The sequence below is a fragment of the Fodinicola feengrottensis genome (genome assembly GCF_010993775.1).
In the GTDB taxonomy this organism is placed as follows: Bacteria; Actinomycetota; Actinomycetes; order Mycobacteriales; family HKI-0501; genus Fodinicola; species Fodinicola feengrottensis.
Genome location: NZ_WOTO01000007.1, coordinates 1 through 55413, shown reverse-complemented (window position 1 = coordinate 55413; position 55413 = coordinate 1). Strand labels below are relative to the sequence as shown.

Genomic DNA, 55413 nt, shown 5'->3' with positions numbered 1-55413 from the left:
ATCCTTCGCTGCCATAGACTTTCACAGTGTGCTCAGCGGCCAGCCGTACGCCGGTGGCCACCTGCGCCATTAGCCCGTGGGCGAACCGCAAAGTGGCGATCGCCCACTCGTCCACCCCAGTCGTACCAACATGAGCCGCGCCGGTCACTTCCACCGGATTCGCGAACGGCGTTCCAACGGTCGCGCCAGCCAACAATCTGGCCATTGAGACCGGATATCCACCAACGTCCAAAATGCCACCGCCACCCAGTGCGGGGTCAAACAGCCGGCCACTCGTGCCAGCCGACGAGAACGCGAACGACGCTTGGATCTGGCTTACGACACCAATCGCGCCTTCGGCGACCAACTCGGCCAGCCGCCGAGTCCGCGGATGGAAGCGATACATATACGCCTCCATGAGGAAAACATCGTGGCGTCGGGCTGCTTCCACAGCAGCCATCGCATAGGCCGCATTGATCGCCAGCGGTTTCTCGCACAACACGTGTTTGCCCGCTTCGGCCGCCCGCACCGTCCACATAGGGTGCAGGGAGTGTGGAGTTGCGATGTAGACAGCGTCGACTTGATCGTCGTCCCAACAAGGCCCCGTAGTCACCGTACGTACGACTTGCTCCGAATTCCCGGCCGAACGCGGCGGCCCGATCCGCGTCCCGGCTCGCCACCGCGACGAGCCGCCCGGTGCGCGAAAGTGGCAGCTGACCGGCAAAACTGCCGGCGATGTTGCCCGGCCCCACGATTCCCCAGCCCAGCATGTTTCTCCCCAATGGCGGGCCCGATCCCACCACCACCCTGCCACCACCCGCCCACGAAGGGTCCCCGCTGTCCGCAAGCGGCCCCTTTTCGCTTTTATGTGACAGAAAGCCGTTTCACGGCCGCGGGAACCCAGCGCGGAATTTCGGACAGTTCTCGAACTCGTTCTCATGCCGGCAGGTCAACAAGTGATTCAAATACGTTCGCGCGCTGTCCAACTTCGCGATCTGGTCCTCGATAGTGCGCACTCGGCCGACCACGGTGTCCCGCCAGTCGTGAGTCTGCGTACGCCCAGCCAGCACGGTCGCGATGTCGTCAATGCTCATCAATGCCGGTCGTGCGCCACAAAACAACCAGAGCAGTCCGATAGAACTGCTCGCTGTCGAAGAAACGCCGGCCGGCCCGACGAAGGGGCTGGATCAGGCCGCGCCGCTCCCAGTAGTGCAGGGTCGACAGCGGCAGGCCGAAATGGTCGGCGAGGTCGCGGATCGGGATCAGGGCGTCCATCACACTATTTGAACTCAACCCAGGTTGAACAGGCAAGGTTGACTTTGCCCGAGAAACCTGGAGAGGACGCCGATGCGACCACGGTTGGTGCTGGCGCTGGCGTGCGCCGGCTCGTTCATGGTCATCCTGGACGCGACGATTGTTTCGGTCGCGCTGCCACAAATCCGGGCCACGCTGGGATTTTCGGCGATCTCACTGCCGTGGGTGGTGAACGCGTACACGCTGGTCTTCGCCGGATTCCTGCTGCTCGGCGGCCGGTGTGCGGACGTTTTCGGGCCGCGTCGATTGATGGTGGTCGGGACCGGACTGTTCACCGTGGCCAGGGTCGCCGCCGGGCTGGCGACCGCTCCCGGGGCGTTGCTGGCCGCGCGCGCGCGGTGCAGGGGCTCGGTGGCGCGCTGCTCATCCCGGTCACGCTTTCGCTGCTCACCACGACCTTCACCGACCGGTCGGCGCGGACCAGGGCGTTGGGCACCTGGAGCGCGGTCGGGGCGGTCGCCGCCGCGGCCGGACCGGTGATCGGCGGAGTGCTCACCCAGTGGTTCGGTTGGCGCTGGGTTTTCCTGATCAGCCTCCCGTTGGGTGCGCTCGTTCTCGCCGTCTCGTACGTCAAGTTGCCGCGCCTGGACCCAGGCGTGCCGCGTACCAGGCTGGACGTTTGGGGAGCCACCCTGGCCACTGGCGGTTTGGTCGCGACTGTCTACGCGGTGATGAGTTTTGGCTCCAGTGCCTGGATCGGCGGCGCCCTGCTGGTGACTGGCGTCGCGCTGCTCGGGCTTTTCACCGCGCACCAAGCCCGCTGGTCAACGAATCCGCTGCTGCCGCTGTCGGTCTTCCGGGTGCGTACGGTCAGCGGCGGCAACGTGGTGATGTTCCTGCTGGGACTGGGATTCTTCGCCTCCCCGATCCTGATTTCGTTGTATCTCCAGGATGTGTACGGCTTCTCACCCCTGCGGGCCGGTCTCGGGTTCCTGCCGGTCGGTGCCGCCATGTTCGCCGGCGCTCAGTCCGCCGGCCGGCTGACCTTGTTTTTCGGTGCCCGCCGGGCCGCGGTCATTTTCTGCGTGATCGGCACGGTAGGCCTTGCGGCCATGGCCGTCCTGCTCGGGGCGGGTGGTTCGTACGTCGTCGCCGTCGCGATTCCCGGAGTGGTGCTGGGATTCGGCACCGCGGCGGCGTTCACCCCGATCACAGTGATCGCGACCAGCGGTGTGCTGCCGTCGCAGAACGGCCTCGCGGCCGGCCTGCTGAACACGGTCCGGCAGGCCAGCGGAGCCGTCGGGCTCGCGGCGCTGTCGACCGTGGTCACCGTCCTGCGACCGGCCGGGCTCACGTACGGCTATTCGGTCGCGTTCGTCAGCTCGGCCGGCTGCGTCGCGGTCGCCGGTCTCGTCGCCGCGGTTGTTCTGCCCCAGACGAGCTATCCGACAAAAGCCCTGCCAATTGACGAATCCCCTGAAAAAGTCCGATAACTACACCCCTGCGCGACCGAAAGTGGCCACCGGGGCCTGCTAATTCCCGCTGTTCCACAAACCGCTCTTGACACCTGTTCAAGCCGGCGATACTTCGGTGCTGCACACCATTTCCAACGTTGTATCACCGCGTTTTCCAGGCCTGAGCACCCGGGCGTACCAGCTGCACCGCGGAGGGATCCCTCGTGACGATTCTCAACCGGTCCGCGCTTCGAACGGCAGGCTGGGTCGCGGCCGCTGCCGTCGTCGCCGCCGTCGGACTGCAGGCGCCGGCCACTGCGGCGACCGGAAAAGTCGTGACATACCACGGATATCAGGTCGCCATCCCGGACACCTGGTCGGTGGTGGACCTGGAAAAGGCGCCGACGACGTGCGTACGCCTCGACCGCCACGTGCTGTATCTGGGCCATCCGGGCGCCAACCAGTCCTGCCCGGTTGGCCTGGTCGGCGCGACCGAGGCGGTCATCGTCGAGCCATTGGCCGGCGCGAACGTACCAGTGAGGGCGCAAAAACTAGCAGCCAACACCGCCGCGCCGCAGCGCGTACCAACCACCACTGACCGGCGGATAGATCTCGTCATTCCGTCAGCGGGCCTGCTGGTCAGCGGCTCGTACGGGACGCAGCAGCCGGTTTTGGCGGCCGTCCTGCAATCGGCTCAGCTGACCGCGGACGCCCATGCCGCTCCGGCCGCCCCAGCAGTGACACCCAAGGCGGTCACGCCGGACGTGTCCGCGCCAGGAACCTTCCAGGGCACCGGGTTCGACGCCTGCGCGGCACCGTCGTCGGGCGCGATGCAGGCGTGGGGCGCGTCGCCCTACCGCGCGGTTGGCGTCTATATATCGGTGGGACAAACCGCGGTTGCGCGCAGGCCAACCTGACTTCCTCCTGGGTTTCCCAGCAAGATGCCGCCGGCTGGCATCTTTTCCCGATCTACGTGGGATTGCAAGCACCTTGCGCACCGGCCAGTGGGCTCGAAAATTGACCCGGGCAGCGCGCTGTCACAGGGCCAGTCCGCCGCCCAGGACGCCGTCGCGCAGGCCCAGTCGCTCGGTCTAAGCGCGGGCAGCGTGATTTACGATGACATGGAAGCCTACGGCCGGGGCGGCTCATGCACCCAGGCCGTACTCGACTTCATGAACGGCTACACCACCCAAATCCACACCCTCGGCTACGGCTCCGGACTTTATTCCAGCTCTGCCTCGGGAATCGCCGACATGGTCAGCGTCTACGGTGGCTCGTACCCGACACCGGACCACATCTACTTCGCGCACTGGGGCACCGCGGCGAACACCGACGACTCGTTCATCCCAGCTGGTGACTGGGCCAACCACCAGCGCATCCACCAGTATCAGGGCGGCCACAACGAAAGTTATGGCGGCGTGACGATCAACATCGACAGCGACGTGCTCGATGTGGCCGACGCCACGAACAACAGCACGTCCAGCACGGCGTCCCAGTTCTACGTGAACGGCGGCGAACAGCACTACATGGGTCGCGGCACGAACGGCTCATTGTCGCATTTATGGTGGACGCCAAACACCGGCGGCACCGGCCTGAGCGCGGACTCCTGGGCACCGGCCAACACGGTCGCCGGGCAGCCGGTGACGTACGTGACCGGCAGTGCCGGCGCCCAGCAGCACGCCTTCACTATTGACAGCAAAGGAAACCTGCAGCACTACTGGTGGAGCGTCGGCGACGCCCCACATACGCCGGAGCACGACACGTGGAACACCGCGGCCACCACCGGCATCACTCTGGTCGGCACCCCGACAGGTTTCGTCAACGGCGATGAGCAGCACGTCTTTGCCAGGGACACCAACGGAAACCTGCAGCACTGGTATTGGTATCCGGACGGCTCTTCGGCCGGCTCGATGAACCACGACACCTGGGACAGCTCCGGTGACGCTGCGAGTGACCCGGTGGCAGTGGTGATGGGTGGCGCGCAACATGTCTTCTTCACCACCAGCGGCGGCGATCTGCGGCACTGGTCCTGGAGCCCGTCCGCCGGTCTCACGCAGGAAAGCTGGGCGACCGGAGTGACCGGAAAGCCAGCCGTCTACAGCGTCGGCGACCAGCAGCATGTGTTTATCACCGACAGCGCTGGAAACCTGCAGCACTACTGGTGGAGTCCGGGTGACACGACCAAAGAACACGACACCTGGAACGACGCGGCCAGCACTGGCATCACCTTGACCGGCACCCTCACCGGTTTCCTCTACGGCACCGAGCAGGACGTGTTCGGTCGGGACACCCAGGGCCGACTACAACACTGGTCCTGGAGCCCGAGCGACACGCCACATTCGCCGAGCCAGAACACGTGGGACAGCACCGGAATCCTCGCCGGCAGCCCCACTTCCGCGATCGTGGGCAACCAGCAACACATCTTCGCCGCCGATGCGCAGGGCCACTTGCAGCACTGGTTCTGGTTCCCTGGCAACACCGCCCCCAACGGCGTTTCCCACGACACCTGGCCAACGGCGACCACCCTGTCCACGCCGTAGTTTTCCGGGCGGGGGTGATGTTCCAGCCAGTCACCCCCGCCTCCGGAACGGTCGACCCGTACGATCACCGGACGATTCGGCCGCTCGCGACGAGGGCGTTGACGGCTTCTTCGAGAGTCTCCAAAACGCTGAAACGCGGCCGGAAGCCGAGCAAGCGATCTGCTTTTTCCATCGAACAATGGGGACTGTGCGCGAGGTGGTCATGGGTCAACTTGGCCGCATCAGCGGAGGCGGTCCGCGTCCATTGTTCCCACGGCAGGAAAGTCAGGTCCGCTTCGCGGCCGAACCACCCAGCCACCGCCTCCGCATAACCGCGCAAGGTCAGCGCGCCGGACGCGACCGAGTGAAAACTCTCGCCGATCGAGACTGAGCGATTGGCCATCGCGGCGAGGAAAGTGTCCGCGACATCGCTCGCGTGAACATGCTGCAACGTCTCCATACCGAGGTTGGGCAACGCGAGCTGCTTCCCGTCCGCCAATGCCTGGAAAACGCCAAGATCGAGATGGCCGGCCGGATTGATAGGCACCCAGCCGGGCCCGCTGATGTGGCCGGGATGCACCAAGGTGGCCGGAAAATCGTACCGCCGGGCCTGGTCCAGCAGATATCGCTCGACCGCGGCCTTGCCGATCCCGTAGTCGCCGAAAGGCCGCCGCGGCGCGTCCTCGGTCGTCGGCACCGCCGCGCTGTGGCCATGCACCCAGATCGTGCCGCAGTGCAGGAAATGCTGCACGCGCCCACGCAGCGCCTCCACCAGCTGCCCAGCGCTGTCCTGGGTGTACGAGATCAGGTCGATCACCACGTCCGGCTCCAACTCGGCCACCAGCGGCCCGAACTCGCCGGCCGCGTCGCTCTCGACCCGGTCGACCGTGACCGTACGCACGCGATCCCAGGCCCCATGCGGTTGGTACGGGTCGCGCTCCGACCTGCTGAGCACAGTCACGTCGTGACCACCGGCGACCAGCCGAGGAACGAGATACGTACCGATATGACCAGTGCCTCCAACAACAACAACCCTCATATCCAAGACCTTATCCCTGGCCATTGCCGTTAGGTCTTCACATATGTACGCTCTGTTCAGCCAGTCACCACATGTTCATGTACATGAAAGGAGCGGGCATGATATTCCGGCCTGTCGTCGCGTTAGCCGTGGCGATCACTCTCGCACTCACGCCCGCGACCGCGTCCGCCAGCAGCGCCAGATCTTGCACACTTCCGGTGATCGGGGCAGTGTGCGCGCCAGCGACCGTGGTGCTCGATGGCAAGCTGCTGCAACAAAACAAGATCGGCCTGGGGCTTGGCGATCCGACGCTACGCAAGGCGCTGAGCGCACTTTTGGCGCAGGCGGACAAAGCGGTGACCGCCGGGCCTTGGTCGGTAACGGACAAGAATCGGACGCCGCCGAGTGGCGATAAGCATGACTACCTAAGCCTCGCACCCTATTGGTGGCCAACCACAGCTCCGACCGACAACAACCCATGGGGTTGTCCGTACGTCCAAAAAGACGGCGTGCGCAACCCAATCGTCGACTCGATCTCCGATCACGCCGAGCGCGGGACGGCTTTTTTTTTTTCGCTATCTACCAGCTTTCACTGGCCTGGTATTATACCGGCAAGGCGTCGTACGCGCGAAAGGCCGCCCAGGACCTGCGCACCTGGTTTGTCGACCCGACCACCCGAATGAACCCGAACATGAACTTCGCGCAGGGAATTCCCTGCAAGGTGGACGGGCGCGGCATCGGCATCATCGAGTTTTCGTACGCTTTCACACAGGTGCTGGACGCGACGGCGATCCTGGACGTCGGCGCGCCGGGCTGGACCGCCGGGGGACCACAGCTCAATGCACACAGCTGGTCGACTGATTTCCTGAACTGGCTGCTGACGAACAAAAACGGCACCGACGAGGCCGCCGCGGCGAACAACCACGGCAGCTTCTACGACATGCTGATCGCCGCGCTGGCGCTCTCCACAGGACAGACAACGCTCGCCGCCCAGGTCGTCCAGGCGGCCAAAACCAAACGGATCGACGTACAGATCCAGGCCAATGGCTATCAACCACTGGAAAGTACGCGCACCCGCAGCTGGCACTATTTCTGCTTCAACCTGGTCGCGCTGACCCGGCTCGCACAGATAGGCCAGCACGTCGGAATAGACCTCTGGCATTACACATCTCCAAGCGGCGGCAGCATTTTCGGTGCGGTCGACTACCTCATCCCGGCCGCCACCCAGGGCCAAAGCGTCTGGCCCTACCCGGAAATGGACTTCCGTCAGTACGCAGCCGTCGATGTGCTACATGCCGCCGCGCAACAGGGCGACAAGGCCGCCAAAGCCGCCCTTTCCCGGGTACCCGCCGAACCTGGCGGCGACCTCTTCCCGGCCCGTCCAGCCGCCGAACAACTCGACGACATCTCCACAAGTGTTAACGCATCTGGTAGCGGATCGGCAGGTGCTTGAGACCACCGACGAAAGTCGTGGCGACCGACTCGGGTTTGCCGGCGAGATCGAGCGCGTCGAGTCGCGGAATCAGAGTGGAGAAGAAGGCCTTCGTCTCCATTCGGGCGAGCGCCGCCCCGAGGCAGTAGTGGGCTCCGAAGCCGAAAGCGAGATGCTTGTTCGGCGTACGACCTACATCGAAACGGAAGGGGTCCTCGAAGACGTCCTCGTCTCGGTTGGCCGACGGGTACGACAACAACAACGAGTCGCCCTCTTTGATGCTGACGCCTCGCAGTTCGTAGTCGCGAGTGGCCGTACGCATGAATTCCTTGACCGGCGTGACCCAGCGGATCATCTCGTCCGCAGCCGGGCCAGCCAGGCTCGGATCGTCGCGCAGGCGCTGGAGCTGGTCCGGATTTTCGATCAGTGCATGGAGGCCGCCAGCGATGGTCGAGCTGGTGGTGTCGTGCCCCGCGGTCGCGACGATGACGTAGTAGGAAATCGTGTCCATGTCATTGAGCAACTCGCCGTCGACCATGCCGTTGGCGATCGTGGACGCGAGGTCGTTGGTCGGATTGGCCCTGCGGTCAGTGGTGATCCCTTGGAAGTAAGCGAAAAAGTCCGTCACCACCGCGATCATCTCTTCCTGGGTCTGACCGCGTCGCTGTTCGGTGTCCTGGCCACCGAAAATCTCCTGCGTCAGCTTCAGAATGCGCGGGAAATCCGACTCGGGCAGGCCGAGCAAGGAAAGGATGACGTACAGCGGGTAATGCACCGCCACATCCCGTACGAAGTCGCATTCGCCGCCCAGCTCGACCATGCGGTCGACATAGCGCACAGCCAGCTCGTCCACCCGCAGTTGCAGGTCGCGCATCGCGCGGGGCTTGAACCAGTCGGCCGCGATGGCCCGCAACACCTTGTGTTTCGGGTCGTCCAGGTGAACGAGGGTGGTAAGCAGTTGGCCGTTCTCGGCAGCGTGCGCATCCGCCTCCGCGGTGGCCAGCAAGGGCCGCGGACCGTTCAGGAAGATGTCCTGCTGGCGCTCGATTTCCAGCACGTCGGCGTGTTTGGTGACCGCCCAGAACGGGTTGAACTCCGGCGACGGGTCGACCCAGTGCACCGGGTCTTCCTTACGCAACAACGTCAGAGCCGTGTGCAAGCGGTCCTCTTCGGCGTACGCGCTGGGATCCGCCAGCGCGAGGCCGGCCTCGTCGGGGGTCACTTGGCGACTCCTGTCGCGTACTCGTCCCGCAGAAGTCTCTTCTGCAGTTTGCCGGTCGGCAGTCTGGGCAGGTCCGGCCGGAAGTCCACCGACCGTGGGCACTTGTAGTGAGCCAGCCGATCCCGGCAATATGCGATCAGCTCTTCGGCCAGTTCCGGGCCAGCATCGACCATCGACGCCGGTTGTACGACCGCCTTCACTACCTCGCCCATTTCCTCGTCCGGCACGCCGATAATCGCCACGTCCGCGACTTTCGGGTGGAGGGCGAGAATGTTCTCGGCCTCCTGTGGGTAGATGTTGACCCCGCCGCTGATGATCATGTGAGCGAGCCGGTCGGTCAGATAGAGGAACCCGTCGTCGTCGAGATAGCCGATGTCGCCGAGCGTCGACCAGCCGCGTCCCCGTGGATCACGTGAGGCCGCGGTTTTCTCCGGATCGCCGTGATATTCGAATTCCGCGCCACCGCCGAAGTAAACAGTCCCGGGCCGCCCCGGTGGCAGTTCCTCGCCGTTGTCGTCCAGGATGTGCGGCTCGCCGACCTTCGCGCTGCCGACGGTGCCCGGGTGCGCCAACCATTCCGCCGAATCACAGGCGACCATGCCGTTGTTTTCGGTGCCGGCATAGTATTCCCAGAGGATCGGACCCCACCAGTCGATGATCGCCCGCTTGACGTCGATCGGGCAGGCGCCGCCGCGTGGATCACTCCGCGTAGGCTGGACAAGTCATATTTATCCCGTACGGACTGGGAAAGTTTCAGCATTCGGATGAACATCGTCGGCACCACCTGGCCATTGGTGATGCGGTAGTGCTCGACCACGGCCAGAAATGCCTCCGGGTCAAACCGATCCATGACGACCAGTGTCGAGCCCAGCCGGAGCATTGCCATACAGAATCCGAGTGGTGCCGCGTGATAAAGAGGTGCCGGCGACAGGTAGGTGGTGGTGTTGTCGAGACCGAAGAACATCGCCAATGCGACGAAACGCGGGTCGCCGCCCATCTCCAGGCCGGTGATCGGCCGCTTGATGCCTTTCGGCCGGCCAGTGGTGCCGGACGAGTAGAGCATCGGCATGCCCTCGATCTCGTCCGGCAGCGAGGTTTCCGGGTGTCCGCTCACAACTTCCTGGTACGGCGTAAATCCCTCGATACTGGCGTCCAGATCGACCGTGAGGACAAGGCCGGGACAACGGTCCGCGGCCGCCACCGCGACCTGTGCATGCGGCGCCGAAGAAACGAAGACCTTCGCCTCGCAGTTGTCGATAATGTACGCGACTTCGTCGACCTGCAGCCGGGTGCTGATCGCGGTGTAGTAAAGCCCGGACCGCTGCGCTGCCCAGGCCAGCGTGAAAAACTCTCCAGTCTGTTCTCCACCATCAGCGCGATGTGGTCGCCTTGGCGCAGCCCCGCCTCGCGAAGAGCGTGCGCGAGTTTGTTCGAGGCCGCGTTCAGCTCGCCGTACGTGACGGTTTGTCCAGTGCCGGCCATGATGACCGCCGCCTTGTCCGGGGTAGCCGCGGCCATCGCTCCCAGATGCATTCGCCGACCTCCAGATTTCGCTTACTTGGCGCGGTAGATGACCTGGATCTCGGTGAAGCCGTAATAGCCCCAAGGACCGTTCTCGACGCCGATGCCGCTCCACTTGGTTCCGGCGAAAGGCTGGCTGGGCGAGAGCACCAGGTGGGTGTTCACACCAGGCCGTCCCGCATTCCAGTTCCAGGCCGTCCCGCATTCCAGTTCGGCCGCGACCGCCGCGGCGCGGTCGGTGTCGGCCGACCAGACCGAGCCGGAAAGGCCGAAGTTGGTGGCATTCGCCCGGCGCAGAGCGTCGTCGACATCACGGTAGACGATGACCGGCAGAGCGGGACCGAACTGTTCCTCGTCCACGATCCGGGCGCCGTCGTCGATGTTGTCCAGAATGGTTGGCTCGAAGAAATATCCCGGCCCGTCGACCGATTTTCCACCCGCCGCGGCCCGTGCGCCACCGGCCACCGCGTCCGCCACCAACTCCGAAACCCGCTCGTACTGCGGTCGGTTGTTGATCGGCCCGAGTTCGGTACCTTCCGCGGTGCCGTCACCGACCTTGGCCGCCTTGGCCTTCGCGGCCAGCGCTTCGACCAGCTCGTCGTGCAGATTTTCCGGCACGTACAAGCGTTTGATCGCCGAACAGACCTGACCGTTGTTGGCGAAGGCGCCGTCGAAGATCTTGCCGGCGACCTCAGCTGGGTCGGCATCGTCGAGCACGATTGCCGCGTCGTTTCCGCCCAGCTCCAGGGTGACCCGCTTCAAGTCCGGAGCTGCCGACGCGGCCACCTTCTTGCCGGTAGCGCGATCGAGCCGGTGAAGGAAACCTTGCGGGGCACCGGATGTGCGGTCATCAGACCGCCGAGTTCGTTGCCACCGCTGACGACGTTGAGGACGCCCGGAGGCAGCACGTCCCGCAGCACCTCACCGATCTTCAACGACACCAGTGGAGTGAACGGCGACGGCTTCAGTACGAGCGTGTTGCCGGCCCGCAATGCCGGCGCGATCTTCCAGAAAGCCAGCAACAGCGGGAAATTCCACGGCGTGATGGCGGCGACCGGACCAATCGGGCGGCGGACCACCTCGGCGAGCCCACGCTTGTCGTCCTGGATGATCTCCCGAGGGAGCTCCAGCCCGGCGAAGTATTTCAGCCAGGCTGCCGATCCGTAGACCTCGGTGGCCGCTTGAGAGAGCGGTTTGCCCTGCTCTGCAGTCAGAAGTGGGGTCAGCTCACTGGCCGCGGCGACGATCGCCTCAGCCGCCGCCAGCATCGCCTTGCGGCGGGTGTCCTCGTCTTTTTTTCCACGTGACATAGGCGTCCGCGGCGGCACTCATCGCGCTGTCGAGCTGGTCGGCCGTACACTCCGGAGCCTGCGCGAAAACCTCGCCAGTGGCCGGATTGACGACGCCGAAGGTGGCTGCGCCCGCCGCCGCCTTGCCGCCGATGGTCATCGTGAAGTCGGTCATCGAAGCCCCTTCTGTTTCTTCTCTGGAAGACGATCATGCCTCGGGTTTGGCTCCTGGCCAAGGCGGCAGGTCTGTCAGATAGTCCTCGCTGACCCGCAGCGGGAACTTGGCCGGCCGTTTCTCCAGGAAAGCCTTGACGCCCTCGGCGACATCGCCGGACTGGCCGAGCTGGAAGATCGCCTTGGAGTCCAGCCGGTGCGCCTCCCACGGGTTGGCCGCACCGAGCATCGACCACATCAGCTGTCGGGCCGCGGCCACCGCGACCGCGGACGTGTTCTGCGCGATCTCCGCGGCCAGCGCGTACGCCGCGTCCAGCAGTTTGTCCGCGGGATGCACGTACGACACGAGTCGGCCAGATTTCGCTTCCTCGGCATCGAAAATTCTGCCAGTAGACACCCACTCCATCGCCTGCGAGATGCCGACGATACGAGGCAGGAACCAGCTGGACGCGGCCTCCGGAGTCAGTCCACGGCGCGCGAAGACGAAGCCCATTCGGGCGGAGTCCGCGGCGAGCCGGATGTCCATCGGCAGCGTCATGGTGAGCCCGACACCGACGGCGGGGCCGTTTATCGCGGCGATCACTGGCTTTCGCATCGCCGCGATCCGCAGGGAGAGGACGCCACCACCGTCTCGCGGCACACCGTCGACCATTTCCCTGACATCGCCTCGCACTTGACGAGCATCGGCGTCGAAGCTGCTGGCGCCGCTGGAAAGATCCGCGCCAGCGCAGAACGCCCGGCCTCGGCCGGTAACGACGACAGCACGCACATCGTCGTCGCCATCGGCCTGGTTCAGGGCATCGACGAGTTCGCCGAGCATCACGTGGGTGAAGGCGTTGAGCTTTTCTGGCCGGTCGAGGGTGATGGTGGCCACCCGGTTTTCGGCCTGATAGGAGATTTGCTCGTACGACATCAAATGCCGAGTCGTTCGGCCAGCTGCTCGGCGGGATCCCCGAACAACAGCTCCGACGACTTCGCGCGCTTGTAATAGAAGTGCGCATCGTGTTCCCAGGTGTAGCCGATCCCGCCGTGCAGCTGAATTGTCCGTGCGGCGACCCGGAAATACGCCGGCGAAACACTGGATCGTACGAGTGCGGCCGCTGTTCGCAGCTCGTCGAGATTGTTGTCAGCGACCCAGGTCGCATACCGCAGGACCGACGACGTCAGTTCCCAGTCCACGTACGAATCGACGCAGCCATGTTTGACCGCCTGGTACGACCCGATCAGCCGGCCGAACTGGACCCGGACTTTCGCGTAGTCCACCGACATTTCCATCGATCGAGCGAGTCCACCGACCTGCTCCGCGGCCAGCGCGACCGCAGCCAGGTCGGCCATCGCGCGCAGCGCCGCCGCCGCCGTCCGCACATTCCAGTTTCCGGGCCGATACCTGGGAAAACTCGAGCCTGGCCAGCCGCCGGGTGGGGTCCAGCACGGCCAGTGGCGTACGCGTCAGGCCAGCTGCCTGCCCGTCGACCAAAAAGAAACCTTCGTCGGCATAGACGATGATCACGCCGGCGGTGGCGCCATCGACGACGAGGTTCTTCTGTCCATTGAGGACCCAGCCGGTGTCGGTAGAGGCCGCCTCGGTGTTGGTTGTGCCCGGATGCCAGTACACGCTGTCCTCAGCGACCGCGACAGTGCCGGTGATCTCACCGGACGCGAGTCTTGGCAACAGGTCCGCACGCGCCTGCTCGTCATCCAGCGTCAGCAGCGCGTCAACCGCCAACACAGCGGACGAGAAGAAGGCCGACGGCACCAGAAAGCGGCCCATTTCCTCCAGCACCACAGATCTTTCGACGTGCCCCGCGCCAGCACCGCCGTACGACTCCGGCACCACCAGCCCGGTCAGGCCCAGTTCGCTGGACATTCGCTTCCACAGCCCAGCGTCATAGTCGGCGCCATCCACCACCGCCCGCACGGCGGACATCGGGACTTGGTCCTGGAAGAACTTACGAACCGTCGCGCGCAGGTCTTCCTGTTCCTGGGTGAGTACGAGTTCCATGTCGGCTCCGATGTCAGTTCGTCCGCTGGGTGCCGACCTTCAGGTCCCGGAACGGCACGTCCCGGTCGACCTGAGGCTCCTTGGGTAGGCCCAATACCCGCTCGCCAATGATGTTGCGCTGAATTTCGTTGGTGCCACCGGCGATCCCGATGCCAGGCGCGCCGACGATCCCGGTCGTGAGCTCGGCCGCGGCCTGGTCGTCCGGCAGCCATCCGACGGCGTCCGGGCCGGCCACCGAACCGGCGACATCGGCGCTGTGGTTGGCAACCACCGCGCCGACCAGCTTCGCGACCGAGCCGCGAGCGCCGATCGGCTTGCCAGCAAAGGCTTCCTGGCGCATCCGTACGGTCAGCAGCCGTAACTCCTGCTGCCGCACGTAAAGCTCGGTCAGCTTGGCTCGTACGGCCGGATCGGTCGAATTCCCGGCCCGTCGCGCGCTTTCCAGCAGTGACCCAAAAGCCAGCGGATCCGATCGCGGCGCCATCGACGTACCAATGGAAACCCGCTCATGCCCGAGCATGGTGACCGCGGCCCGCCAGCCGTCGTTCACGGTGCCGATCACCGCATCACCGGGAATGTGTACGTCCGTGAAGAAAACCTCGTTGAACGGCGCGTTCCCGTCATCATCACCCGCAACGGCCGGACGTTCACGCCGGGCGCGTGCATGTCGACGACAAACATGGTGAGCCCGCTGTGTTTGGGGGCTTGTCTACATCCGTACGCGCCAGCACCGCACCGAAATCGGCGAAACTGCGCGTTCGTCGTCCACACTTTCTGGCCGTTCAGCACCCAGTCGTCGCCGTCACGGACCGCCCGCGCCTGCAGGCTGGCCACGTCGGATCCCGCACCAGGCTCGGAAAACAGCTGACACCAGATCTCCTCACCGCGCAGCAGCGGCTTGATATATCGGGTTTTCTGCTCGTCCGTACCAAGATCCAGCAGGGTCGGGCCGCACATGCCCATGCCGATGATGAACGGATAGGTCGGCAGGTCGTACTTCTGCGCGATGCCGCTGAAAGTCAACTGCTCGGTCATACTCAGTCCCTGACCACCGTACTGGGTCGGCCAGGTGATGCCGGCGAACCCGGCGTCATATAACTCGGCCTGGAAACGCTTCGCGTCGGCCAGCTCCGCTGAGCCGTCGGTCGGTGCGTGCGCGGAGAGCCAACCGGCCGCGCGAGCCGCGAAATCGCTCATCGGACGAGCTCCAGGATGGTACCGTTCGCCATGCCGCCGCCTTCACACATTGTCTGCAGGCCGTACTGAATCCCGTTGTCGACCATGTGGTGCACGAGCGTGGTCATCAGCCGGGCACCGGAACCGCCGAGCGGATGTCCGAGCGCGATCGCGCCACCGTTCGGATTGACTTTCTCCCACGGTGCTCCGATTTCGGTCAACCAGGCGTCAATGATGGGCGCGAACGCCTCATTCACCTCAAAAGCGCCAATGTCATCTACCTTGAGCCCGGCCTTTTCCAGCACCTTCCGGGTAGCTGGGATCGGGCCGGTGAGCATGCTGACCGGATCCACGCCAGCCAGCGAAAAAGAATGGAACCGGGCCAGCGGAGTGAGGCCGAGTTGCTCGGCGATCTCGCTGGTGGTGATGAGCATCGCGGCGGCGCCGTCGGAAATCTGCGAGGAATTGCCGGCGGTCACGACGCCGTCGTCCTGAAAGGCCGGTTTCAACCCGGCCATTTTCTCCATCGACGTTTCCCGCCGAATTCCTTCATCGACCTCAAAAACTGTCAGGTTTCCTTCGTTGTCCAGCGCTTGTACGGGCGCGATCTGCTTCTTGAACCGGCCGGCGTCGGTCGCCTCGGCGGCCCGGCGATGCGAGTCCAGGCTGATCTGATCGACCTGCTCGCGGCTGATATTCCAGCGTTTGGCCACCATTTCGGCGCCGATGCCCTGGTTGAAGCCGTCGACGCCGTATCGCTCGCGGACCCACTCGCCCCACGGGCTGCCGCCGGTGCCGCGCGCGGATCCCATCGGCACTCGGGTCATCGACTCGACACCACCGGCGATCACCAGGTCATATTGCCCGGCCATCACACCGGCGGCGGCGAAATGCGCCGACTGCTGGGAAGATCCGCACTGCCGGTCGACCGTGGTGGCCGGCACCGACTCCGGCCAGCCGGCCGCAAGCACAGCGTTGCGGCCGATGTTGCCGGCCTGCTCGCTGACCTGCATGACACAGCCCCAGATCACTCGTCGATCCGCGCCGGCTGCACCCCGGCCCGGGCGACCAGGGCCTTGAGCACCTGCGCGGACAGGTCCACCGGATGGACGTTGCGCAAGGCTCCTCGACGCTTGCCCAGCGGCGTACGGACGGCTTCGACGATGACGGCATCGCGCATGTTGGCTCACCTCTTCGTACGAGAGTTACCCCCGTCACAGAACTTACTGAGCGATCGCTAACTTGACAACAGGTCGACCGAGTCAAGGCAGTGAACAATGCCTCAGGACTTCTTACGCGCGCGAGAGCGTGGCCGATATCCGACAGCTCCGAGTGCGATGGAGACATATCGCCGCGCCATCTCCTCAGGCGACACCGGCCCGTCCAGGTGATACCAGCGGGCGACCGCGTTGCACGCGGTCAGCACCATCCGGCGGGACTCCTCGGCGAACTCGGTGGTGAAGTCGCCGGCCGCCACGCCCCGCTCGATGATTTCGCCCAGCGTCGTCTCCAGGCGATCCCGCAGAGCGATATAGCGAACTCGATTTTCCGGCTCCAGGCTGCGAATCTCGCTGTCCAGCAAGCCCTGCGAGCCGCGCGAGGCCATGTAGAGCACGATGCACTCGACAATCGCCGAGAACTGGTCGACCGGCTCGCCGCCGGCCTCGGCCACCGCGGCCTCGCAGCGCTCCAGCAAGCCCCCCATCGAGCCCATCAGCAGCTCGACGAGCAGCGCCTGTTTGTTCTCGTAGTGGTAGTAAAGTGCCGGCACGGTGACGCCGACCCGGCGCGCGATGTCCCGGACCGTGGTGGCGTGATAGCCCTGCTCCTCGAAGGCTTCCAGCGCACAGGCCAAAATCGGCGGCAGCACGTTGGCGCCGAAGATCCGCCAACGTCCCCCTTCGACCTGCTCCATATCCAGCTCAACCTCGGCTTTGGCCGGCACTGCGCCTCCCTTCCCAACGGAACGAACGAATCTACTCGCCTTTCCACACCGGCTTGCGTTTTTCGGCAAAGGCGACGGCACCTTCGCGGGCGTCCGCGGAACCAAAAACCGGCCCAACGATTTTGCCCTGCTCAGCGAAGGCCTCCTGGTCGGTCCACTTGACCACTCCGGCGACGATCTGCTTTGTCGCTCGTACGGCCAAAGGCCCGTTCTGCCCGATGCGCGCGGCCAGTTTCTTCGCCTCCGCCAATGCCTGTCCCGGTTCGACCAGGCGGTTGACCAGGCCGTACCGATGCGCGGTCTCGGCAGTGAACGGATCGCCGGTCAGCGCATACTCCATCGCCAGTTGGTACGGCAGAACCTTGGGCAGCCGGAGCAGTCCGCCCGCCGCGGCCACCAGTCCGCGAGTGACCTCGGGAATGCCGAACTTCGCCTCTTTCGAGGCCACGATCAGGTCGGCGCTCAACGCCAGCTCGAAACCGCCAGCCAGCGCCCAGCCTTCCACCGCGGCGATCATTGGCTTGGTCGGCGGCTGCTGGGTGATCCCGCCGAAACCGCGACCGGGCAACGACGGAGTTTCGCCGCGGGCAAAGGCTTTCAGGTCCATGCCAGCGCTGAACGTGCCACCAGCGCCGGTGATGATACCTATCACCAGGTCCGGCCGACTGTCGAGTTCCTCCACCGCGGCCGCGATGCCCTCGGCGACCGACTTGTCGACCGCATTACGGGCCTGGGGTCGGTTAATGGTGATCACCAGGACGCCGTCCGCGATTTCGGTCAGCACGCTGTCGCTCACTGAGCCACCTCCGTTAGCCGTTGGGGAGCAGGACGGGTTTGACTACCTCGCCGGCAAGCGCGGCCTGCTCGGCCTCGTTGATCCGCTCCAGCGGGAAAGTCTCGACCAGCCGATCGAACGGGAAGCGGCCCTGCTGCCACAAATCGATCAGTTTGGGCAGGAAGACCTGCGGCACCGCGTCACCTTCAAGAATGCCCTTGACATTGCGCCCAAGCGCCAGCACCGAAGCCGGTAGGATGAGATCGCCTTTGACGACACCGAGCAGGCCGCACGTACCCGTCTGTCGCAGCGCGGTGATCGCATTGACGATGACAGCGGGAACTCCGGTCGAATCCAACGCGAACTGAGTGCCCGAGCCGGTGATTCCGCGGATCTGACGAACAACGTCGTCGGTCGAGCCGTCGATCGTATGGGTGGCGCCGAGTTCGGCCGCCAGCTCCAGCCTTTTCGGGCTCACGTCGACCGCGATGATCTTCGCCGCGCCGGCTACCCGCGCCGCCATCACCGCACTGAGCCCGACCGCGCCCGTACCGTAGACCGCGATCGACGTACCAGCGGTGACACCGAGCGCGATCAGCACCGACGCGGCACCGGTCTGCATGCCGCAGCCCAGCGGTCCGAGAATTTCCAGCGGGAGCGAGGAATCGACCTTCACGACGTTACGCGCGGCCACGATCGAATGGCTCGCGAAGGACGATTGACCGAACCAGCGAGCCGAAATCTGTTTGCCGTCGGCGTCCTGCATGGGCGCGGAATCCCCCAAACCGACACCAGTCAGGTTGCGTACCAAAAATGTGTCACAATAGGCCGGATGGCCGGCATAGCAGTTTTCGCAGGCACGGCAGGAATCGAAGGTGAGTACGACATGGTCGCCCGGCTCGAGGCCGGTCACCGAGGGCCCGATTTCCTCGACCACTCCGGAGCCTTCGTGACCGGCCACGATCGGTGGCATGGCTGGATAGTCCGGCACTCTGGGCAGCAGATCGGTGTGACAGATGCCGGCGCCACTGATCCGTACCAGCAGCTCGCCGGTTCCGGGCGCGGCCAGCCGCACGTCCTCGATCACGTACGGCCCGTCCTTTGCCCGCAGGACGGCGGCCCGCGCCCGCATTACCGCGGCGCCATCCGGATCGCGCCGTCCAGCCGGATGACCTCACCGTTGAGCATCGGGTTTTCCACGATGTGCGCGGCCAGCGCGGCATACTCCGGCGGCTGGCCGAGCCGGCTCGGGTGCGGCACCTGGGCGCCGAGGGATTTCTTTGCCTCGTCCGGAAGTGCGCCGAGCAGCGGCGTTTCGAAAAGGCCCGGCGCGATAGTCACGACTCGTACGAGCATGCTCGCGAGATCACGCGCGATCGGCAAGGTCATGCCGACAATCCCGCCTTTTGAGGCGGAGTAGTAAGCGGCCTGACCGATCTGGCCGTCAAACGCGGCCACCGACGCCGTGTTCACGATGACACCGCGCTCGCCGTCAATCGGCTCGGTCTTGACGATCTCGGCGGCGGCCAGCCGGATGACGTTGAAGGTGCCGATCAAGTTCACCTGGATGACCTTGGCGAACGCGTCCAACGGGAATGGTCCGTTTTTGTTGACCGTACGGTGCGCGTTGCCGATGCCGGCACAGTTCACCGCGATCCGCAGCGGGCCGAGCCCGACGGCGGTCTGCACCGCGGCGGTCACCTGCCCCTCGTCGGTCACGTCAGCGGCCACGAAAGTCGCGCTGTCGCCCAATTCCTCGGCGATCTGCTTGCCCTGCGACGACGGCAGGTCCAGGATCACCGCCTTGGCGCCCGACTCCACCAGCTTGCGCACGGTGGCAAGGCCCAGCCCCGATGCGCCTCCGGTCACCAGCGCGACGCTGCCCGCGATCTGCATCCGTCCATCCCTTCGTCCGTGGTCAGCCGCACCCTACCCGTTTAGCGATCGTTAGGTAAGTGTCGCTCGGGCGGCGGGCCGATCGGACGCATCAGCACCTCCTGCATCACCGAAGCGACCAACTTGCCGTCCTGGGTGAAGAACTCGCCGTTGACGAGCCCGCGCGCACCCGCCGCATTCGTGCTGTGCTGCGCGAACAACAGCCATTCGTCGGCCCGGCACGGCCGGTGGAACCACACCGCGTGGTCCAGCGAGGAGATCATCATGGTGGCCTCCGTCCGGTACGGCAGCGAAGCGGTGCTGGCCAGGCTGAGGTCGGAAATGTACGTCAGCGCGCAGACGTGCAACAGCGGCTGGTCATCCAGGCGATTGCGCGTACGCACCCAGAAACGCTGTCGATGGCGGGCCGGGTCGCCGCCGTCGGCCGGCCTCAGGTCCAGCACTCGGGTCACCGGCGAGTCGCGCATCCGGCCGCGACCCGGCGTGCTGCCGGTGACCTCCGGCGGAATCGCACTCACCGGCGGGGTCACCGGCATTTCCCGTTGATGGTCGAATCCCTCGGCAGGCACCTGAAAGGACGCCGACAGCGTGAAAATCGCCTCGCCGTGCTGCGTCGCGGTAATCCGCCGAGTGCTGAACGAACGGCCGTCGCGAGTCTTTTTTCCACTTGATAGAGAATCTGGTGGTCGGGATTGCCGGCCCGGACGAAATAGCCGTGCAGCGAATGCACCGGCCGCTGCGCCGGCACCGTCCGGCCGGCGGCAACCAGCGCCTGGGCCGCCACATTCCCACCGAAAACCCGCTGCGGCAGGCCGGAATGGCACCAGCCGCGGAACAAGTTGTCGTCCAGTTCCTCCAGCTCCAGCAGCGGCCCAAACTCGTGGGACGGGTCCGGTCCGGGATCGGGCTGCATCCGCGCCTCCCTGCGCTGGGCTGTGTCGCCATGAACATACCCAGCCTTCGCCGGTACGGCCCGGCGGGCGCATTGTCCGAGTTTGGCCGCGATGCCCCATCGCGGGCGACTGTCGCCCGCGACGAGGTATCGCGGGCAAACCCTTGACGGACTTTTTTTCGCTCCCGATTAAAGAGGAGAATTAAGGTCTGACCTGCGGTTTTGCGGCCGTACGAGCGATCTGTATCGATCTTGCCGCATATTGACATGCTCTCCTGCCGGGTGTTTCCTGCGTGTTACTCGCCGGGGCAGGCCCCGCAAACCAGCGGATCCCCGGCCACGGCGGGTCGGCGATGCAGCGGTCATGGCGGACCGCTGCGCAGGGTCGTCGTTCTTCGGTGAGTTCACTTTTCCCGTCGTGCCGAGGAAGGACTCGTCATGCCCGCGACCAGAGATCCCGGGCAGCCCAGGAGCTCACGCTTTCTGGCTGTCCTGGCCGCATTCACCGCCGGCGTCGCGCGCGCTTGCGCGCTGCCGGTGAGCCCGGCGCACGCGGCCGCCGAGCCGGTGAACATCTGGTTGACCACCACGGATGACTCCGGTGGTCGCCATGTCACCCGCGGCCTGCAGCAGCAGGCCCCGATCGCGTTCGCGGCGAGCAGCCCCCGGCGCCAACCAGACCATCACTGTCAACGAAAGCAACCGCTACCAGCAGTTCACCGGCGGCGGCGCGTCCTTCACCGACACCGCCGCCTGGCTGATGAACTCCAGCGGAGCCCTGTCCCAGACCACTCGCGACAACACACGATGCGCGCGCTTTTCGACCCGGTGAACGGCATTGGCGTCGGCTTCCTGCGCAATCCGATGGGCGCGTCCGACCTGGCCCGCTACAACTACTCGTACGACGACCTGCCGTCCGGCCAGACCGATCCGAGCCTCGCACATTTCTCGATTTCCCACGATCTGGCCGATGTCATCCCGCTTTCCCAGCAGGCCAAGGCATTGAACCCGAACCTCAAGGTGATGGCGGTGCCGTGGAGCGCGCCGGGCTGGATGAAGGACAACGGCAAGTTCACCAACCGCGGCTGGCTGCAGTCTCAGTATTATGGGACGTACGCGCAATATTTCGTGAAGTTCATCCAGGCGTCGCAAGCCGCTGGCCTGCACATTGACTTCGTGTCCGCGCAGAACGAGCCGACCTGCTGCGGCTCCGACGACACGAACTACGGCTCGATGAACTGGAACGGCTCCGGCTTGGACACCTTCAGCAAGAACAATCTGCTGCCGGCATTCCACGCGGCCGGGCTGGACACCAAACTGCTGGTTCTGGACTATAACTGGGGAAATTACAACGACCTCGGTTCGGTCCCGATGGGCGACGCGGCGCTGCGCGCCGACTCGCTTTTTGGCGGCATCGCATGGCACGGCTACGGCGGGGACGTGAGTCAGCAGACCACCATCCACAACCAGTTCCCGAACACCGATGCCTACGACACCGAGCATTCCGGTGGCACCTGGATCGGCGCAACCAGCAGAACGAGGACATGAACAACATCATCAGCTATACCCGGAACTGGGGTAAAAGCGTGGTGAAATGGAGCCTCGCGGTCGACCAGACCATGGGCCCCAACAGCGGCGGCTGCAGCACCCTGCACCGGGCTGATCACCGTCCACAATGGAGACAGCCGAAGCGGGCAGGTCGACTACACCATCGAGTACTACACGATGGGCCAGCTGACGAAATTCGTGAAACCCGGCGCGTACCGGATCGATTCCTCCGCCAACTCGACCGTGCCGAATGTGGCATGGCAGAACCCGGACGGGTCGAAGGCGCTGATCGCGTACAACGGCACCAACGGCACCCAGTCGGTGAAAGTCAACTGGGGCAACGAATCCTTCACGTACAACCTGCCGGCGGCCACCTCGGCGACCTTCACGTGGGCTGGTACACAGGGCAGCGGCGGCGGGGGGGGGCGGCGGCACCGGTGCGGTGACCGGCTACGGCGGGAAATGCATGGACGTGGCCGGCGCCAACAGCGCTAACGGCACCGCCGTCCAGCTCTACACCTGCAACGGCAGCTCCGCGCAACAGTGGTCCTTCAACTCCGACGGCACGGTGCGCGCGCTCGGCAAATGCCTGGACGCGGTCGGCAACGGCACCGCGAACGGGACCCGAACGCAGCTGTGGGACTGCACGGGCGGCGCCAACCAACAATGGCAACACACGGCGGGCAACGACATCGTCAACTCGCAGTCCAACAGATGCCTCGACGTGACCGGTCCCAGCACCGCGGACGGCGGCACCCCGTTGCAGCTCTGGGACTGCACCGGCGCCGCCAACCAGAAATGGACCACGTAGGTCATTTTGGCCGCGACTCCTCATCGCACGTGGCTCGCCCACGCGGTGAGGAATCGCGGCCGTACGCCTAGTAGTACTTTGTTAGGTTCGTAGAATTTGGTGGCAGGTATGGCATGCGCCGGCCCAGGTGGCGAGGATGTGCTGGATTTCTCGTATTATTTTTGTAAAAGGTTGGGGGTGGGCCGGCGCTGGTGCTTTTGGGTTGGTGAGCCTGGTTTTGGTGATGAACAGGTGTGCCGCGCTGGTGAGGGTGACGTGGTGGTGCCAGCCGAGCCAGGATCGTCCTTCGAAGTGGTCGAGGCCGAGTCCGGTTTTGAGTTCTCTGTAGTCGTGTTCGATGCGCCAGCGGATTTTTGCGAGTTGCACGAGGGTTTTCGGTCGGGTGCTGGGGTGGAGGTTGGATAGCCAGTATTTTGTGGGTTCTTCTTCTTTTGGGGGCCATTCGGCGATCATCCAGGTGATCGGTAGTGTGCCGTCCGATTGACGGGGGATGTGGCGGTTGGCGGGTCGGACTTGGATGATGACGTACCGGGAACGAAGTGGACCGATGGTGCCTTTGCGCCAGGTGATCGTCTGCGCGGCCTGGGTTGAGGCACGTATCGCGTGTTGCTTGAGGCTGAGGGGTTTGGTGCGGTAGCGGGCTGTCGGCGGGCGACCGGACCCGGAATAGGGCGGCATATCGGGTTCGGTGTCCACGGCGTGCGCGCCGGTGTCACCTTTGACGCCGACGACATAAGACAATCCACGGTCGGTCAGTGCCGTGCGAAAATCGCCGCAGTCACCGTAGCCGGGGTCCGCGCATATCACGCCGGGGCGCAGGCCCCATTTCGTTGTTTCGTCGATCATTTCCAGTGCCATCCGCCATTTTTCCCGGTGTCGTTCGGTTGCCGGGATTTTCGCCGCGGCTCGTCGCGCCGCGACCGTCTCGGCATCACCGTCGTCGGCGAGTGAGTCGTCCCAGCGCTCAGGCACGAACAAGCGCCAGTTCACGGGTACCGACGCCACGTCGGTGGCCAGGTGAAGGCTGGGCGCGACCTGGCAGTTCCCGACCTTGCCCAGGCTGCCGCTGTACTGCCGCGCCACACACGGGGAATGCTTGCCGTCCTTAGGAAACCCGGTGTCGTCCACGACCCACGCCACCGGGTCGACCAACTCCTGGGCGAGCCGCGCGATTCGCGCGCGAACCGGCTCCACCGGCCAGGTCGAGGACGACACGAACTGCTGAATCTGCTGGTAGTCCACGCCGACCCGCTCCGCCATCGGCCACATCGACTTACGCCGACCATCGGTCAACACGCCACGCAGATACGCGCCCGCTTTCACCCGCTGATCCGAACGCGGCAACGCGCCAAAAACATCCAGCACGTACCGCTCAAGATCCTGACGAATCCCGCGCTTCAGGTTCATGCCACACATTGTCCCGAATAACAACAAAAAAAACTCCGACTCGACACGCCGAAACAACCTAACAAAGTACTACTAGGTCCTGTCTGGTTATTCCGGTGGGATGAGAGTCGAGATTCAGGAGTCGGCTGGTGGTGCCGCGGGAAAGCCTTCATAGCAGCGCTATGGGGGCTTTTCCGCGGTGCCGCCAGCCGACTTCTGGGCTCGGCTATCGCCCGCCGCAATAGCCAGACAGGGCCTAGTGGGGGCGGGCGCCAGTACGCAGGTTCGCCGATCGGGAGCGTGGCGGCGCCGACCGCGACAGCGTCCTGGCCGAGCTCGCAGAGCTCGATCGTGGTTTGTCCGTACGGGTGCGCCAACGCGTGTGCCTCCGCCGCCTTGCGGATGGCCGGCAGCAGCTGCTCCCCGAGCGCGAGGCCGGCCCAGCCGCCGAGCACGATCCGTTCCGGGTTGAACAGGTTGATCAGGTTGGCGATGCCGGCACCGAGGTATTCGGCGGTCTCGGCGAGCACCTGCTCGGCCACCGCCGACCGGGGCGCGGCCGCAAGCAACGCGGCCAGCCTGGACTGCTCGTCGCCTTGCTGGTCACGACGGCCACGACGGGCCTGCCGATAGCGCTCCAGGATGGCTTCGGCGCCGGCGTACGCCTCCAGACAGCCGCGCGATCCGCACCGGCAGGCGCGTCCGCCGTACACGACCGTGGTGTGGCCCCACTCGCCCGCGCTGCTGGTGACACCGCGGTAAATCTGCCCGTCGGTGATCGCCGCGCCAATGCCGGAGCCGACCAGCGTGATCACCGCATAACGCGCGCCACGGCCGGCGCCGAACCACATTTCCGCCTGGCCCAGCGTTTTCGCTCCGTTTTCGAAGAAAACCGGAATGGTGACACCTTCGGAAGCGAGCATCTTCCCGAGTGCGACCGAATCCCAGCCCAGGGTCGGGGCGTGTACGAGCACCGGCGAGCCCTGCTCGACCGTGCCGGGCACGCCGATCCCCATACCCAGCACATCGGACGCGTCGACCCCGGCGCTCTTGAGCACCTCGGCAAGGCCAGCGACGATCCGGTCGGCGACCGCGTCCGGCTCCGGGCGCGGCCCGGGCAGCGGATGGTCGGCGGTCGCGAGCCTGGTCATGGTGAGATCGAACAGCTCCACCTTGATGCCGGTCTCGCCCACGTCGACGCCGACCACATGGCCGTACGCCGGGTTGACCCGCAACAACACCCGTGGCCGGCCGCCGTCGGAGTCGACCATGCCGGCCTCGACCACCAGGCCCTCGTCGATCAAGCCGCCGATCACGTTGCTGACGGTGGCAGCGCTGAGGCCGGTCGGGCCGCTCAGCTCATGCCGGCTGAGCGGGCCGTCCAGGAAGAGCTTGGACAACAGCGCCGAACGGTTGTGCCGGCGCAGGTCGCGGACGGTACTGCGCTTTGACTCCATCTATCCCCATCCCTGCCGCGCGGTAACGCTTCTTAACGTTTTACCGCGGCATGGTTTGCGCCTTTATTGTGACTCATAATACAAGGTCTTAATTAAGGACTTTTTCTTCAACTATGACTACGTCAAGCGTACCCCTGGGGCAACACACGAGAAGCGGCAACTTCCCTCGAAGCATGCGCCCCTCGTGGGCGTCGTCGCCAGCCCTGGAGGAATCGTGCTGGACTGTTCCTGACCGCGCACGACTCCCTTCGGCGGCGCCACTTCTGGTCAGATCACTGACCTTCACCGCAAACGCCAGCGGCACCCGGCCGCAAACCTGAGCCGTACAGGCCCAGGAACGGACCGCGCCGAGCGGCGCGGCCTGGCGAACCCAGCGTTTCGCTGCCTCCCATGGTCTGGGGGTGAGGTGCCTGAGGCTGACGTAACGGGTGGGTCGTCCGACAACCGAACTGGACGCAAAAAAACAGGGTGCGGCGCGAAACTGTCGTACCCCTCCGGCAGATTTGCCCCCACCCAGTGAACGGGTGGGGGGCGGGCTTGAGGACCAATGTCCAACTAAAAATCAAGGTCCACCTCTCAACCCCCCCCCCCCCGTTCAAAGGGAGGGGGAAAGAAAAACAGACACCTACGACAATTTCGCGCCGCACCCCATGGAGAAATCCGCGCAATCGGGAGCCGATGGCGCGGCGGTTGGTCCGGACGACGCCCAGGCAGGCAACCGGCGCTCAATCGGGCCCCGGTGGGTCGCCGCCAGCCCCCGGGGGCGGACCAGAAGCGGCAAAGTCCCGGACGGCACCGGTCACGTCCCGTAAGAAGGTCGCCACCGTACGGGCCTCGTCCGGATCCAGGCCAGCGGTGATCCGCCCGATCGAGGTCAACAACGGACCCAGCGCGGCACGGAACTCCGAACGCGCGCGCTCAGTCAGATGCAGGGTGATCCGCCGCCGGTCGTCCGGGTGCCGGCCGCGCTCCAGGTGGCCGGCCGCCGCCCCAGTCGGTCCACCAGCACGGTCGCCGAAGCCGAGCGGATGCCGAGCCGGTTGCCCAGCTCGACCGGGCCGAGCACGTCCGGGCTGGCGACCAGTTCCTCCATCGCGCGTACGTCGGTGAGCCCGACTCCGAGACGGCGGGCCAGCGCGGTCTGCATTTCGCGGTCGGTCAGCACCAGCGCGCGGACCGCGAGACCGATCTCACGGGCCACTCTGGCCGCCTCCGGCGGTCCCCCTGGGGTGCTCACGTCGCGATTGTAGACAGTTTGATTACTAGACAGGCTAGCGGTTACCGCTAGAGTGTCTAGCAAGTCCTTGGAGGACCGCGATGACACAGTTCGCCCCATCACCACCGCGCGCGCCCCGCTGTGTTGTCGTCGGGGGTGGGCCGGGCGGTCTTCTGCTCGCATACCTGCTGGCCAGAGCGGACATTCCGGTCACGCTACTGGAAGCGCACCGAGATTTCGACCGGAGATTCCGCGGCGACTCCCTGCACCCGTACACGCTCGAGCTGCTCGACCAGCTGGGTCTCGCGGACGAGCTGCTGGAGCTGCCGCACTACGCCGCTCGTACGTTCCGGATGCACACTCCGGGCGGCACGCTGACGGCGGCGGACTATTCCCGGCTGCCCACCCGCTTCAACTACGTCGCGCTGATGCCGCAGGCGATTTTCCTGGATTTCCTCGCCGCCAAGGCGGTCGACCTGCCGTCCATGCGGCTGCGCCTGGGCGCCAAGGCCACCGGGCTGGTCGAGGAGAACGGCATCATCACCGGCGTCCGCTATCAGGACTCCCACGGCGAGCACGTGCTGCGGTCGGCCGTGGTGATCGGCGCCGACGGCCGGTTCTCCCGCGTTCGCCGGCTCGCCGGCCTGCCGGACCAGTCCCTGGGAGCCGCCAACGACCTGCTCTGGTTCCGGCTGCCGCGTCGCGCCAGCGACCCGCCCGAGGCGGACGTGGACATCTACTTCGGGCCACACAACTACGTCGGTCTGCTGGGCGGGCAACGCGACTGGCAAGTCGGTTACACGCTGCCCAAAGGTGGGTACGCGGCGGCGCGGCAAGCCGGGCTCGGGCCGATCCGCGACTTCTTCGCCGAGCACGTGCCGTGGCTCGCGGACCGGCTCTACCTGCTCTCCGACTTCGGCCAGACCACGCTGCTGTCGGTCGACATCTCCCGAGTCGAGCGCTGGCATCGGCCGGGTCTGATGCTGCTTGGCGATGCCGCCCACGTGATCTCGCCAGTCGGCGGCAACGGCATCCTTATGGCCATTCAGGACGCTGTCGCCGCAGCGAACCGGTTGGTTCCGGCGCTGCGTACCGGCCGGGTCGACGAGACGGTGCTGGCCGCCGTCCAAGCCGAGCGGGAGCCGGCGATCCGGGCCGTCCAGGCCCGCCAGGTCAGGGTCGAGCGCCGGGTCATGAACGCTCGAGAACGCGGCCTCCCGATCACCCCGCCGCAGTTCCTGCGGATGCTCACGTCGGTCCCGGCGGTACGCGTGCGGGCCGCCCGCGCCAACGCGTACGGGCCGCGCCCGCCGGTGCTCGACCCGGCGGTGCTGACCTCAAGCAAAGTTGAGGTCACCACCTGATCGCCGATGGGCGACGTCTATTCAGTACGCATCGACAGCCACCGCTACGCGGCGCGGATTTCCAGCAACATGGCCTGTTCCGGGTTCAGCGTCGGCATCGCGAGGCCAGCCAGCCTGAGCACCGCACCGGGCACTGGCACCCAACCCTCGAATGCCCGACTGACCCACGGCGGCGGCGCGACCTGGAACATCGACGGATGCCCGACCTCGCCCCGAATGCGTACGCGATAGTCACGATCACTGGCCAGGCCAGGAAAAATCACTTGCCCGGCCTGTCCCTCGGACGAAGTGGCAAGGCGCGCCCAGCAAAAGAGTGCCGCCGTACGATCCGGCGACACGACACCGTGCAGGACCGTCGCTTCTCCTACCAGATCGGCCCGCACGACCCGGCCTTGGTGCAACAACGGCCGGAGTTCCCGGTAAAGCGCCGCCCAGGTGGTGAATATTTCCAGTTCCTGAGCCGAAGAACGGGTTAGGTCCGCCTCGATGCCAGCGTGCCCGAAAAGCGCGGTGATCAATCGGAACGACTGGGCCGCGTGCCGATGGGTGGTGTGCGCCTGCGCGGCGGCCGACACGTGGGTGGCCACCAACTCCGGCGGCACCAACTGGCCGGTCCAGCGCTGGATCAGCTGCCGTTCCAACGGATCGTTGCAGTCCGACGGCCACACCCGGTCGGTACGCGCCAGAATTCCCAGGTCGATCCGGCCGCCACCACCGGCGCAACTTTCGATCTCCAGCGCCGGATGCCGCTCCCGAAGCGCGTCCAACAACCGGTAGAGAGCCAAAGTCTGCGCCCGCACCCCCGGCCGGTCCAGCCCATCAGCGCCGCGGCAGACGGCCTCATGCAGATCTCGGTTGTGGTCCCATTTGAGGTAGTCAATCGAATACTCGCCGACCAACGTGTCCAGTCGCTCCAGAAGATAGGCCCACGCTTGTTCATTCGCGATGTTCAGCACATATTGGTGCCGTTGCGGCGGCCCAAGGCCACCAGACGGGCCAAGAATCCATTCGGGATGCTCCCTGGCCAGTTGTGAATCCAGGTTGATCATCTCCGGCTCAACCCACAGGCCAAACTGCATGCCCAACTCATGCACCCGATCGGCCAGCGGCGAGAGCCCATGCGGCCAGACTTTCGCGTCCACATACCAATCCCCAAGACCAGCGGTGTCGTCCCGGCGGCCGCGGAACCAGCCATCGTCGAGCACCAGCCGCTCGACGCCGACCTCGGCGGCCTTTTCGGCCAGGCCCAACAACCGGTCCAGGTCGTGGTCGAAATACACCGCCTCCCAGGTGTTGAGCACCAGCGGTCGCGGCGTTTTCGGGTGTGTCCCACGAGCCCGCAACAACTCGTGGAACCGGTCCGAGAGACCATCCAAACCGCGGTCCGACCAGGCAAAATAGCAAGTCGGCGCAGCGTACGTCTGGCCGGCTTCCAGGCTCACCTCGCCGGGCCGCAGCAGCTCCCCGGCACCGAGCACGACCGCGTGCGTGCCGCCGGCGCCCTCGGGCAACTGCTCGGCCAGATAGCGCTGGTTGCCACTCCAGCCGACGTGAACTGCCCAGGCTTCGCCCTCTCGGAAGCCAAAACCGGAGGTGCCGACGGTCAGCAAATACGGCGAGTCGTGCCCCGGCTTGCCGCGCCGGACCTCACGCACATAACTGCCAAAGGTCACCGGCCGCCGCTGCGGGGCCCGCTCTCGGCACCATTTTCCCGTGAAGTCAAGGATTTCGGTAGCCCGGCGAGGCAGCGGCAACATGGTGGACACCCCGGCCAGGTGATAGCGCAGGTCGCTTTTCAGCAGGGTAGCGCTCCGCCGGGTCATTTCGGTGTCAACGGCGAGAATTCCGGTGGGATCCAGGCGGTACGTGACGAGGATGTCCACATCGGACACGTCATCGCAAAGCCGCACCATCAGCTCCGCACTGCCGTCCGGGCCGCGTGACTGCTCCGCGCCAGCCAGCCGCGGGTGCGACGCGGTCGCGCGGCCCTCCAGATGCCCCTCGTGCGCCGGGGTGCCCAGCCAACCCTGCGATTCGTTCGCCCATAACGAAAAGGTCGGCGGTACGTCGACCGCGTTGTTGAGCGTGGCTGGAATCGCGGTGAAAGCAAGCGCTTCCAAGCCAGCGGTGGAGAGTTCGCCGAGATCCCGGCCCCAATGCAGCACCTTGGGCACTTCACCGGTCAGATCGACGACAACACCCACACCACCGGCACGTAACGCGACAACTGCGGGAACATCCACGGCTCAGCCTCACCACCCTCGTGTCAAAAGACATCTTCGCGCCGCGGGCAACCGCACCCGCGGCGCGAACCTGCGGTCCTATTGCTTCTTGGCAAGCACTTGTTGGCTCTCTCGTGGTCATCTCCTGGAACACATCGTCATTGCGCTGATGGGAGAAGTATGCCTCGAAAAGCGGCTGCAACGCCTGCTGCATCGCCGCGCCGTTCCCGTAGACGACCGCCGGGAAGAGGTTGCCGTCCTTCTCATAGGCGGTGTAGACGGAGAGGTCGATGCCCTGAGCGGCGAGAGTCTTCGCGGTCGCGTCCATCGCACTCGGGATGGACGGGAAGAAAGTGCCACTCTTTCCGGCCGCCGTCTGACATTCCGCGGATCCCATGTACGAGACCCATTTCCAGGTCAGGTCGGGGTTCTTCGTACCGGCCCAGATGTTGTTTCCGTTGGAGTTGCTGGTCATCTTCCGGGTCTTGCCATCCGGTCCGTACGGCACAGGCGCGATGCCAACCTTCACGGTAGGCAGCTTGGCGAACTCGCCCGCCGACCACGAGCCGGACTCCTCCAGCGCGACCTTGGCGGAGCCCAGCAGGTCGATATCGCTGATGGTGTTCTGTCCGTTGCTGCCGGAGAACTCCCCGAATTTCGGCGCATAGCCGCGGTCCGCCAATGAACGGATATAGTCCATCGTTTTCACAAAACGCGGGTCGCTGTAGTGGAAAGTGCTCGGCCAGGTGGACTTGTCACCCTGCGTCCAGCCCAGGGTGGAAACCAGGGCGTTCCAGGTGGTCTGGCCGCTGAAGTCGTTGGTGCCCATCGCGCCGGCGCCAAAGGTCGCCACATGATTCTTGTCGAAGCCGGGCTGGTCGCCGCGCACGCCCTTGTTGTCGACGGTCAGGTGCGCGACCATCTTGTCGAAAGTGCCGCCGTTGTCCGGATTCCAGTTCAGCGACTGGATATCCTTGTCGGTGTAGCCGGCCTTGGTCAGCAGCGCTTGTTGTAGTAGATGCCGGCCGCCGCCCAGTCCAGCGGAAGCGCGTACTGCTTGCCGTCGGTGAACTTCCACGAGCTCACCCCGACCGAGTATTTGGTCATGTCGAAATGGTTCTTGGAAATGAAGTCGTCCAGCGGCAGGAGCTGGTGCTGGTTCGCGTACGCCTGGAAATACTGCACACTGTCCTGGAAAGCGTCCGGCGCGTTGCCGGCCACGAACCCGGCCGTGAGCTTGGTGAAGTAGTCGACCACGTCATACTGCGAAATCTTCACCGTGGCGCCTGGATTGGCCTTCTCAAAGGCATTCGCGCAGACCTGGTACGCCTGTGCCTGCTTCTCGTCCCACGTCCACCAGTTGATCGTGCCGGCGGCCGAACCGCCGCCGGCGCCCCCGCACCCGGTGGCGGCCGCGAGCGCTGCCACCGCCAGCGCGGCAGCCGCCATTTTTCGGATTCTCATCTTTCCTGCCTTTCGTGGGGGCGTGCGGTGTTGCACGTTGCCAACCCGACCTTGCTACTTCTGCAGTACGGCCCCGAAAGCCGACACGGCGGTGGCCAGATCCTGCGCCCCACCCGCGTCGTGGCCGTTGTAGTCCCACACCTGGATTTCCTTCTGCCCGCCATAGGCATGAAAAGCGCCGAAGGCCGTGGACGGTGGGCAGAGCCCATCCATCAGCCCGCACGAAAACCACGCCGGCGCGATCGCCCGCGCGGCGAAGCCGATGCCGTCGAAATAGGCCAGCGTCCGGAAAACCTGCTCGACTTCCCAGCGGTGCGCACCCAAATAGCCGGCGATTTCCGCGTACGGTCCCTCGCTGGTGATCCGAACGCCACGCCGGAAATCGCACAGAAAGGGCGCCTGGGCGTAGAGCGCGGCGACGTCCGGCACCAGCCCGGCCGTGGCCAGCGCGATGCCACCGCCCTGACTGTTGCCAGCCACTGCGACCCGTTCGGAGTCAACGAAATCGAGCGTGCGAACCGTTTGCACGGCGCGCACCGCGCGTCAGCGAAGACCCGGCGATAGAAATATGTTTCGGGGTCGGCGATGCCGCGAGTCATGAAGCCCGGGTAAGCCGGCCCAATCGTGCCGACCGGATCGCCGGTCGAGCCGCCGGCGTAGTCACCGCCCTGGCCGCGAGTGTCCATCACCAAGTGGGCATAGCCCGCCGACGCCCACAACAAGTCGTCCAGCGGATGGCCGCGACCGCTGGCATATCCGTGAAACTGCACGACCGCGGGGAGCCGTTCGATGCGATCGCTCGGAACGCGCAGCCACCCACGGATCGGATGGCCGCCGAAACCGGCGAAAGTCACGTCGAAAACGTCGATGGTCCGCAGGCCGGTGACGACTGGACTGAGCCGCACGTCGAGGTCGAAGGCGGCCGTTTCATCCAAGGTGGACCGCCAGAAAGCGTCGAAGTCGGCTGGCGGCCGGTAGTCGCTTCGGTACGCCCACAGGGCCGGCCGGTCCAGGTCCGCGATCATCGGCTACCGCCCCGATTTCCAACCAGCGCCGGCCCGAACAGGGCTTCCTCGCCGGGTTTGAGGGTGAGCTCGATCGTGGTGGCACCGCACCGAACTCTGCTCGTACGCGCCTCTCTGGCACTCTCCGCGCGAACCACTAGCTCCACAATTTCGCCAGCTTGCCAGCGAAGGTCGACAGTCCAGCCGCCCCGGCAGCGAATGCCGCGGGCGCTGCCGTCCGGCCATTCGGCGGGCAGCGCGGGCAGCACCTGCAGGAGTCCGCCGTGGCTCTGTATCAGCATTTCGACAATGCAGGCCATCAGACCAAAGTTGCCGTCCATCTGGAAAGGCGGATGAGTACTGAAGAGGTTTGGCAGCAGGCCGCCCCATTCGGTGCCCTCCGCCGGCGCGTAGACGTCCGGGTCACGTCCGTACGGCACGGTTGCCTCCCGAAGGAGAGCGGCCGCGGTCGCGCCATCGCCGAGCCGTGCCCGCAGCGCGATTTTCCCAGGCCCAGGACCACCCCATCGCGCCCGGACCACGGGCGTCCAACAGCTTCACCCCAGCTGCGGCAAGGTCTGGTGCCTGCTCGAAATCCACCTGTCCGAGCGGATACACCGCCACCATCTGCGACATGTGCCGATGCTTCGGGTCCTGTTCCTGGTGGTCCACCACCCATTCCTGAAGCCGCCCGTCCGCGGTGACCTGCGGTTGCCGCAGCCGTGGCAGCGCGGCCCGGATTCGGGCACAAATCTCGTCGTCAAGACCCAGAATCCGGGCCGCCGCAAGGCAGCGGTCGAAGGTCGCGCGGATCATCGCCATGTCCATCGCGGACGAGTACGACAACGACTCCTGGGTTCCAGCCGCCGAAATGAACAGGTTTTCTGGTGAGGTGGACGGAATGGTGTCCAGCCAGCCGTCCGGGCCCTCCACCAGCCAGCCCAGACAGAACTCCGCGCTGCCGCGCAGCACCGGCCATCCCTTTTCCCGCAGGAAAGTTATGTCGCAGGTGAACTCGTAATGGTCCCAGACGTGTTGCGTCAGCCAGGTGCCGCCCATCATCCAGATCGCCCAGGACGGACTGCTGTGTCCCATCCCGACCGGCAACGCCCAACCCCACATGTCGGTGTTGTGGTGCGCCACCCAGCCGCGAGCGCCATAGAGCTGGTGGCTCACCCGCTCGCCGTTGTACGCGAGTTTCGCGATCAGCTCGAACAAAGGTTGGTGGCACTGGCTCAGGCCCGCGGTCTCAGCACCCCAGTAGTTCATCATCGGTGTTGATATTGATCGTGTAGTTCGACGACCAGGGCGGCCGGAGCTCGGCGTTCCAGATGCCCTGAAGGTTGGCCGGCGGCCCGCCGCCGGGTCGAGATGCGGAGGCGAGCAAGTAGCGGCCCAGCTGGAAAATCACCGTGGCGGTGAGGTGTTCATCCCAGCCGGAGAGAATCTCGTCGGGCACACTCACCACACCGGACCGGCGGCTGCCAATGGTGAGGCTGGCCGCCGACAGCAACGGCCGCAGGTCTTCTTCGTGCTGGCGCGACAAAACATCGGCGCCGGTGGCAAGTGCGCTCTCCGCTCGTCGGACGGCACGGTCGGCGTGGGCGTCCCGGCTGACCGAAGCCGCGGCCACCCCGGCCGGCAACGCCCAGAAATCCTCCGCACACTGCTGGAACTCGAGATGGTCACCAGCAGCCGGCTCATGCCTCGTACGGACAGAGACTCGCCAGCGACGGCAACCGCGCCGTCGGTGTCGACGCGTACGGCCGCCACCGCGTACGGGTCATAGCCACCGGCTTTCCCCGTCCCATAACGCAACGGCTCGGCCACCGACTGCTCATGCAGCGGCGCACCGTCCACCGGTACGTCCACCCCGACCACGAATCCCGCCGCGGTAGTCCATCGGTCGGCCATCCGCAGCGGCGAGGAGATGTCCAGGTCGAGGTCCAAAGTCCCGCCCTCGACGACCACGGACAGGCAAATCGCCTGCGCCGGCCGGCTGGCCCACGTCCGCCGCTGTACGAGCCTTTTGCCGATATCGAAGGGAGTCTGCAGCAACGCCGTTGTCGATATTGAGCGTCCGGCCGTGGTAGATCGCTTGCTCGCCCTCGGCGAAGGACATCCAGAGATCCACAAAGGGCAGGTATTCCTGGCTGTAGCGCCCTTCGAAAGACTTCACCAGGGCCTCGGCCCGGCGATAGTCCTGCGCTCGGATCGCCTCTCGCAGCTCGGCCAGCCGCTCCGGACCGGCACCGGTCGCGAGCACCTCGGCCAGCCCGTCGGCCGGGCCTTGCGGAGTGCCCGACCATACCGTCGAGTCGTTGATTTGCAGGCGGTGCTGGGAAACTCCGCCAAAGACCATCGCACCGAGCCGGCCGTTGCCAATCGGCACCGCCTCGTACCAGCTCTCGGCCGGCCGCGGCCAGCCCAATAACAGATCGCCGAATGTCATTTGAGCCCCGTGAAACCAATCGAGTTGACGATCCGCCGGCCGAAGATGATGAAGAGCAGCAACATCGGCAGCGCGGCGATCAGGGTGGCGGCTCAGTCCGGACCAGTCGGGCGACGCCTGTGGTGACGACTGCTTGAAAACAGCGAGCGCGAGCGTCAACGGCCGTACGCTGTCGTCGTTCGTCACCATCAGCGGCCAGAAATAGTCGTTCCAGGCGGTGATGAAGGTGAGCAGCGACAGCGTGGTGATCGGCGCCGACGACATCGGCAGGATGATCCGGAAGAACGCCCGGATCGGCCCGGCGCCGTCGATCAGCGCGGCCGGCCTCTTCCACCTCACTGCTCAGCCCGAGCATGAACTGTCGCAGGAAAAAAAAGATGTTGAAGGCGGAGAAGAACGCGCCGGGCAGGATCATCCCAGCGAAGGTGTTGGTCAGGCCGAGGTCCTTGATCAGCACGAAGTTCGGCAGGAACGTGAGGATCCCGGGCACCATCAGCGCCGACAGCAGCACCGAGAAGATCAGGTTGCGGCCACGCCACCGCAGCCGGGCGAAGGCATAGGCCGCCAAGGCCGAGCAGAAGACGACGCATGCGGTCAGATCGCCGCGTAGATGATGGAGTTCCGCAGGAAAAGTCCCGTGTCCAGGGCCGCGCCGGAGCCGCCCCCTGACCGATTCGGCCGGCGTCGCCAGGCCCCCAGCGCCCGTTTGAAGGCACCGAAGCCGAAACCCACTGGCAACGGCGAGGATGGATCGGTCGACAAGGCGTAGTTGTTCGACAGGGACGTACGCAGAATCCAGTAGAACGGGAAGATGGTCAGGAAAAGGATCACCGTGACGTACGCCCACGCCACCAGCCGCCCGGGCGAGAAGCGCCTTCCTTTACGGTGCGACAAAACCATTGCCATCGCGAGCGCCTCTCAGTCCAGATCCGACTCGTTGGCCCTCGCGAGCCGCATCTGCATGTACGTGATGGTCAGCAGCATCACGAAAAGTGCCAGCGACATGGTCGCCGCGTACCCGAAGTCGAACTGGGTGAAAGCCTTGTTGTAGATGTACATCTGCAGCACGTACGACGCGTTCGCCGGCCCGCCCTGGGTGGTCACCTGGACGATGTCGAAGACCTGGAAGGACCCGATCACGGTCAGGATCACCACCATCACCAGGATGGGCCGCAGCAACGGAATCGTGAGCCGGCGGAACATCTGCATTTCGCTGGCGCCGTCGATCCGGCCCGCCTCGTACACCTGCGGCGGAATGGTCTGCAGTCCGGCGAAAATCAGCACCGCGTTGTAGCCCATCGACTTCCAGACGCTGATCAGCGCGACCGCTGGGATGGCCCAGCCGCCCGACCCGAAGAACAGGATGTTGTGGCCGGTCAACTGGGTGAGTACGACGTTGACGATGCCCAACTGGGGATCCAGCATCCACACCCACACCAGCGCCGCGCCGCGACCACGCCGGAAATGAGGAAGGGCAACAAAATCAAGCCGCGGACCACGGTCGAAGCGCCGAGCCGATGCATGACCACCGCGGTGATCAGCGAGATCAGAATGCCAACGACAACCGAGAGCACCACGAAATAGATGGTCACACCCAGCGAATGCCAGAAGACATCGTCGCCGATCAGCTCTTCGATATTGGCGAGACCGACCCACTGCGGCGGGGAAAGCACGTGAAAGTCGGTGAAACTCAGATAGATACCGCGCAGTGTCGGGTACGCGGCGAAGACTGCGAACCCCAGCACCGCCGGAGCGATGAAAAGCCAGGCCACCGGTGTGTCCGGCGACTCGACGACGACTTCTTGCGGCGGGCCGCCGGGAGGGCGGTCTTCGTCACCGGCACGGCCGGCTGGATGCGGTTGTCCTGCTGGGAAAAACGTCGCCACGGCAGATCTCCTTACTGGTGATCCCCGCCGGTCGGGCCGGCGGGGACCCACGTGTTACAGGGTGATCTTGTCGATGTCCGAGACGTAGTCGCCGGGATTCGGGTTGCCGAACGAGATGGTGTTGACCCCGGCCTGCAACTGCACCGGCACCACGGTGTTCTGCGGGTTGTCCCAGTCGTTGTTGTTCGTGCCGGACAACGGCAGGTGAACGGTGTGTTGTTGACCGTGACGATCGCCAGCCGGCTGGAGTCACCGTCGACGTAGGCGACATTCATCAGGTACGTCCCGGCCTTGTCGACCGTCACGTTGTTGTACCGCAGGAAACCGCTGCCGCCGAGATTGCCGGCCTTCTTGCCGCCGGAGCAGCCACCGCAGTTCGCGATGTCGCTGCCCGGGCCAAGCGTGTTACCGGCCGCCTCCGCCTCGTACCCGGTCGGCCCACCGGTTTTCGGTGTGGTGACGGTGATCTTCTTGCTGGAAGCAGAAGCTCGGTTGGCCGAATCCCGGGCAACCACGGTGAACTGGTAACTGGTCGAGGGTTTCAGCCCGGAGACTGTGCCGGCGGTGCCTCGTACGGACGCGGCTTTCTTGCTGCCGGTGTAGATGTCGTACCAGGCGACCTTGCCACCGTGGACCGCGGAAGCGTCCCAGGCCAACGAAACGGTCGAGGAACTCGCGCTGGTGCCATGTACGTTCACCGGCATCGACGGTCCGTTAATGTGGGCCTGCGGGGCAATCCGCAGCAACCGGGACCCGTGCGCCGGCAAGGTGGCGCTGAAACTTCCGTTGGCGCTGCCCAGATTGTTGTGTTGCCAAAGATCTCGGACATTGCCCGGTCCGACGATGCCCAGGTCGTTCCAGTTCGCGGTGACCCTGGCCGGATCCGTCCCCAGGTTGAAAAGCGCGACCGTGTAGCTGCCGTCGGCGTCCTTCGCGTACCAGACCTGCTGGTTCGAGTTCTGGTTGACCGGTTTCGCCGGGTTGCCGGCCTGGTCGACCGCGATGACCTCGTCGTTGGTCAGCAACGAAAGTCCGTAGCTGTCCAGCTTGGTGAGGTCGTCACCGGAGTAGAGCGGCGCGGCCGAGATCGCCCACAGCGTCATATAGCTCTGCCGCTCCGCGTCGGTGATCCCGTCCATTTCGGCATTGCCGACATCGAGGGAATCCAGGTTGTTCCAGTGCCCAGGGCCGGCGTCCGGAATCCACTGCACCACGTCGTTCCAGCGTTGCTTGATCGAGTTGTTCCACGTCACCAACGTGTTGCAGTAGCACTCCACGTCGGTGTCGATCCGCCAGCCGTTGCTGTACTGCTTCCACACGCCGGCCTGCGGGTGCGCGAGCGCCCACGACAGCGTCAGCTCGATCGGCCGGCCGGTCTGCTTGAGGGCCTGCCCCCAGGCCGCCACATCCGCGGTGTTGTCGTAGTTGTCGCCACCCTTGAACGATCCAGGGCCCACGCCGTCCACTTTCAGGAAATCCGCGCCCCAGCTGGCCAACTCGTCCGCGATGGAGTTGAGGTAGAGCTGCGAACAGGGATTGCCGAAGTCCATCTTGTACGCGCCGTCCCACCCGTTTGTCTTGCGCAGGTCGGAATAGACGACATCCTTGGTGTGACACTGCGGCGCGCCGTAAATCGGCGTATTGCCGTCGTTGTAAACCTTCGGGTCGAGCCCAACCGCCAGATAGAGACCGAATTTGAGACCCTTGCTGTGTACGTAGTCGCCGACGTACTTCATCCCGTGCGGAAACCTCGACGCGAGCGCGACCGGCCGGCCGTTCTCATCGCCGGTGCCGTCGGTCCAGCCAGCATCGACGTTGATGTAGTCGTAGCCGTGGCTCTTCAGTTTCGCGGCCAGTACGTCGGTCTGCTGCATGATGTGCTGTTCGGTCAGCCAGTTCTCATTCCCCAGGCCGGGGTAATTGGTCGATTCCAGGCTCCAACTGCTCCACCCCATATAGGGTTTCTGGGCCAGCCCGTTGATGCCTGCCGCTGCCGGCGGCGAAGCGGTCACCGTCACCGCCACCAAGGAGGCAGCAGCCAACGCGACGCCCAGCGCCGCTCTTGCCATGCCACGAAACAGAATGCGACGTACAGCTGCCATGACTTCTCCATCTGGTGTCGCGCCATCGCACGCGCGGGCGAACCGAGCACGCCGGCCGGCGGCCGGGTGCCACGTGAGTCCACGTCTGTCCACAGAGGACGGTCAAAGTCCCGTTTTGCTTTTCTCGACATCCGAGTGCGGCGACTGTGCCGGGCGTCGATGTTTCAGTACGGTAAACGGGGTTTGCTTCCGGTGTCAATATAAGATTTCCCGTATCCTATAGCCACTGGTAGTGCACCGGGTTGATATGTCCTGGTATTTACTTCCAAGGGAAGGTTAAGATAGCCAGGTGGAGCTTCCGAACCAGGCGCCCGCCGCCTCACTGGTCTTCCAGACGATGCTGGCGCACGGCCCGCTGTCCAGAGCCGAGATCGGCCGGCGGACCGGCCTGTCCTCCGGCGCGGTCACCAAGGCCACCTCGCCGCTGCTGGACGACGGTTGGATCGCCGAGCTCGGCCGGCGCGGCGGAGAGAACCGGTCGCCGGCCGGCCGGCCACCCTGGTCGCGGTCCGGCCGGAGCGAGCCAGCTTCCTCGGCGTCAAGATCACCGAGGACGAGCTCTTCGGCGTCCTCACCGACCTGACCGCCCGGCCGCTGACCACCCCCGGGGGCCGCGCTGGACTCCCGGGACGTGGGCAGCGTTGTCAGCGCAATCGCCCGCCTCGTGAAGCGACTGGTGCCGGCCCAGGGTCCGGAGATTCACAGCCTCGGCGTGACACTGTCCGGCGACGTGGACCGCTGCACCGGCGCCGTGCACCACTCCCCCTTCCTGAACTGGCACGGCGTCGAGCTCGCTCACCTGGTCGAGCGGGCCACCGGCGTACGAACCGTCATCGAGAACGACGTGCGGGCCCTCACCGCCGCCGAGCAGTGGTTTGGCGCCGGCGCGGGGATTTCGTCGTTTGTGCTGGTCACCATCGGTGCCGGCATCGGCTGCGGGATCTCCCTGGACGGCCGGGTGGTGTCCGGTGCGCACGGCGTCTCCGGCGAGATCGGCCACCTGCCGGTCGGCGCGGTGGACCGGATCTGCACCTGCGGCAACGCCGGCTGCGTCGAGGCGGTCGCGTCCACCCAGGCGATCGTCGAGCAGGCCCGGCAGGTCACTGGCTGGCGACACCGCGCTGACCATGGAGGACGCCGTCCAGTTCGGCCACGACGGGCATGAGGGCGTACGGGCCGTGTTCGCCCGCGCCGGGCACGCCATCGGCCTCGCGATCGCGTCGGTGGCGAACCTGGTCGGCCCGGAGCGGATCATCATCTCCGGCGAGGGCGTCGCCTCTTATGACCTCTTCGAAGAGCAGACCCGTCAAACCTTCGTGCGGCAGGCGTTCGGTGCCGCCGCCGACTGCGAGCTGATCGTACGGCCGCTGCCATTCGAGGAATGGGCTCGCGGCGGTGCCGCGGTAGCCGCACAGACCCTGGTCGCCCCGGACCGTACCCGCCGCGCCACCACCTAGTACTAGCCCTCCTCCCGCGGTTATGGAGAGTCTTCGAGGGTGGTGGGGCGGGAGACGAGGTAGCCGGTGACCGCGACGATCGGGAGGGTGGCCAGCAGCAGCGCGAGCGGAACGGTCCAGGAGCCGGTCAGCTGGCGGGTGACGCCGAGGGCGAGCGGGCCGAGGCCGCCGAGCAGGTAGCCGGCGCCCTGAGTTAAGCCGCTGAGGGCGGTGGCCCCGGCGGTCGTACGGGTGCGGAGGTTGATCAGGGTGAGGGTCAGTGGGAACAGCAGCGGACCGAGACCGATCAGTACGACCCAGCCGACGGTGCCGCGGGTGGGCGCGATCGCGAGGCCCAAATAGCCCGCCAGATAACAGAAGAAGCCGATGGCGATCAGTACGCCGAGGTGCCGCAGGCGGGTCGCCAGCTGCGGTACGAGCAGTGCCAACGGCACGCCGACGGCCGCATAGAGCGACAGCAGAGCGCCGGCCTGGCCGGCTGAAACGCCGGCCGTGTCGACCAGGATTTTCGGCAACCACGCGAACATCGCGAAAACGTTCGCGGCAGTCATGGCGAACAGGATCGCCAGGCACCAGCCGAGCCGCGAGCGCCACATTGGCCGCAGACCAGTCAAACTCGGCGGCGCCACGATCTCGCGGGCACGTAGTCGCAACGGCAGCCAGGGAAAGATCGCGATCAGGCACAGTGCGCCCCACATACCGACCGCCACTCGCCAGCCACCGGCGCGCGCGACCGGCACCGCGACCAGCGGCGGCAGCAGGCTGAAGGTCGTCATCAGCGTGACGTAAACCGACGTCACGATGCCTATCCGAGCGGGAAAACTCTGCTTGACCAGCGGCGGGAGAACGACGTTCGCAATGCCCGCGGCCGCGAAGATGAGAGCGCTCATGGAGACCAACAGGCCCGCCGAGGCGGCGGCCGCGCGTACGACATGGCCACAAAGCATGCCGGCCAGGGCCAGCAGTGCGAGCGTCTCCAACGAGATCCGTCGTCGCAGAATCGGTGTCAGCAAGCCAAAAAGCCCGAAGCACAGCGGCGGAAGCGCGCCGAGCACACCGATGCTCAGGTCGGTCAGCGGTACGTCCGCGCCGACCACCCCGATGATCGGTGAGAGCGCGCCGACCGCCGTCCGAAGGGTGGCCGCCAGCAGCGCGATACCGAGAAGCCGTTTGCTAAGCACTTAGCGACCCTACGCCGGTAGGGTCGTCATATGGAAGACGCCGTCGATCACATTCTCCAGCAGTGGCACCGGGAACGGCCGGATCTGGACGTGTCGCCGATCGGGGTCATCGGCCGGCTGAGCCGCGCGGCGGACGCGGTCGAGGCCCGACTGGAGGACACGTACGCGCTGCACGGCCTCGACGGCTCGTCGTACGACGTGCTGGCGACACTGCGTCGCGCCGGCCACCCGTACGAGCTGTCCCCGGCGGAGCTGAGCCGGACCGCGATGATCTCGTCCAGCGCGGTTGCGCAGCGGGTGAACAAGCTGGTCACCCGCGGTTGGGTGAAGCGAGGCAAGTCGGCCACCGACGGCCGGGGCACGCTCGTACGACTGACCGCCGCTGGCCTCGCCCGGATCGAGGCCGCACTGCCCGCTCACCTCGCCAACGAGCACACCATCGTGTCCGCGCTGACCAAAGCTGAGCAGGCACGCTGATTTCCTTGCTCCGCAAGCTAACTGCGACCTAATAGTCCCGAGCCGCGGACTCAGTCTGGCAGCAACGGAACCGAGACGCCTGGGTCGCGGCCGAGCAGGACGGCCGGAGTGAGAGAGAGGTTGAGCCGAAACGTTCGCGTACCGAGTCGATCGTCAGGTCGAGCGCACTGACCTGCGGCCGCTCAAAAGGCAACGCCAGCTGGATCGCACTGTCGTCGTCCAGGTTTCCCAACGAAATCCCGATCAAGGTGAGACCGCGTAGCTCGATCATCGGCGCGGCGGTGGACAGCAGGCCGCGGGCCGCGAGCAGGATCGCGCCGGTCTGCGCGGTCGCCTCGGCCAGGGTGTGCGAGCGGGTGGCCCGAGCGAAGTCGCCGAACCGCATCCGCAGAACGACCGTACGACAGACCCGGCTGCCCGTACGCAGGCGCCGGCCGAGCTTGTCAACCAGGCCGATCAGCATCGCGTCCAGGTCGTCCATCGACCGCTTTTTCCGGCCCAGTGCCCGTTGGGCGCCCATCGACCGGCGGCGCCGGCCGACCTGGACCGGCCGCGGGTCGCGGTTGTGGGCGAGCGCGTGCAGGTGCCGGCCGGAGCCGCGGCGGCGAGCATCACCACCAGCGCGGACTCGTCGATCTGGGCGACCTGCCCGACGGTCGTGATGCCCCGGTCACGGAGTTTTTCGGCGGTCACCGGGCCGACGCCCCAGAGCCGCTCGACCGGCAGCGGATGCAGGAAATCCAGCTCACCCGCTGGCGGCACCACGAGCAGACCGTCCGGTTTGGCGACCCCGCTGGCCACCTTGGCGAGGAACTTCGTCCGGGCCACCCCGACGGTGATCGCCAGGCCGACCTGATCCAGCACGTCTTTTCGCAGCTGCGTCGCGATTTCCACCGGTGTACCGGAAACTTTCCCCAGACCGCTCACATCCAGGAAGGCCTCATCGATCGAAAGCCCTTCCACGATCGGCGTAGTCTGCTCGAAAACCTCGAAAACGGCCTTGCTGGCCTGCGAATAGGCGGACATTCGCGGCTCGACCACGATCGCCTCGGGACAGACCTCCCGAGCCGCCCGACCGCTCATCGCGGTCCGCACTCCGCACGCCTTGGCCTGATAGCTGGCCGCGAGCACCACCCCGCCGCCGACGATGACCGGCCGCCCCCGCAGCGCCGGGTCGTCGCGCTGCTCGACGGAGGCATAGAACGCGTCCAGGTCCGCGTGCAGGATCGTCGCCTTGTCGAACATGTGTTCGATCGTACGGGACGCTCGCCCGAATCCCTAGCTAGAGCTGCGCGAAGGTGCGGCCGGTGAGCCGTTCGGACTCGGACCACAGCTGCTCGGCGACCGCCGGATCGTGGTCGGGCAGCGGCACGAAAGGGCGCACCTGGGCCGGAAATCCACACCACTGGCCGAGCCACGGCGTCGGCCCGATCAGCGCGCCATTGGGCGCGTCGGGTTTGGTCGCCGCGTACAACACCGGCAGCGCGCCCATGTCGCTGCTCTGCGCGAACATCCAACTGGTGTAGCCAAGGACCCGAGCGTCGATGCCTGGTCCGTGCCGGCGCAGACCACCGGTGAACAGGTTGGTCCGGGAATACCCGGGATGTGCGGCGAGGCTGCGCAACGAAAGCCCGGCCGCTTCCGCCCGGCGAGCCAGCTCCCAGCCGAACAGCAGGTTGGCGAGTTTCGACTGCGCGTACGCCATCCAGCGAAAGTAGACCATTTCGCCGTTGAGATTACTGAAGTCAAGAAAGCCGAAATAGCCGAAAATGCTGGTGAGGGTGACCACTCGCGGGGCTGGCGCGGCCAGCAGGTGCGGCAGCAGGCCAGCGGTAAGCGCGAAATGGCCGAGGTGGTTGGTGCCGAAATGCATTTCGAACCCGTCCACGGTTTTTCGCCGCGGCACTCCCAACACGCCGGCATTGTTGATCAGCAGGTCCAAACTCTCGTGCTCGAAACCGTCCACAAAGGAATCGACCGAGCCCAGGTCGGCCAAATCCAACAAGCGCAGCGAAAGTCGCTCGGCTGGCACACCAGCGCCGGTCAGCAGTCCGAGCGCGCCAGCACCCCGCCGCTGGTCCCGACAGGCCATCACCACATGCGCACCGGACAGCGCGAGCGCCCGCGTCACCGACACAGCCCGATCCCGCTGTTGGCGCCGGTCACCACCGCCGTCCGACCGCTCAGGTCAGGGATGTCCCGCCTTCTCCACACGCTCACCGTTCGGCCCGCGCGCCCGTACGGATGGGTGCTCGGACGAACCATCCCGCCACCAGAACGGTCCAGCCACCGGCCGCCACCACCGCTATCCGTTCCGCGACCGCCGGCACCAAGTCGTGGCTACGCACCAAAATCGCCCATCCGGACAGCGCGACCAGCGACACCCCCCAGCAGCAGCACCGCGGCGACCACGGAGCCGATGCGGACCGTCCGCACCGGCACCAGATCCGCTGTCACCGCGGCGGCGATCATCAGTGCCACCACCAAGCGAAATTGCTGACCGATGCATGAATCGTGTCCTGGACAGACACCAGCCCGTCGGCCACCGGCAGCGGACAGCCGGCCGTACAAGGCACACTCGCCGATCCCAGCAGCGCGACTCCGGCCACCGCGAGCGCCCCGCCGGCCATCCACCACGCCCGGCCGGCCCGTACGAACACTGCCCAAAGCAGCAAAACCGCCACCGCCGCGACGAAGACACCGGCGGTGTAATACCCGCTCCGCGGGCCAACCGCCAGCTCCGACAAATAGTGGTTCCCGAACCCGGCCGCCACCTGCGCCGATCCCACCAACCCAGCGGCCATCACGACGGCGACCAGCGCGGCCATGGCCCGCACTCGTACGCTCCCCGGCACAGCGCCCACCCTAGCCGGAGCCTCGCGCTGTTGCGCTGGACGCTACGGCGACCCCGAAAAAGCGTGAGGCGTACTTCCGGATTCGCATGGAAGATCCGGAAGTACGCCCGCTAGCGAGAGAAAATCAGTAGATCACCCGGCGGACCGGCGCCGGCGCGGCTTCGTTGCCGGCCGCCGGGGGTCTCGTCCACCTGCCACATCTCCTCGTCCAGCAACTGCAGCGTCGGTACGTCCTCCGCCCGCTGGCGACGGGTCGGCTTCGCCGGCGCCGGGAACGCGTTCCGGTCAACCGATCCGGCCTTGCCCTGCAGCGACCGCGGCAGACCTGGGACGCGGGAGGTCGGCTTGGGGCCGCGCCCGGTGATCGCCCGCGGCCCGTTGCCTGATTTCAGCCCGCCGCCGGCGCCGCCGCCGCCCTGCATCGGCATCATCGGCGGGATGCCGCCGGCTGAGCCCACGCCAGTGGTTGGCGAGCTCAGACCGCCCGTACCCGACTGGGACAGGGTCGGCGCGCTCCCTACCGTGGGCGCGGTCGTCGCCTTGAACGGCGAAGCGGCCACTGCGATGTTCTTCGGGCCGCCGCCTCCGCCGCCAACGCCACCACCACCGCCGCCGATCGGCCCTCCGCCGCCACCGAGACCCTTGCCGAGCCCGCCAAGCGGCATGAACGGCGGCAACGTCGTCGGGTTGTTCGGCAGCGGAACCGGGTTCGGTGGCGTGATCGTCGGCGGCGGCAGGGTCGGCGTCGACGTGTCACCCTGCAGGGACGGGTCGTCCGTGGTGGGCATACCGCCGCCAGCACTTGGGTCCTGGCCCTGCTGGTCGCCACCCTGAGCTTGCTGGTCACCACCCTGTTGGGCGCCGCCCTGTTGAGCGCCACCCTGTTGAGCGCCGCCCTGTTGAGCGCCACCCTGCTGACCGGCGTCCTGCTGCGCGCCACCCTGCTGACCGCCGGGCGACGTGGACGCCGCGTTGGCGGCCGGGCCACCGGACTGGTTGCTGCTCGCGCCGTTCGGGAACCGCGCCGGCGGCGCCGCGGCGATCTGCTGGCCAATCGCCTGACCGGCCTGTTCCAGCTGGTTGGCCAGCGTCTGTACGGCCTGGCCGGCCACCGGGTTCGGCTTCGCCAGCGCCAGCTCGAGCGCCAACGCGCCGCCCCCTGGGCGGCCTGCTGGTACGCCTGCATGACAGTGTTCTGGGTCTGGCTGATGAGGTTGACCATCCGGATCATGCCGTCCGGAACGGTGTCCATTGCCTGCGCCCACTTGTCCATGTCGCTGGCGTCGCTGTTCGCCGCCGACGCGAAGTTGCCGCCCGCTGGGTCCTGCCACTCGGCGTGCAGCGCGGTGCTGGTCGACTTGAGCGAACTCGACGCGTTCTTGATGCCGCTCTCGGCCTGTCGCCAGGCGGTGGCGGCCTGGCCGATGCTCTGCGAGGACTGGGAAGCATGCGCTGCCACCTGGATCAGCTGTATGAGCGGCATTTGCATGTAGTTGCCGGCCATCATTTGCCTCCAACCAACGGAACGTTCCCGGGTCCACGCAGCACCGGCGAGTCCTGGAAGACGGAGTTCGTGATCCCAGCGGCACTGGTGCTGTCGTGGTGCAGATACGCGCCCGCTGCCGAGGACGCGATCGATTTGTACGCGGCAAAACCGTGCTGCGCCTGGGTGACGTACTGCGTGACCTTCTGGAATGCCTGGTTGCAGGCCGTCGCGTACGTCTGCAGCTCCGCCATGCCGGTGCCGGTGACCTGCGCGGCCTGAGCCGCCGGCGGCGGCTGCGGGCTGAAGCTCTCCATCGCGTCGGTGTAACCATCGATATTTCCACTGCCGTCGGCCATCGAGTCCTCCTTCTCGGGTCGCGAGCGACGAAAACTATCCGTACGAAACCAGTTGTCCGGTCGGTTGCGAGTGCGGCGGCAGCAACCGGCCATCGCTCACTCGGTCGGGTCCACCCAGCCGAGCTGGATCAGCTGCGGCGAGCCCTTGCGGTGAATGAGCCGGCCGCGACCCGGCGGCAGCGGCTCCGGCTTGACCCCACCGAGCAGGACGCCTTCGTCCTTGTCACCGGACAGCAGCACGCCGGGCGTACCCACATCGCGCAGCCGCGAGACGAACTGTTCGAAAAGCGCCCGGCCGGCGCCGCCACTGCGCCGGGTGAGGATGACGTGCAGGCCGATATCGCGGCCCTGCGCCAAAAACTCGAGCAGTGGCTGGAACGGGTTGGTCATCTGTGTCACGACGAGGTCGTAGTCGTCGATCAACACGTACAACTCCGGGCCCTGCCACCACGACCGCGCCCGCAGCTGTTCGGGCGTCACGTCCGGGCCGGGCAGCCGGTTCTTCATCGCGGTCGCCACGTCCTCCATCAGCTTCGTGGTGACCGAGAGGTTCGAGCCGTAGCCGAGCAGATGTTCGGACTCCACCTCGCCGAGCAGGCCGCGCCGGTGATCGACGATGATCATCCGCGCCTGTGCCGGCGTGTTCGCCGTGGTGATTCGTTTTGCCAGTACGCGCAGGAAATTCGTCTTGCCGGACTCGGAGTCGCCAAACAGCAATGCGTGCGGGTCCATGTCGAAGTCCAGATACACCGGCCTGAGGTCGTGCTCAGCGATGCCGATCGCGATCTGCGCGAGCCCAACTGCTCGTCCGGCAACGTCGCGTACGACAGGTTGCTGGGCAGCATGCGTACGCTCGGCGCCGCCTCGCCGTGCCACCCGCGGCCCACCGCCTCGACCAACGCGACGATCGCGTCCGGCAGGCTGGCCGGCTCGGTGACGCCGTCGATTCGTGGCGCAGCCACCAAAAGCTCGTGCTTACTGGTCGCGATGCCACGACCGGGCGCGCCTTCGGGCACCTTCAGTGCGCTCGGCCGGTCCACCATGCTGTCGCCAGGATCGCCCAAGCGCAGCTCGATCCGGCTGCCGAACAGGTCGCGCATGGTCGGGCGCAGGTCGAACGGCCGCGAACAGGTGGCGAGGACGTGCACTCCGTACGCGAGGCCGCGGGTGGCGATCCCGCCAATCACGTCCTCCAGATCCTCGAAGTCCTTGCGCAGCGTCGGCCATCCGTCCACCACCAGGAAAACGTCGCCGTAGTCGTCGTCCACGACCGTGCCGTTGGCACGTTTCGCGCGGTACGTGGCCATGCCGTCGATGTCGAGCTCGGCGAAACGCCGTTCGCGGTCGGCCAGCACGGTGGCGACCTCGGCGACACTTCGCCGTACCGCACCGGCGTTCTGCCGGCTCGCGACGCCACCGACATGCGGCAGCCCGCGAATCGATCCGAGCGTGCCGCCACCACGAAGTCCAGGCAGTAGAACTGGACCTCGCTCGGTGTGTGAGTCAGCGCGAGGCTCGCGATGATCGTCCGAATGGTCGTGCTTTTGCCGCTCCGCGGCGCGCCCATCACCAACAGATGTCCGCCGGCGTCGGAAAGATCGACCACCAGCGGGTCGCGGCGCTGGTCCAACGGCCGGTCGACGATGCCCGCCACCGCGCGCAGCGCGCCATGCAGATTCGGGTTCAGGGCGCCAAAACCGCGGCCGGGAACCGAACCGATCTCGCCGAGCAGCTCGTTCAGCGGCGGCGGCGTACCCAGTGGCGGCAGCCACACCTGGTGCGCCGGCGTGCCCTGGCCCATGAACCGGTCCACCAGGATGTCCATCAGGCTCTCGCCGATCGCCTCGTCCGGGTCGATCTCGGGCGTCTCGTTCTCTTCCTCCTCGTCTACTGGCGGCGCCACGTACGCGGTGGTGAACTCCTGCAGGCCAATCGCCTCGTACGAGCCTGACCCGTCCGGTCGCAGGTCGCCGGGCAAGTGGACGCCGGAGACGTACGCGGACCGGAACCGGACCATCGGTTCGTCGCCGTACCGCAGAAAACCGTGACCGGGCGCGCGCGGCAACGTGAAGGCGTCGTTCACGCCCAGCACGACGCGGCTGTCGATGTCGGAAAAGGTCCGCAGGCCGATCCGGTACGACAAATGGGCGTCCAGGCCACGCAGCCGGCCTTCCTCCAGCCGCTGACTGGCCAGCAGCAAATGAACGCCGAGCGATCGGCCGACCCGGCCGATCTGCACGAAAACGTCAATGAAGTCCGGCCGGGCCTGCAGCAGCTCGCTGAAATCGTCGCAGATCACGAAAAGCGTCGGCACTTCGGCCAGCGGCGCGCCGGCCACCCGCGCCTTTTCGTAGTCCCGCAGGGAAGAGAAGTTGCCGGCGGCCCGGAGCAGTTCCTGGCGCCGGATCAACTCGCCGTTCAAGGCGTCGGTCATCCGGTCGACCAGCGGCAGCTCGTCGGCGAGGTTGGTGATCACCGCGCTGGTGTGCGGCAGCTTGTCCAACCTGGTGAAGGTCGCGCCACCCTTGAAGTCGATCAGTGCGAAATTCAGCGTGTTCGGCGGATGGGTGACCGCGAGCGCCAACACCAGCGTACGCAGCAGCTCGCTCTTTCCGGAGCCAGTCGCGCCGATCAGCAGACCGTGTGGGCCCATGCCGTCCTGCGCGGACTCCTTCAGGTCCAGCTCGACCGGCGACCCGTCCGGGCGGATGCCGAACCGTACCCGCAGCCGGTCCCGGTTGGGCCGCGGCAGCCAGGTGTCGTGAGGATTGAAGGCAAACGGGTCACCGAGGTCGAGCAGCTCGGCGAGCCCGAGCGTGGAGCTGAGCGGCTGCTCGCCGCGCGCACCCGCGGTCAGTCGCAGCGGCGCCATTTGCCGGGCCAGTGCTTCCGCGCAGACCCTGCTCATCGCGTCGGCGGTGCCGAGCTCCACCTCGGTGTCGGTATCCGCGGTGAGGCTGCTCAACGACCCGTCCTGGGCGACGTTGAGAATCAGCCCGGACCGGTCGGGCGTACGTGGTGGCACCGTGGTCAGGTCGATCACGGTGGCGCCCTCGACGCCGGTCGCGGTGACCAGATGGTCGGAGCCGGCGAAGGAACCGCCGTCGAGCACCACCACCAGGTGCGGTCCGGACGTCGGCGCCGCCGAGGTCGAGTCGAAGCGCGGCCGGTCGGCGAGCACGCCTTCCAGCATGATTTCCAGGATCGGGATGGCATTGGCGACCAGCCGCAGTGGCCCGAGCGCGTCCGTACGATCCGGGTGCAGCGCATGCGGCAGCAGCCATTTCACCCAGTCCCATTCGGCCAGCTGCTCCGGCCCGGCGCAGATCGCGATCCGCAGGTCGTCCGGCGGCTGCAACGTGGCCAGCTGCGCGAGCATCGCGCGTACCAGGTCGATGGACCGGCCGCGGTCGCCGTCCACGTGGATTCGGCTGAAGCCGGTGATCGCCAGCGCCAGCGGAAGGTCGCCAATCACCGAGTACGTGGTGATGAACCTTCGCAGCGCCAGCGCGGAAAGTGGCTCCAACTGCTCCAGCGGCTGGGTGTCCGGTGGCACCAGGGTGGTGGCCAGCGGCTGCTTGCCGACCCCGACTCGTACGACGCCGAAGTCCTCGTCGGACCGCCGTCTTTCCCACAGCCGGAAGCTTTCCAGCAGTGACCACAGCGAGTCCGGGTCCGGATGGACGTACCAGAGCGCGTCGCGCTGGCGGCCGGCGGTACGCGCGACCCGGACGCGATGCTGGGAAAGTCCACGCAGGAACCGGCGCCGGGCCACCCCCATTTCACGTTTGCTCGGGCCACTGTTGTTGAGAAAAACCATTGCCAGCATGCCGAGCATCGCGAAACCGAACAGTCCGAACGTGACGTACCGCAGCGGGCTGGTATTTGTGCTGCCAGCACTGGAAAGCAGGATGATCGACGCCATCATGGCCATCATCGGCAGGACCATCAGGGCCTGCGTCCACGATCGTCCCGTCGGCGTCGGAATCTCCGGCGGAGCCTCCAGCAGCAGTTCACCAGTCGGCATTTCCGGCGCCGGCCGCCGTAACGGCCGGCGCACCACAACGGTCGCCACCTGTAGACCTCCTCGCTGAACGGTTCGAGTCGATGGTGCCGGCTCGCCGCGCGTGGGGGGGGGTGTGGCAGGAAGGTGCCGAGTGCCCGTTATGCCGGACCGCCCGGATTACGTTCGGCGCACGGGCACGAAACTCGTCGGCCCGATCCATCACGGAAGGAGCGACGATGGACAGACTTGACGGTGTAACCGAGTCCATCATGCACGGCGGGCGAATGGCGCACACCGTGGCCCAGAACCTTGACGGGCACAGCAAGACGCTCGCGGGCCACATCGCCTCGCTGAACGGCCAGATCTCTGGCTCGTACGCCACCGCGCTGTACAGCGCCCACGACCAGTGGCAGGCCGGACACCTGCGGCTCAGCAACGCGCTTCGGGCCATGGGCGACAGCACCAACTACTCCGGGAACCTGTACGACCAGGCCGACCAGAACCTGCACCAGTCGTTCAGCTCGGTGCTCGGCTCGGACCCGTTCGGCGGCGCCCTCGGCGGCCCGACCAGCGCGTAAAGGAGGAAACACGATGCGAGTCCAAGGTAATTTCGCGATGCTGCAGAACGTCCAGCAGCAAGTCCAGACCACGATGGGCCACGTCCAGAACGAGACGGACAACTGGCAGCGAGTGATGAACCAGCTCGCCCATGAGTGGCCAGACGGCGCCCAGGCGCAGCTTCAGGAGGTCCATCACGCACGTGCGCAGATGAACCAGGCGCACCAGCAGATGCTGCAGGTCTTCCACCGGGCGGTCGGCCACTCGGTGGTCGAGCTCAACCAGGCGGTCTCGTCCGCGAAGTCGAACATCGCGAACGTGCCGATCTGACCCAGCCCACGAAATAACCCCGTCCCACTGGGGCGGGGTTGTTTTGTTGGCAGCGACAGGACAACCGGGCGCAGCACCGCGGTTCGGCCCGCACACTGGCCACATGATGAGCGAAGTCGTACGTACGCTACTGACGGTCGAAGGCTCCGGCCGCTCGGACGACGACATGGTCGCCGCCTGCGTAGGTCAGGACTCGATGACCTTCGCCGAGAACACGCGGGAGTCCGGCGAGCGGTAGATCCGCCCGTCCAGCCAAAGGCCGGTGAGGTGCCCGCGCTCGTCGACCGTGGCGCTGACCAGACCATCGGGTGAGAAGACGGTCGTCTCGGTCCGCCTCGCTTGCAGCTCACGCAACTCCTGCCGCTGCTGGCGAAGGAACATCATGTGCCGGCATCGAAAAGCTCCACCGCGGCCTCCCTGTCATCCTCTGCCGTGGCCGGCAGCCGAGCTGGGGAAAAGCGAGGTCTGCTCAGGTGGTTCCTTGCGTACGATCGTGCCCGCCGCTGGAGTGGCCAGCGTCGCGCGCCACTTGCGACGGCGGGCACGCGGCAATGCCCACGCGAGAATCGCGGCCAGGAAAACCGCCGCGATCACCGCGGCGGTCACGATTTTCGCGCCTACGCCGGCCTGCCACCAATAATGCTGCGCGCGTACGACAGCTGGGCTGGGCGGCCGCACGATGACCGGGCCGAGGTTCTGTGGCTTCCCGCCAAGGCCGTCCGTCACGGCCCGGTACGGGTCGACGACGATGCCGGCGCCGTACTCCTGGCTCCTGGCCCCGCCGGGCGCCACCGTCGCGGTCGCGATCAGCCGCTGCGCGACCTGCGGTGCGGTGAGTTTCGGGTATGCCGCTCGTACCAGTGCGGCGGCGCCGGAAACGAAAGGCGGCGTCGCGAAACTCGTACCATCCCAGTACTGGTGTCCCGCGATCCGGTTCGCGCCAACGACCTTCGTACCGGGAGCGACCAGCGACACGTACGTACCAACCTGCGAGTCGGCGTTGCGCGCACCGTTGATGTCGATCGATCCGACGCCCAGCACTCCCGGATACGCGGCCGGGAAAGAGATCGCGTCCGGAGTCTGCGCCTGCCCGTTGCCCACCGCCGCGACAATCAACGCATCACGGCTTTGCGCGTATTTCACGGCGTCCTGGATCTGCCCGTAGTTTCCGTAACCAGCCAGCGAAAGGTTGATGACCTTGGCGCCCTGGTCGGCGGCGTACCGAATGCCTTTCGCGACGATGTTCGGATCGATCGGCGTCGCCTCGCCGGAATCGGACTGGGCGTCGTCGACGATGCGTACGGGCAGGATCGTCGCGCCCGGCGCGATGCCTTCGAAACCGACGCCACTGGCCGCCCGCGCGGCGATGATCGACGCGACGGCCGTACCGTGCGAAGCGCAGTCGTAGTTGCCGGGAAGCGTTCCCACCAAATAGAAATCCCGGCCCGGCAGGACGGCTCCGCGCAGCTGCGGATGATCCGCGTCCACGCCGGAGTCGACGACCGCGACTGTCACGCCGGCACCGGTCGTGTACGGCCAGACCCGACTCAGGTCGAAAAGCTGCTGGGCCCACGGCAGCTGCGTGATCACCGGGCGGGACGGCGACGGGTTGTTGCACGCACCGTCCGGCGGCGCGGCGGCAACCGACGCCGGAAGGGACAGCGCCGCTATCACCGCCGCGGCGGCCAATGCCGCAAGTCTCCTCATGGTTTGCCATCATCGGGCCTCAGCGGGCTCTTCAACCCGGCGTGGCAGTTACCGGTCAAGACCCGGAATCCGGTGGCCTACCTGGAAAGATCATGCGCACAGACGTCCGTACGAGCGACCGGGAGACTCGTTGCATTCCACCGCGCAGCACCTGGCCAGCATCGCGGAGATTGCGACCAAACTCCGCACCCTTCGCGACGAGAGCGCGAAACTGGAGGCGACCGCCGAGTCGCCGGACGGTCTCGTGGCCGCCACCGTCAACTCCCGCGGCGATGTGGTCGAGCTGGAACTCGACGACCGCGTTTACCGTACGAGCGACTCCGCCGCGCTGGCCGCCGCCATCACCCAGACCATCCGCGCCGCCGCGGCAGACCTCGAGCGCATCATGGCTACCCGCGCCAACGCTCTCTTCGCCAACCAGCCGGAAAAATCCGACCTCGCCCGCTCCTGGTAAATCACTATCGGTCAGTCGGTCAGTCGCTTCGCAGTCACAGGAACAATCGCACCATCCATCTGATGAGGTTCGCCGCCCAACTCACAGGAGTTGAACGCGCGCGCTCTATTGTCCTGCGTCTGAAATCCATTAAGTAAGTGTGGGATTTCTGTTCATGGCGGGGAGTGGGGCGTCCGAAGGCTGAGTTGGTGCTGAGAAACTGGAGGCGACCGCCGAGTCGCCGGACGGGTCTCGTGGCCGCCACCGTCAACTCCAGCGGCGATGTGGTCGAACTAGAACTCGACGACCGCGTCTACCGTACGAGCGACTCCGCCGCACTGGCCGCCGCCATCACCCAGACCATCCGCGCCGCCGCGTCAATCGCGCCGTCCATCTGATGGGTTCGCCCCCAACTCGCAGGAGTTGAACGCGCGCGCTCTATGTTTCGTTGGGGTTATTGTGAAAGTATCCAATTCCTGATCACCCGTACGCGGCCATATTGTCGGTGCCGGCGGTAGAATTAATGTCATGGCCGCCGGCGACGAAGTCACCTCTCCAGAGCTCTGGAGGTGTGACCCGGACGAGTTGGGTGAGTTGCTGCAGGAGATCTCCACCAATGCCGGAAAGCATGGTCAAATTAAATCAATGGCCGCCGTCTTGCAGCGGCGCGTCCCTTCGCGACCGGTTGCGCGACAGGGACGAGCTGAACAAGCCGTCGCCGGACCCGTCCAGAACACGTGTCCGTGGCTCAGCCCTGGTGCTCGAGTAGGGAGGACGGACCCGACCTTGCGGCGTCTCTGCAGGTCACGTGCGACTATCGCGAACCGTACGCGGAATCCGGCAGCTAGCCGGCCCGTGGTAGCACCGCCGCCGACAGCGGATACGTCCGGAAGCTGCGCGAACGGGTGTTCGGCAAACTCGACCTGCCCCCGACTAGAGGTCGGGCGGGACGTACGCTCCGTGGATACGCCCCGGCGATTGACCGTAATGACACGGCGATATTCGAACCCTCCGACGCGCCAGCGCGTCCTGTGGGGGGTTGTTCAGAGCCTTCAAAAGTGCGCCACGCCGCTCCGGAGCGTCGGTGGCGAGACCGCGTCCTTCCAT

Annotated in this window: 60 protein-coding genes and 10 pseudogenes (1 of these 70 only partly in view); 19 read left to right on the top strand and 51 right to left on the bottom strand. The window is 66.0% G+C overall.

From position 1 onward, the window contains the following. From GNX96_RS08270 to GNX96_RS50110, 3 genes and pseudogenes are all read right to left on the bottom strand, one after another. Positions 1-919 (bottom strand): annotated as a pseudogene (locus GNX96_RS08270) (aldo/keto reductase) (it extends 1228 nt beyond the left edge of the window). Next, complete coding sequence (locus GNX96_RS50115) at positions 864-1073, bottom strand: MerR family transcriptional regulator (RefSeq protein WP_279579779.1); 210 nt, start codon at positions 1071-1073, stop codon at positions 864-866. Before GNX96_RS50115 ends, GNX96_RS08270 begins: the two are co-directional and overlap by 56 nt. Then, positions 1063-1254, bottom strand: coding sequence for a helix-turn-helix domain-containing protein (locus tag GNX96_RS50110; RefSeq protein ID WP_279579778.1), 192 nt, complete (start codon positions 1252-1254; stop codon positions 1063-1065). Before GNX96_RS50110 ends, GNX96_RS50115 begins: the two co-directional genes overlap by 11 nt. 72 nt (positions 1255-1326) lie before the next feature. On the opposite strand from GNX96_RS50110, the gene GNX96_RS50105 reads away from it, so the two are divergent. The 5 genes from GNX96_RS50105 to GNX96_RS08245 all read left to right on the top strand — a co-directional run bounded on the left by GNX96_RS50105 (position 1327) and on the right by GNX96_RS08245 (position 5227). Beyond that, positions 1327-1773, top strand: coding sequence for an MFS transporter (locus GNX96_RS50105; protein WP_279579777.1), 447 nt, complete (start codon positions 1327-1329; stop codon positions 1771-1773). Continuing rightward, complete coding sequence (locus GNX96_RS08260) at positions 1659-2726, top strand: MFS transporter (protein ID WP_279579829.1); 1068 nt, start codon at positions 1659-1661, stop codon at positions 2724-2726. The genes GNX96_RS50105 and GNX96_RS08260 overlap by 115 nt, the downstream gene beginning before the upstream one ends. A 185-nt stretch (positions 2727-2911) precedes the next feature. Beyond that, positions 2912-3604 carry a hypothetical protein gene (locus GNX96_RS08255; protein WP_163567615.1) on the top strand — a complete coding sequence of 231 codons (693 nt, stop codon included), beginning with the start codon at positions 2912-2914 and terminating at the stop codon, positions 3602-3604. Further along, entirely contained in the window at positions 3526-3708 is a 183-nt protein-coding gene (locus tag GNX96_RS62895) for a glycoside hydrolase domain-containing protein (RefSeq protein ID WP_163567614.1), read from the top strand. The genes GNX96_RS08255 and GNX96_RS62895 overlap by 79 nt, the downstream gene beginning before the upstream one ends. Continuing rightward, positions 3692-5227: a glycoside hydrolase domain-containing protein gene (locus GNX96_RS08245; RefSeq protein WP_163567613.1), complete on the top strand. Its 1536-nt coding sequence runs from the start codon at positions 3692-3694 to the stop codon at positions 5225-5227. Before GNX96_RS62895 ends, GNX96_RS08245 begins: the two co-directional genes overlap by 17 nt. Before the next feature lie 64 nt (positions 5228-5291). On the opposite strand, the gene GNX96_RS08240 is transcribed toward GNX96_RS08245, so the two are convergent. After that, positions 5292-6245, bottom strand: a complete 954-nt coding sequence (locus GNX96_RS08240) for an NAD-dependent epimerase/dehydratase family protein (RefSeq protein WP_163567612.1) — start codon at positions 6243-6245, stop codon at positions 5292-5294. A 71-nt stretch (positions 6246-6316) separates the two neighbouring features. On the opposite strand from GNX96_RS08240, the pseudogene GNX96_RS08235 reads away from it, so the two are divergent. Beyond that, a pseudogene (locus tag GNX96_RS08235) lies at positions 6317-7677 on the top strand (alginate lyase family protein). On the opposite strand, the gene GNX96_RS08230 reads toward GNX96_RS08235, so the two are convergent. The 17 genes and pseudogenes from GNX96_RS08230 to GNX96_RS50065 form a co-directional block, all read right to left on the bottom strand. Further along, positions 7643-8878, bottom strand: coding sequence for a cytochrome P450 (locus GNX96_RS08230; protein WP_163567611.1), 1236 nt, complete (start codon positions 8876-8878; stop codon positions 7643-7645). The pseudogene GNX96_RS08235 and the gene GNX96_RS08230 sit on opposite strands and share 35 nt — an antisense overlap. Then, positions 8875-10411: pseudogene (locus GNX96_RS08225) on the bottom strand (AMP-binding protein). Before GNX96_RS08225 ends, GNX96_RS08230 begins: the two are co-directional and overlap by 4 nt. A 21-nt stretch (positions 10412-10432) precedes the next feature. Next, on the bottom strand, positions 10433-11185 hold the full coding sequence (locus GNX96_RS50100) for an aldehyde dehydrogenase family protein (RefSeq protein WP_279579775.1): 753 nt from the start codon (positions 11183-11185) through the stop codon (positions 10433-10435). Further along, positions 11158-11667 carry an aldehyde dehydrogenase family protein gene (locus GNX96_RS50095; protein ID WP_279579774.1) on the bottom strand — a complete coding sequence of 170 codons (510 nt, stop codon included), beginning with the start codon at positions 11665-11667 and terminating at the stop codon, positions 11158-11160. The genes GNX96_RS50100 and GNX96_RS50095 overlap by 28 nt, the downstream gene beginning before the upstream one ends. Then, positions 11651-11863 carry an aldehyde dehydrogenase family protein gene (locus tag GNX96_RS50090; RefSeq protein ID WP_279579773.1) on the bottom strand — a complete coding sequence of 71 codons (213 nt, stop codon included), beginning with the start codon at positions 11861-11863 and terminating at the stop codon, positions 11651-11653. The genes GNX96_RS50095 and GNX96_RS50090 overlap by 17 nt, the downstream gene beginning before the upstream one ends. Positions 11864-11896: 33 nt before the next feature. After that, positions 11897-12775: an enoyl-CoA hydratase-related protein gene (locus GNX96_RS08215; protein WP_163567610.1), complete on the bottom strand. Its 879-nt coding sequence runs from the start codon at positions 12773-12775 to the stop codon at positions 11897-11899. Next, the gene (locus GNX96_RS50085) at positions 12775-13131 is read right to left on the bottom strand and encodes an acyl-CoA dehydrogenase family protein (protein ID WP_279579772.1); all 357 of its coding nucleotides are present in this window, start codon (positions 13129-13131) and stop codon (positions 12775-12777) included. Before GNX96_RS50085 ends, GNX96_RS08215 begins: the two co-directional genes overlap by 1 nt. Positions 13132-13522: 391 nt before the next feature. Further along, positions 13523-13864 (bottom strand): annotated as a pseudogene (locus tag GNX96_RS50080) (acyl-CoA dehydrogenase family protein); the annotation flags it as partial. 13 nt (positions 13865-13877) lie between these two features. After that, entirely contained in the window at positions 13878-14426 is a 549-nt protein-coding gene (locus tag GNX96_RS50075) for an acyl-CoA dehydrogenase family protein (RefSeq protein ID WP_279579771.1), read from the bottom strand. Further along, positions 14423-15061, bottom strand: coding sequence for an acyl-CoA dehydrogenase family protein (locus tag GNX96_RS50070; protein WP_279579770.1), 639 nt, complete (start codon positions 15059-15061; stop codon positions 14423-14425). The genes GNX96_RS50075 and GNX96_RS50070 overlap by 4 nt, the downstream gene beginning before the upstream one ends. Then, positions 15058-16220: pseudogene (locus tag GNX96_RS08200) on the bottom strand (thiolase family protein). Before GNX96_RS08200 ends, GNX96_RS50070 begins: the two are co-directional and overlap by 4 nt. Positions 16221-16322: 102 nt before the next feature. Further along, on the bottom strand, positions 16323-16985 hold the full coding sequence (locus GNX96_RS08195; protein WP_279579769.1) for a TetR/AcrR family transcriptional regulator: 663 nt from the start codon (positions 16983-16985) through the stop codon (positions 16323-16325). A gap of 31 nt (positions 16986-17016) precedes the next feature. Next, complete coding sequence (locus GNX96_RS08190; RefSeq protein WP_163567609.1) at positions 17017-17781, bottom strand: crotonase/enoyl-CoA hydratase family protein; 765 nt, start codon at positions 17779-17781, stop codon at positions 17017-17019. Positions 17782-17794: 13 nt separating this feature from the next. Next, positions 17795-18892 (bottom strand): NAD(P)-dependent alcohol dehydrogenase, encoded by a 1098-nt coding sequence (locus GNX96_RS08185; protein WP_163567608.1) that lies wholly within the window; start codon positions 18890-18892, stop codon positions 17795-17797. Continuing rightward, on the bottom strand, positions 18892-19656 hold the full coding sequence (locus GNX96_RS08180) for a 3-hydroxyacyl-CoA dehydrogenase (protein WP_163567607.1): 765 nt from the start codon (positions 19654-19656) through the stop codon (positions 18892-18894). Before GNX96_RS08180 ends, GNX96_RS08185 begins: the two co-directional genes overlap by 1 nt. Before the next feature lie 41 nt (positions 19657-19697). Further along, a complete protein-coding gene (locus tag GNX96_RS08175) occupies positions 19698-20225 on the bottom strand; it encodes an acyl-CoA thioesterase (protein ID WP_390623952.1) in 528 nt (175 codons plus the stop codon). Further along, a complete protein-coding gene (locus GNX96_RS50065) occupies positions 20183-20569 on the bottom strand; it encodes an acyl-CoA thioesterase (RefSeq protein ID WP_279579768.1) in 387 nt (128 codons plus the stop codon). Before GNX96_RS50065 ends, GNX96_RS08175 begins: the two co-directional genes overlap by 43 nt. A gap of 417 nt (positions 20570-20986) precedes the next feature. On the opposite strand from GNX96_RS50065, the gene GNX96_RS08170 reads away from it, so the two are divergent. The 3 genes from GNX96_RS08170 (at position 20987) to GNX96_RS08165 (ending at position 22907) form a co-directional block, all read left to right on the top strand. Then, positions 20987-22096, top strand: coding sequence for a glycoside hydrolase family 30 protein (locus GNX96_RS08170; protein WP_279579767.1), 1110 nt, complete (start codon positions 20987-20989; stop codon positions 22094-22096). Positions 22097-22273: 177 nt separating this feature from the next. Next, positions 22274-22591: a glycoside hydrolase family 30 beta sandwich domain-containing protein gene (locus GNX96_RS50060; RefSeq protein WP_279579766.1), complete on the top strand. Its 318-nt coding sequence runs from the start codon at positions 22274-22276 to the stop codon at positions 22589-22591. Further along, the gene (locus tag GNX96_RS08165; RefSeq protein WP_279579765.1) at positions 22539-22907 is read left to right on the top strand and encodes a ricin-type beta-trefoil lectin domain protein; all 369 of its coding nucleotides are present in this window, start codon (positions 22539-22541) and stop codon (positions 22905-22907) included. Before GNX96_RS50060 ends, GNX96_RS08165 begins: the two co-directional genes overlap by 53 nt. 174 nt (positions 22908-23081) lie before the next feature. Here GNX96_RS08165 and GNX96_RS08160 read toward each other — a convergent pair. The 4 genes and pseudogenes from GNX96_RS08160 to GNX96_RS50050 all read right to left on the bottom strand — a co-directional run. Continuing rightward, positions 23082-24314 (bottom strand): annotated as a pseudogene (locus GNX96_RS08160) (IS701 family transposase); the annotation flags it as partial. Next, positions 24311-25750 carry an ROK family transcriptional regulator gene (locus tag GNX96_RS08155; RefSeq protein WP_163567605.1) on the bottom strand — a complete coding sequence of 480 codons (1440 nt, stop codon included), beginning with the start codon at positions 25748-25750 and terminating at the stop codon, positions 24311-24313. The gene GNX96_RS08155 and the pseudogene GNX96_RS08160, both read right to left, overlap by 4 nt. Before the next feature lie 725 nt (positions 25751-26475). Continuing rightward, positions 26476-26628, bottom strand: coding sequence for a hypothetical protein (locus GNX96_RS50055; protein ID WP_279579764.1), 153 nt, complete (start codon positions 26626-26628; stop codon positions 26476-26478). 44 nt (positions 26629-26672) lie between these two features. Further along, positions 26673-26987 carry a hypothetical protein gene (locus GNX96_RS50050; protein WP_279579763.1) on the bottom strand — a complete coding sequence of 105 codons (315 nt, stop codon included), beginning with the start codon at positions 26985-26987 and terminating at the stop codon, positions 26673-26675. Between the two features lie 80 nt (positions 26988-27067). On the opposite strand from GNX96_RS50050, the gene GNX96_RS08145 reads away from it, so the two are divergent. Beyond that, positions 27068-28330, top strand: coding sequence for an FAD-dependent oxidoreductase (locus tag GNX96_RS08145; protein WP_163567604.1), 1263 nt, complete (start codon positions 27068-27070; stop codon positions 28328-28330). Between the two features lie 44 nt (positions 28331-28374). Here GNX96_RS08145 and GNX96_RS08140 read toward each other — a convergent pair whose 3' ends face one another. The 13 genes and pseudogenes from GNX96_RS08140 to GNX96_RS08095 all read right to left on the bottom strand — a co-directional run bounded on the left by GNX96_RS08140 (position 28375) and on the right by GNX96_RS08095 (position 39460). Beyond that, entirely contained in the window at positions 28375-30573 is a 2199-nt protein-coding gene (locus tag GNX96_RS08140; RefSeq protein WP_163567603.1) for an alpha-galactosidase, read from the bottom strand. Next, positions 30506-31630, bottom strand: coding sequence for an extracellular solute-binding protein (locus GNX96_RS08135; RefSeq protein ID WP_279579762.1), 1125 nt, complete (start codon positions 31628-31630; stop codon positions 30506-30508). Before GNX96_RS08135 ends, GNX96_RS08140 begins: the two co-directional genes overlap by 68 nt. Beyond that, complete coding sequence (locus GNX96_RS50045; protein ID WP_279579761.1) at positions 31549-32016, bottom strand: ABC transporter substrate-binding protein; 468 nt, start codon at positions 32014-32016, stop codon at positions 31549-31551. The genes GNX96_RS08135 and GNX96_RS50045 overlap by 82 nt, the downstream gene beginning before the upstream one ends. 54 nt (positions 32017-32070) lie before the next feature. Beyond that, a complete protein-coding gene (locus GNX96_RS50040; RefSeq protein ID WP_279579760.1) occupies positions 32071-32544 on the bottom strand; it encodes an acetylxylan esterase in 474 nt (157 codons plus the stop codon). Positions 32545-32570: 26 nt separating this feature from the next. Further along, positions 32571-33041 (bottom strand): annotated as a pseudogene (locus GNX96_RS62890) (acetylxylan esterase); the annotation flags it as partial. Then, complete coding sequence (locus tag GNX96_RS08125; protein ID WP_390623951.1) at positions 33038-33562, bottom strand: glycoside hydrolase family 95-like protein; 525 nt, start codon at positions 33560-33562, stop codon at positions 33038-33040. The gene GNX96_RS08125 and the pseudogene GNX96_RS62890, both read right to left, overlap by 4 nt. Beyond that, positions 33444-34292 carry a glycosyl hydrolase family 95 catalytic domain-containing protein gene (locus GNX96_RS08120; RefSeq protein ID WP_163567601.1) on the bottom strand — a complete coding sequence of 283 codons (849 nt, stop codon included), beginning with the start codon at positions 34290-34292 and terminating at the stop codon, positions 33444-33446. Before GNX96_RS08120 ends, GNX96_RS08125 begins: the two co-directional genes overlap by 119 nt. Then, positions 34270-34665, bottom strand: coding sequence for a glycosyl hydrolase family 95 catalytic domain-containing protein (locus GNX96_RS08115; protein ID WP_163567600.1), 396 nt, complete (start codon positions 34663-34665; stop codon positions 34270-34272). The genes GNX96_RS08120 and GNX96_RS08115 overlap by 23 nt, the downstream gene beginning before the upstream one ends. A 192-nt stretch (positions 34666-34857) precedes the next feature. Beyond that, on the bottom strand, positions 34858-35472 hold the full coding sequence (locus GNX96_RS08110; protein ID WP_163567599.1) for a glycoside hydrolase N-terminal domain-containing protein: 615 nt from the start codon (positions 35470-35472) through the stop codon (positions 34858-34860). Between the two features lie 594 nt (positions 35473-36066). Further along, on the bottom strand, positions 36067-36378 hold the full coding sequence (locus GNX96_RS50030) for an ABC transporter permease family protein (protein WP_279579758.1): 312 nt from the start codon (positions 36376-36378) through the stop codon (positions 36067-36069). Between the two features lie 12 nt (positions 36379-36390). Beyond that, positions 36391-36909, bottom strand: a complete 519-nt coding sequence (locus tag GNX96_RS50025) for a carbohydrate ABC transporter permease (protein ID WP_390623950.1) — start codon at positions 36907-36909, stop codon at positions 36391-36393. Further along, a complete protein-coding gene (locus tag GNX96_RS50020; RefSeq protein WP_279579757.1) occupies positions 36849-37358 on the bottom strand; it encodes a carbohydrate ABC transporter permease in 510 nt (169 codons plus the stop codon). Before GNX96_RS50020 ends, GNX96_RS50025 begins: the two co-directional genes overlap by 61 nt. 11 nt (positions 37359-37369) lie before the next feature. Next, positions 37370-39460, bottom strand: coding sequence for a fibronectin type III domain-containing protein (locus tag GNX96_RS08095; RefSeq protein WP_163567598.1), 2091 nt, complete (start codon positions 39458-39460; stop codon positions 37370-37372). A gap of 289 nt (positions 39461-39749) precedes the next feature. Between GNX96_RS08095 and GNX96_RS50015 the strand changes: the two genes are divergently transcribed. The 3 genes from GNX96_RS50015 to GNX96_RS50005 are packed head-to-tail and all read left to right on the top strand — an operon-like array spanning position 39750 to position 40917. Continuing rightward, a complete protein-coding gene (locus GNX96_RS50015; protein ID WP_279579756.1) occupies positions 39750-40043 on the top strand; it encodes a winged helix-turn-helix transcriptional regulator in 294 nt (97 codons plus the stop codon). Between the two features lie 48 nt (positions 40044-40091). Beyond that, entirely contained in the window at positions 40092-40625 is a 534-nt protein-coding gene (locus GNX96_RS50010; RefSeq protein WP_279579755.1) for an ROK family protein, read from the top strand. Continuing rightward, positions 40588-40917, top strand: coding sequence for a hypothetical protein (locus GNX96_RS50005; protein WP_279579754.1), 330 nt, complete (start codon positions 40588-40590; stop codon positions 40915-40917). Before GNX96_RS50010 ends, GNX96_RS50005 begins: the two co-directional genes overlap by 38 nt. Before the next feature lie 20 nt (positions 40918-40937). Here GNX96_RS50005 and GNX96_RS08085 read toward each other — a convergent pair whose 3' ends face one another. After that, positions 40938-42098 carry an MFS transporter gene (locus GNX96_RS08085; protein WP_163567597.1) on the bottom strand — a complete coding sequence of 387 codons (1161 nt, stop codon included), beginning with the start codon at positions 42096-42098 and terminating at the stop codon, positions 40938-40940. A gap of 30 nt (positions 42099-42128) precedes the next feature. On the opposite strand from GNX96_RS08085, the gene GNX96_RS08080 reads away from it, so the two are divergent. Beyond that, positions 42129-42575: a MarR family winged helix-turn-helix transcriptional regulator gene (locus GNX96_RS08080; RefSeq protein WP_163567596.1), complete on the top strand. Its 447-nt coding sequence runs from the start codon at positions 42129-42131 to the stop codon at positions 42573-42575. A gap of 50 nt (positions 42576-42625) precedes the next feature. On the opposite strand, the pseudogene dinB reads toward GNX96_RS08080, so the two are convergent. From dinB to GNX96_RS08060, 6 genes and pseudogenes are all read right to left on the bottom strand, one after another. Then, positions 42626-43820: pseudogene (dinB, locus tag GNX96_RS08075) on the bottom strand (DNA polymerase IV). Positions 43821-43857: 37 nt separating this feature from the next. Beyond that, positions 43858-44712, bottom strand: a complete 855-nt coding sequence (locus tag GNX96_RS08070; RefSeq protein WP_279579753.1) for an SDR family NAD(P)-dependent oxidoreductase — start codon at positions 44710-44712, stop codon at positions 43858-43860. A gap of 79 nt (positions 44713-44791) precedes the next feature. Then, positions 44792-44923: a hypothetical protein gene (locus GNX96_RS50000; protein WP_279579752.1), complete on the bottom strand. Its 132-nt coding sequence runs from the start codon at positions 44921-44923 to the stop codon at positions 44792-44794. Further along, on the bottom strand, positions 44916-45047 hold the full coding sequence (locus tag GNX96_RS49995; RefSeq protein WP_279579751.1) for a hypothetical protein: 132 nt from the start codon (positions 45045-45047) through the stop codon (positions 44916-44918). The genes GNX96_RS50000 and GNX96_RS49995 overlap by 8 nt, the downstream gene beginning before the upstream one ends. Next, complete coding sequence (locus GNX96_RS08065; RefSeq protein ID WP_163567595.1) at positions 45047-45430, bottom strand: DUF998 domain-containing protein; 384 nt, start codon at positions 45428-45430, stop codon at positions 45047-45049. Before GNX96_RS08065 ends, GNX96_RS49995 begins: the two co-directional genes overlap by 1 nt. Positions 45431-45540: 110 nt before the next feature. Then, positions 45541-46578, bottom strand: a complete 1038-nt coding sequence (locus tag GNX96_RS08060) for a hypothetical protein (RefSeq protein WP_163567594.1) — start codon at positions 46576-46578, stop codon at positions 45541-45543. 60 nt (positions 46579-46638) lie between these two features. Between GNX96_RS08060 and GNX96_RS08055 the strand changes: the two genes are divergently transcribed. Next, positions 46639-46923, top strand: coding sequence for a hypothetical protein (locus GNX96_RS08055; RefSeq protein ID WP_279579750.1), 285 nt, complete (start codon positions 46639-46641; stop codon positions 46921-46923). 10 nt (positions 46924-46933) lie between these two features. On the opposite strand, the gene GNX96_RS08050 is transcribed toward GNX96_RS08055, so the two are convergent. From GNX96_RS08050 to eccCa, 4 genes and pseudogenes are all read right to left on the bottom strand, one after another. Further along, the gene (locus GNX96_RS08050; RefSeq protein WP_163567592.1) at positions 46934-47272 is read right to left on the bottom strand and encodes a hypothetical protein; all 339 of its coding nucleotides are present in this window, start codon (positions 47270-47272) and stop codon (positions 46934-46936) included. A 96-nt stretch (positions 47273-47368) separates the two neighbouring features. After that, on the bottom strand, positions 47369-48022 hold the full coding sequence (locus tag GNX96_RS49990; protein ID WP_279579749.1) for an FtsK/SpoIIIE domain-containing protein: 654 nt from the start codon (positions 48020-48022) through the stop codon (positions 47369-47371). Positions 48023-48288: 266 nt separating this feature from the next. Further along, positions 48289-48702 (bottom strand): annotated as a pseudogene (locus GNX96_RS49985) (FtsK/SpoIIIE domain-containing protein); the annotation flags it as partial. Positions 48703-48794: 92 nt separating this feature from the next. Beyond that, positions 48795-51221 (bottom strand): annotated as a pseudogene (gene eccCa / locus GNX96_RS49980) (type VII secretion protein EccCa); the annotation flags it as partial. A gap of 293 nt (positions 51222-51514) precedes the next feature. Between eccCa and GNX96_RS08040 the strand changes: the two are divergent. Further along, positions 51515-51856 carry a WXG100 family type VII secretion target gene (locus GNX96_RS08040; RefSeq protein ID WP_163567591.1) on the top strand — a complete coding sequence of 114 codons (342 nt, stop codon included), beginning with the start codon at positions 51515-51517 and terminating at the stop codon, positions 51854-51856. Positions 51857-51869: 13 nt separating this feature from the next. Continuing rightward, complete coding sequence (locus GNX96_RS08035) at positions 51870-52166, top strand: hypothetical protein (RefSeq protein WP_163567590.1); 297 nt, start codon at positions 51870-51872, stop codon at positions 52164-52166. Positions 52167-52352: 186 nt separating this feature from the next. Here the strand turns inward: GNX96_RS08035 and GNX96_RS08030 are convergent, their stop codons facing one another. Both GNX96_RS08030 and mycP read right to left on the bottom strand, forming a co-directional pair. Further along, positions 52353-52550: a YbaB/EbfC family nucleoid-associated protein gene (locus tag GNX96_RS08030; RefSeq protein ID WP_163567589.1), complete on the bottom strand. Its 198-nt coding sequence runs from the start codon at positions 52548-52550 to the stop codon at positions 52353-52355. Positions 52551-52586: 36 nt separating this feature from the next. Continuing rightward, positions 52587-53873 (bottom strand): type VII secretion-associated serine protease mycosin, encoded by a 1287-nt coding sequence (mycP, locus tag GNX96_RS08025; RefSeq protein WP_163567588.1) that lies wholly within the window; start codon positions 53871-53873, stop codon positions 52587-52589. A gap of 130 nt (positions 53874-54003) precedes the next feature. Here mycP and GNX96_RS08020 point away from each other — a divergent pair, with 130 nt between their 5' ends. Together GNX96_RS08020 and GNX96_RS08015 are read left to right on the top strand one after the other, a co-directional pair. Further along, entirely contained in the window at positions 54004-54327 is a 324-nt protein-coding gene (locus GNX96_RS08020; RefSeq protein ID WP_279579748.1) for a YbaB/EbfC family nucleoid-associated protein, read from the top strand. A 188-nt stretch (positions 54328-54515) separates the two neighbouring features. Then, entirely contained in the window at positions 54516-54704 is a 189-nt protein-coding gene (locus tag GNX96_RS08015) for a YbaB/EbfC family nucleoid-associated protein (protein WP_163567586.1), read from the top strand. The last annotated feature ends 709 nt before the right edge of the window (positions 54705-55413 follow it).

Coding starts and splice junctions, on each gene's coding strand:
- GNX96_RS50070 (WP_279579770.1), bottom strand. CDS start 15,061: ATGAGCGATTTCGCGGCTCGCGCGGCCGGTTGGCTCTCCGCGCACGCA.
- GNX96_RS08240 (WP_163567612.1), bottom strand. CDS start 6,245: ATGAGGGTTGTTGTTGTTGGAGGCACTGGTCATATCGGTACGTATCTC.
- GNX96_RS08050 (WP_163567592.1), bottom strand. CDS start 47,272: ATGGCCGACGGCAGTGGAAATATCGATGGTTACACCGACGCGATGGAG.
- mycP (WP_163567588.1), bottom strand. CDS start 53,873: ATGAGGAGACTTGCGGCATTGGCCGCCGCGGCGGTGATAGCGGCGCTG.
- GNX96_RS08080 (WP_163567596.1), top strand. CDS start 42,129: ATGGAAGACGCCGTCGATCACATTCTCCAGCAGTGGCACCGGGAACGG.
- GNX96_RS50005 (WP_279579754.1), top strand. CDS start 40,588: ATGGAGGACGCCGTCCAGTTCGGCCACGACGGGCATGAGGGCGTACGG.
- GNX96_RS50105 (WP_279579777.1), top strand. CDS start 1,327: ATGCGACCACGGTTGGTGCTGGCGCTGGCGTGCGCCGGCTCGTTCATG.
- GNX96_RS08110 (WP_163567599.1), bottom strand. CDS start 35,472: ATGACATTCGGCGATCTGTTATTGGGCTGGCCGCGGCCGGCCGAGAGC.
- GNX96_RS08040 (WP_163567591.1), top strand. CDS start 51,515: ATGGACAGACTTGACGGTGTAACCGAGTCCATCATGCACGGCGGGCGA.
- GNX96_RS50115 (WP_279579779.1), bottom strand. CDS start 1,073: ATGAGCATTGACGACATCGCGACCGTGCTGGCTGGGCGTACGCAGACT.
- GNX96_RS08185 (WP_163567608.1), bottom strand. CDS start 18,892: ATGCGGGCGCGGGCCGCCGTCCTGCGGGCAAAGGACGGGCCGTACGTG.
- GNX96_RS08215 (WP_163567610.1), bottom strand. CDS start 12,775: ATGTCGTACGAGCAAATCTCCTATCAGGCCGAAAACCGGGTGGCCACC.
- GNX96_RS50095 (WP_279579774.1), bottom strand. CDS start 11,667: ATGCTGGCGGCGGCTGAGGCGATCGTCGCCGCGGCCAGTGAGCTGACC.
- GNX96_RS49995 (WP_279579751.1), bottom strand. CDS start 45,047: ATGATCGCCGCCGCGGTGACAGCGGATCTGGTGCCGGTGCGGACGGTC.
- GNX96_RS50065 (WP_279579768.1), bottom strand. CDS start 20,569: ATGCAGCCCGATCCCGGACCGGACCCGTCCCACGAGTTTGGGCCGCTG.
- GNX96_RS08095 (WP_163567598.1), bottom strand. CDS start 39,460: ATGGCAGCTGTACGTCGCATTCTGTTTCGTGGCATGGCAAGAGCGGCG.
- GNX96_RS08035 (WP_163567590.1), top strand. CDS start 51,870: ATGCGAGTCCAAGGTAATTTCGCGATGCTGCAGAACGTCCAGCAGCAA.
- GNX96_RS08180 (WP_163567607.1), bottom strand. CDS start 19,656: ATGCAGATCGCGGGCAGCGTCGCGCTGGTGACCGGAGGCGCATCGGGG.
- GNX96_RS50045 (WP_279579761.1), bottom strand. CDS start 32,016: ATGAGAATCCGAAAAATGGCGGCTGCCGCGCTGGCGGTGGCAGCGCTC.
- GNX96_RS08145 (WP_163567604.1), top strand. CDS start 27,068: ATGACACAGTTCGCCCCATCACCACCGCGCGCGCCCCGCTGTGTTGTC.
- GNX96_RS08155 (WP_163567605.1), bottom strand. CDS start 25,750: ATGGAGTCAAAGCGCAGTACCGTCCGCGACCTGCGCCGGCACAACCGT.
- GNX96_RS08170 (WP_279579767.1), top strand. CDS start 20,987: ATGCCCGCGACCAGAGATCCCGGGCAGCCCAGGAGCTCACGCTTTCTG.
- GNX96_RS50110 (WP_279579778.1), bottom strand. CDS start 1,254: ATGGACGCCCTGATCCCGATCCGCGACCTCGCCGACCATTTCGGCCTG.
- GNX96_RS50085 (WP_279579772.1), bottom strand. CDS start 13,131: ATGTCGGTGGACTACGCGAAAGTCCGGGTCCAGTTCGGCCGGCTGATC.
- GNX96_RS50030 (WP_279579758.1), bottom strand. CDS start 36,378: ATGGCAATGGTTTTGTCGCACCGTAAAGGAAGGCGCTTCTCGCCCGGG.
- GNX96_RS08030 (WP_163567589.1), bottom strand. CDS start 52,550: ATGATGTTCCTTCGCCAGCAGCGGCAGGAGTTGCGTGAGCTGCAAGCG.
- GNX96_RS08055 (WP_279579750.1), top strand. CDS start 46,639: ATGAGGTTGACCATCCGGATCATGCCGTCCGGAACGGTGTCCATTGCC.
- GNX96_RS50060 (WP_279579766.1), top strand. CDS start 22,274: ATGGGCCAGCTGACGAAATTCGTGAAACCCGGCGCGTACCGGATCGAT.
- GNX96_RS50090 (WP_279579773.1), bottom strand. CDS start 11,863: ATGACCGACTTCACGATGACCATCGGCGGCAAGGCGGCGGCGGGCGCA.
- GNX96_RS08120 (WP_163567601.1), bottom strand. CDS start 34,292: ATGATGAACTACTGGGGTGCTGAGACCGCGGGCCTGAGCCAGTGCCAC.